The organism is Pseudoalteromonas sp. GABNS16E (genome assembly GCF_028598715.1).
GTDB lineage: Bacteria > Pseudomonadota > Gammaproteobacteria > Enterobacterales > Alteromonadaceae > Pseudoalteromonas > Pseudoalteromonas atlantica.
Map to the genome: position 1 here is coordinate 173,015 of NZ_JAQREZ010000001.1, position 47,431 is coordinate 220,445.

At 40.9% G+C, this 47,431-nt stretch carries 44 protein-coding genes and 5 pseudogenes (1 of these 49 only partly in view); 39 read left to right on the forward strand and 10 right to left on the reverse strand.

What is annotated here, in order from left to right; translation table 11 throughout:
- A protein-coding gene (gene metL, locus PSI06_RS00755) for a bifunctional aspartate kinase/homoserine dehydrogenase II (protein ID WP_273603439.1) crosses the window boundary here: on the forward strand, window positions 1-1,958 show its 3' portion. It extends 388 nt beyond the left edge of the window; the window shows 1,958 of its 2,346 coding nt (coding positions 389-2,346); the start codon falls outside the window, past its left edge; it ends in the stop codon at window positions 1,956-1,958.
- A gap of 54 nt (window positions 1,959-2,012) precedes the next feature.
- Here the strand turns inward: metL and PSI06_RS00760 are convergent, their stop codons facing one another.
- On the reverse strand, window positions 2,013-4,529 hold the full coding sequence (locus tag PSI06_RS00760) for a penicillin-binding protein 1A (protein ID WP_273603440.1): 2,517 nt from the start codon (window positions 4,527-4,529) through the stop codon (window positions 2,013-2,015).
- A gap of 131 nt (window positions 4,530-4,660) precedes the next feature.
- Between PSI06_RS00760 and PSI06_RS00765 the strand changes: the two genes are divergently transcribed.
- From PSI06_RS00765 to PSI06_RS00805, 9 genes are all read left to right on the forward strand, one after another.
- A complete protein-coding gene (locus PSI06_RS00765; protein ID WP_004589345.1) occupies window positions 4,661-5,740 on the forward strand; it encodes a pilus assembly protein PilM in 1,080 nt (359 codons plus the stop codon).
- Window positions 5,728-6,300, forward strand: coding sequence for a PilN domain-containing protein (locus PSI06_RS00770; protein WP_004589346.1), 573 nt, complete (start codon window positions 5,728-5,730; stop codon window positions 6,298-6,300). Before PSI06_RS00765 ends, PSI06_RS00770 begins: the two co-directional genes overlap by 13 nt.
- Entirely contained in the window at window positions 6,290-6,895 is a 606-nt protein-coding gene (locus PSI06_RS00775; protein WP_029771863.1) for a type 4a pilus biogenesis protein PilO, read from the forward strand. The genes PSI06_RS00770 and PSI06_RS00775 overlap by 11 nt, the downstream gene beginning before the upstream one ends.
- Entirely contained in the window at window positions 6,892-7,428 is a 537-nt protein-coding gene (locus PSI06_RS00780) for a pilus assembly protein PilP (RefSeq protein WP_004589348.1), read from the forward strand. The genes PSI06_RS00775 and PSI06_RS00780 overlap by 4 nt, the downstream gene beginning before the upstream one ends.
- A complete protein-coding gene (locus PSI06_RS00785) occupies window positions 7,415-9,505 on the forward strand; it encodes a type IV pilus secretin PilQ (protein ID WP_273604969.1) in 2,091 nt (696 codons plus the stop codon). Before PSI06_RS00780 ends, PSI06_RS00785 begins: the two co-directional genes overlap by 14 nt.
- A gap of 184 nt (window positions 9,506-9,689) precedes the next feature.
- Entirely contained in the window at window positions 9,690-10,208 is a 519-nt protein-coding gene (gene aroK / locus PSI06_RS00790; protein WP_004589350.1) for a shikimate kinase AroK, read from the forward strand.
- A gap of 28 nt (window positions 10,209-10,236) precedes the next feature.
- Window positions 10,237-11,307 carry a 3-dehydroquinate synthase gene (gene aroB / locus PSI06_RS00795; RefSeq protein WP_024032528.1) on the forward strand — a complete coding sequence of 357 codons (1,071 nt, stop codon included), beginning with the start codon at window positions 10,237-10,239 and terminating at the stop codon, window positions 11,305-11,307.
- Complete coding sequence (locus PSI06_RS00800; RefSeq protein WP_273603442.1) at window positions 11,307-12,677, forward strand: SPOR domain-containing protein; 1,371 nt, start codon at window positions 11,307-11,309, stop codon at window positions 12,675-12,677. The genes aroB and PSI06_RS00800 overlap by 1 nt, the downstream gene beginning before the upstream one ends.
- A gap of 53 nt (window positions 12,678-12,730) precedes the next feature.
- Complete coding sequence (locus tag PSI06_RS00805; RefSeq protein ID WP_004589353.1) at window positions 12,731-13,597, forward strand: Dam family site-specific DNA-(adenine-N6)-methyltransferase; 867 nt, start codon at window positions 12,731-12,733, stop codon at window positions 13,595-13,597.
- On the opposite strand, the gene PSI06_RS00810 is transcribed toward PSI06_RS00805, so the two are convergent.
- Complete coding sequence (locus PSI06_RS00810) at window positions 13,545-13,730, reverse strand: DUF2970 domain-containing protein (RefSeq protein ID WP_024032525.1); 186 nt, start codon at window positions 13,728-13,730, stop codon at window positions 13,545-13,547. The genes PSI06_RS00805 and PSI06_RS00810 overlap by 53 nt on opposite strands.
- Window positions 13,731-13,733: 3 nt before the next feature.
- Complete coding sequence (locus PSI06_RS00815; RefSeq protein ID WP_273603443.1) at window positions 13,734-14,030, reverse strand: hypothetical protein; 297 nt, start codon at window positions 14,028-14,030, stop codon at window positions 13,734-13,736.
- 426 nt (window positions 14,031-14,456) lie between these two features.
- Here PSI06_RS00815 and rpe point away from each other — a divergent pair, with 426 nt between their 5' ends.
- From rpe to trpS, 3 genes are read left to right on the forward strand one after another with little or no spacing between them, the layout of a single operon-like run.
- Complete coding sequence (rpe, locus tag PSI06_RS00820) at window positions 14,457-15,140, forward strand: ribulose-phosphate 3-epimerase (protein ID WP_273603444.1); 684 nt, start codon at window positions 14,457-14,459, stop codon at window positions 15,138-15,140.
- The gene (locus tag PSI06_RS00825) at window positions 15,140-15,805 is read left to right on the forward strand and encodes a phosphoglycolate phosphatase (RefSeq protein WP_273603445.1); all 666 of its coding nucleotides are present in this window, start codon (window positions 15,140-15,142) and stop codon (window positions 15,803-15,805) included. The genes rpe and PSI06_RS00825 overlap by 1 nt, the downstream gene beginning before the upstream one ends.
- 33 nt (window positions 15,806-15,838) lie before the next feature.
- Complete coding sequence (trpS, locus tag PSI06_RS00830; RefSeq protein ID WP_004589358.1) at window positions 15,839-16,843, forward strand: tryptophan--tRNA ligase; 1,005 nt, start codon at window positions 15,839-15,841, stop codon at window positions 16,841-16,843.
- Window positions 16,844-16,922: 79 nt separating this feature from the next.
- On the opposite strand, the gene uvrA is transcribed toward trpS, so the two are convergent.
- Window positions 16,923-19,742, reverse strand: a complete 2,820-nt coding sequence (gene uvrA / locus PSI06_RS00835) for an excinuclease ABC subunit UvrA (protein WP_273603470.1) — start codon at window positions 19,740-19,742, stop codon at window positions 16,923-16,925.
- A 163-nt stretch (window positions 19,743-19,905) separates the two neighbouring features.
- Between uvrA and PSI06_RS00840 the strand changes: the two genes are divergently transcribed.
- Window positions 19,906-21,273, forward strand: a complete 1,368-nt coding sequence (locus tag PSI06_RS00840) for an MFS transporter (protein ID WP_024032520.1) — start codon at window positions 19,906-19,908, stop codon at window positions 21,271-21,273.
- 20 nt (window positions 21,274-21,293) lie between these two features.
- Window positions 21,294-21,998 (forward strand): single-stranded DNA-binding protein, encoded by a 705-nt coding sequence (gene ssb, locus PSI06_RS00845; protein ID WP_024032519.1) that lies wholly within the window; start codon window positions 21,294-21,296, stop codon window positions 21,996-21,998.
- 119 nt (window positions 21,999-22,117) lie between these two features.
- Here the strand turns inward: ssb and PSI06_RS00850 are convergent, their stop codons facing one another.
- The 4 genes from PSI06_RS00850 to PSI06_RS00865 form a co-directional block, all read right to left on the reverse strand.
- Entirely contained in the window at window positions 22,118-22,528 is a 411-nt protein-coding gene (locus PSI06_RS00850; RefSeq protein ID WP_273603446.1) for a hypothetical protein, read from the reverse strand.
- Between the two features lie 63 nt (window positions 22,529-22,591).
- Window positions 22,592-23,125, reverse strand: coding sequence for a redoxin domain-containing protein (locus PSI06_RS00855; RefSeq protein ID WP_121636891.1), 534 nt, complete (start codon window positions 23,123-23,125; stop codon window positions 22,592-22,594).
- Between the two features lie 11 nt (window positions 23,126-23,136).
- A complete protein-coding gene (locus tag PSI06_RS00860; protein WP_273603447.1) occupies window positions 23,137-24,276 on the reverse strand; it encodes an MFS transporter in 1,140 nt (379 codons plus the stop codon).
- A 28-nt stretch (window positions 24,277-24,304) separates the two neighbouring features.
- Window positions 24,305-25,519: an MFS transporter gene (locus tag PSI06_RS00865; protein ID WP_273603448.1), complete on the reverse strand. Its 1,215-nt coding sequence runs from the start codon at window positions 25,517-25,519 to the stop codon at window positions 24,305-24,307.
- 138 nt (window positions 25,520-25,657) lie between these two features.
- Here PSI06_RS00865 and PSI06_RS00870 point away from each other — a divergent pair, with 138 nt between their 5' ends.
- From PSI06_RS00870 to PSI06_RS00900, 7 genes are all read left to right on the forward strand, one after another.
- Window positions 25,658-26,569: a LysR family transcriptional regulator gene (locus tag PSI06_RS00870; protein ID WP_273603449.1), complete on the forward strand. Its 912-nt coding sequence runs from the start codon at window positions 25,658-25,660 to the stop codon at window positions 26,567-26,569.
- A gap of 170 nt (window positions 26,570-26,739) precedes the next feature.
- Window positions 26,740-27,111 (forward strand): hypothetical protein, encoded by a 372-nt coding sequence (locus PSI06_RS00875; protein WP_273603450.1) that lies wholly within the window; start codon window positions 26,740-26,742, stop codon window positions 27,109-27,111.
- 47 nt (window positions 27,112-27,158) lie between these two features.
- Entirely contained in the window at window positions 27,159-29,456 is a 2,298-nt protein-coding gene (locus PSI06_RS00880; protein WP_273603451.1) for a response regulator, read from the forward strand.
- 179 nt (window positions 29,457-29,635) lie between these two features.
- Window positions 29,636-30,358, forward strand: a complete 723-nt coding sequence (arsH, locus tag PSI06_RS00885; protein WP_273603452.1) for an arsenical resistance protein ArsH — start codon at window positions 29,636-29,638, stop codon at window positions 30,356-30,358.
- Window positions 30,359-30,367: 9 nt separating this feature from the next.
- Entirely contained in the window at window positions 30,368-31,384 is a 1,017-nt protein-coding gene (arsB, locus tag PSI06_RS00890) for an ACR3 family arsenite efflux transporter (RefSeq protein ID WP_029773089.1), read from the forward strand.
- A gap of 9 nt (window positions 31,385-31,393) precedes the next feature.
- Window positions 31,394-31,810, forward strand: a complete 417-nt coding sequence (arsC, locus tag PSI06_RS00895; RefSeq protein WP_273603453.1) for an arsenate reductase (glutaredoxin) — start codon at window positions 31,394-31,396, stop codon at window positions 31,808-31,810.
- Between the two features lie 94 nt (window positions 31,811-31,904).
- A complete protein-coding gene (locus PSI06_RS00900) occupies window positions 31,905-33,629 on the forward strand; it encodes an EAL domain-containing protein (RefSeq protein WP_273603454.1) in 1,725 nt (574 codons plus the stop codon).
- Between the two features lie 138 nt (window positions 33,630-33,767).
- Here PSI06_RS00900 and PSI06_RS00905 read toward each other — a convergent pair whose 3' ends face one another.
- Window positions 33,768-34,676 carry a 1-aminocyclopropane-1-carboxylate deaminase/D-cysteine desulfhydrase gene (locus PSI06_RS00905; RefSeq protein ID WP_273603455.1) on the reverse strand — a complete coding sequence of 303 codons (909 nt, stop codon included), beginning with the start codon at window positions 34,674-34,676 and terminating at the stop codon, window positions 33,768-33,770.
- Between the two features lie 77 nt (window positions 34,677-34,753).
- Here PSI06_RS00905 and PSI06_RS00910 point away from each other — a divergent pair, with 77 nt between their 5' ends.
- The 17 genes and pseudogenes from PSI06_RS00910 (at window position 34,754) to PSI06_RS00990 (ending at window position 47,330) form a co-directional block, all read left to right on the forward strand.
- Entirely contained in the window at window positions 34,754-34,891 is a 138-nt protein-coding gene (locus PSI06_RS00910) for a hypothetical protein (RefSeq protein WP_273603456.1), read from the forward strand.
- Between the two features lie 130 nt (window positions 34,892-35,021).
- Window positions 35,022-35,483 carry a hypothetical protein gene (locus tag PSI06_RS00915; RefSeq protein WP_273603457.1) on the forward strand — a complete coding sequence of 154 codons (462 nt, stop codon included), beginning with the start codon at window positions 35,022-35,024 and terminating at the stop codon, window positions 35,481-35,483.
- A gap of 196 nt (window positions 35,484-35,679) precedes the next feature.
- A complete protein-coding gene (locus PSI06_RS00920; RefSeq protein WP_273603458.1) occupies window positions 35,680-36,276 on the forward strand; it encodes a PilN domain-containing protein in 597 nt (198 codons plus the stop codon).
- Window positions 36,276-36,956, forward strand: coding sequence for an agglutinin biogenesis protein MshJ (locus tag PSI06_RS00925; RefSeq protein WP_273603459.1), 681 nt, complete (start codon window positions 36,276-36,278; stop codon window positions 36,954-36,956). The genes PSI06_RS00920 and PSI06_RS00925 overlap by 1 nt, the downstream gene beginning before the upstream one ends.
- Window positions 36,934-37,257, forward strand: a complete 324-nt coding sequence (locus PSI06_RS00930; RefSeq protein WP_138576997.1) for an agglutinin biogenesis protein MshK — start codon at window positions 36,934-36,936, stop codon at window positions 37,255-37,257. Before PSI06_RS00925 ends, PSI06_RS00930 begins: the two co-directional genes overlap by 23 nt.
- A pseudogene (gene mshL / locus PSI06_RS21620) lies at window positions 37,241-38,898 on the forward strand (pilus (MSHA type) biogenesis protein MshL). Before PSI06_RS00930 ends, mshL begins: the two are co-directional and overlap by 17 nt.
- 2 nt (window positions 38,899-38,900) lie before the next feature.
- A pseudogene (locus PSI06_RS00940) lies at window positions 38,901-39,803 on the forward strand (ExeA family protein).
- Window positions 39,800-40,429 carry a hypothetical protein gene (locus PSI06_RS00945; protein ID WP_273603460.1) on the forward strand — a complete coding sequence of 210 codons (630 nt, stop codon included), beginning with the start codon at window positions 39,800-39,802 and terminating at the stop codon, window positions 40,427-40,429. The pseudogene PSI06_RS00940 and the gene PSI06_RS00945 overlap by 4 nt, the downstream one beginning before the upstream one ends.
- A gap of 29 nt (window positions 40,430-40,458) precedes the next feature.
- Window positions 40,459-40,989 (forward strand): tetratricopeptide repeat protein, encoded by a 531-nt coding sequence (locus PSI06_RS00950; protein ID WP_273603461.1) that lies wholly within the window; start codon window positions 40,459-40,461, stop codon window positions 40,987-40,989.
- The gene (locus PSI06_RS00955; protein WP_273603462.1) at window positions 40,986-42,713 is read left to right on the forward strand and encodes a GspE/PulE family protein; all 1,728 of its coding nucleotides are present in this window, start codon (window positions 40,986-40,988) and stop codon (window positions 42,711-42,713) included. The genes PSI06_RS00950 and PSI06_RS00955 overlap by 4 nt, the downstream gene beginning before the upstream one ends.
- Window positions 42,700-43,916 (forward strand): annotated as a pseudogene (locus PSI06_RS00960) (type II secretion system F family protein). The gene PSI06_RS00955 and the pseudogene PSI06_RS00960 overlap by 14 nt, the downstream one beginning before the upstream one ends.
- 5 nt (window positions 43,917-43,921) lie before the next feature.
- Window positions 43,922-44,506, forward strand: a complete 585-nt coding sequence (locus tag PSI06_RS00965; protein WP_273603463.1) for an agglutinin biogenesis protein MshB — start codon at window positions 43,922-43,924, stop codon at window positions 44,504-44,506.
- 22 nt (window positions 44,507-44,528) lie between these two features.
- A pseudogene (locus PSI06_RS00970) lies at window positions 44,529-45,073 on the forward strand (prepilin-type N-terminal cleavage/methylation domain-containing protein).
- A gap of 9 nt (window positions 45,074-45,082) precedes the next feature.
- Window positions 45,083-45,574 carry a type IV pilin protein gene (locus tag PSI06_RS00975; RefSeq protein ID WP_054982903.1) on the forward strand — a complete coding sequence of 164 codons (492 nt, stop codon included), beginning with the start codon at window positions 45,083-45,085 and terminating at the stop codon, window positions 45,572-45,574.
- Window positions 45,561-46,103, forward strand: coding sequence for a type IV pilus modification PilV family protein (locus PSI06_RS00980; protein ID WP_273603465.1), 543 nt, complete (start codon window positions 45,561-45,563; stop codon window positions 46,101-46,103). Before PSI06_RS00975 ends, PSI06_RS00980 begins: the two co-directional genes overlap by 14 nt.
- Entirely contained in the window at window positions 46,103-46,942 is an 840-nt protein-coding gene (locus PSI06_RS00985) for a PulJ/GspJ family protein (RefSeq protein ID WP_273603466.1), read from the forward strand. The genes PSI06_RS00980 and PSI06_RS00985 overlap by 1 nt, the downstream gene beginning before the upstream one ends.
- Complete coding sequence (locus tag PSI06_RS00990; protein ID WP_273603467.1) at window positions 46,932-47,330, forward strand: agglutinin biogenesis protein MshP; 399 nt, start codon at window positions 46,932-46,934, stop codon at window positions 47,328-47,330. Before PSI06_RS00985 ends, PSI06_RS00990 begins: the two co-directional genes overlap by 11 nt.
- On the opposite strand, the pseudogene PSI06_RS21625 reads toward PSI06_RS00990, so the two are convergent.
- Window positions 47,327-47,431: pseudogene (locus PSI06_RS21625) on the reverse strand (IS982 family transposase); the annotation flags it as partial. The gene PSI06_RS00990 and the pseudogene PSI06_RS21625 overlap by 4 nt on opposite strands.

Below are 47,431 nucleotides of genomic sequence, written 5' to 3' on the forward strand. Positions count from 1 at the left end.
ATTTAACGCAATTAAACATTCAAGCGTGTGCTCATGATGCTAGAGCGCTGTTTAGTGTAACAAGCGGGGAGCTTTTGCATGCGCAAAACAAACAGCAATGCAGCCAAGTTATTGATGCAAATAAAATTAACGTAGTAACAGGGTTTATCGCAGCAAGTGCTGATGGTAAAACAGTTACGCTTGGGCGCAATGGCAGTGATTACAGCGCCACCTTATTAGCCAATTATTGCGACGCACAAAATGTATGTATTTGGACTGATACGCCAGGGGTATTTAGTGCCGACCCACGTAAAGTTGAAAAGGCGATTAAGTACAACAAGGTGTGCCGTGAACAAGCTAACTTATTAGCTCGATTGGGTAACCCTGTGTTACATGCTAAAACGCTTTCGCCTTTAAAAAACAGTAATATTAAACTGGCTGTACGTAGTAGTTTTGATGTACAAACTGCCCCTACCGATATTGTAAAACAAGGCAAAGCTAAGCAAAAACGTTTTATTACTACATTACAAAACGTTGATTTACTGCTCGTTGAAGGCCTTAACGCGGGTGAAGTGGCGCATGTTAGCCAGCTTATTCAGCACAGCCTTCATCATTTTATACACAACGGCGATACATACTTAGTTGTGCCCGCGGGTGCAACGCATCAAGTAGTGAGTTATTTTGCTGGGCGAGCAAATATAAGCGAGTCTAATTTAAATGGCTGCGCGGTGGTTGCGCCTACACAAGATGTTTATACGCTAAGTACATTAGCGGCTGAGGTTTTAAATCAGCAAAGTATTCACCCTCGTTTTATTCATCAAGATACAGGCTATACATTGCTGTTAACAGATCAGTTAATAGAAAGCGATGTACTTAGTTTATTGCACGAAAAATTAATTAATAAAGGTCAAGAAGTTGCTCTGGTTGTGGCTGGCTTAGGTAATGTAGGCGATGAATTTTTAAGCCAGCTAGATGCTCAATTTAAGCGTTTGTCGGGCGATTATAGTATTAAGCTAGTTGGGTTAATTCGCTCGCAACATATGCTATTTAATGCCTCGGGTATTACACTCGGACAGTGGAAAAAACAATGGCAGCATAATGCCGTTGCTTATGAGCAGGCGGATTTATTAAGTGCATTAAACGAACTTGATTACGAGCACAAAGTTGTTGTTGATATAACGGCAAGCGAGCAATTTAGCCAATTATACACTGACTTTGTAGAGCGAGACTGTCATTTAATAAGTGCTAACAAGTACGCGGGCACTGCTGCATCTAGTTGGTATAACGCGCTGCGCCAAAGTATTAGCGAGCGTAACTTGCATTGGCGCTACAACACCAGTGTAGGGGCAGGGTTGCCAATTAACTTTGCGTTGGCCGATTTACAAAATAGTGGCGATAAAATTACCCGTATTGAAGGTGTTTTCTCGGGCACACTCTCGTGGCTATGCAGTAAGTACGATGGCAGTGTGGCATTTTCTGACCTTGTTCTTGAAGCGCAAAAAATGGGCTTTACAGAGCCTGATCCTCGCGAGGATTTATCGGGCCGCGATATGCAACGTAAATTGCTGATACTTGCGCGCGAGCTTGGCATTGAATTAGATTTAAATGATATAAGCTTACAAGCATTAATGCCTGATGAGCTAGCCCAAGGTTCATGGGATGACTTTTTAGTGAATAAAGATAAGCTAAATGCCTTTATTAAACACCATGCCGATGCGGCAAATGCTCAAGATGCTGTACTTAGGTATACCGGTTTATTGGCATTAGAGCAGGGTAAAGTATCGGCGAAGGTAGGTATAACTTACGCGCCTAAAGGGGACGCCTTAGCTAACTTAACACCTGGCGATAATATCTTTGTTATTAATAGCCAGTGGTACAACGAAAACGCCTTAGTAATACAAGGCCCTGGGGCAGGCAAAGAAGTGACCGCCGCGGGAGTGCATTCTGATTTATATTGGTTAGTTAAAAACCTAAAATAGCGCAGGCAAATATTAATAGTAAAACGGCAGCTTGTGTAAGCTGCCGTTTTGTTTTTAGAATAACTCTTCTTCTGTTTTTGTATCTTCTTCAAAAATATCAGTTGGCTGAGACAGCACATATTTTGTAGGTGCAGTGCCTTTTTCAAAATATTCAAAGCGACTGGTGTAGTCGTTTTTATGACTTAACAAACCTGTTTTTAAATCGATACGAATTGAAACTAGCCCTTCAGGAGGCTCTATTGGCGCCTCTGGTGTGCCCTCAAGCGCCACTTTCATAAAATCAACCCAAGCAGGTTGTGCCGTTTTGGCGCCCGATTCAGCACCAGAGATTTGGCTGCTATCTAGGTTGTTATTATAGGTGGAGCGCCCTAACGAGTTACCTGGGTTGTCAAAACCAACCCATACAGATGTTACTACATTGCGGTTAAAGCCGCTAAACCAAGTATCAACAGAGTCATTGGTTGTGCCTGTTTTACCCGATAGATCGCGTCTATCTAATGCTTGCGCACGCCAACCTGTCCCGCTCCAGCCTGTTTTATGGGTCCAGCTTCCGCCACCCCATACTGCGCTGTGCATTGCTTCAGCAATTAAAAAAGCATTTTGCTTTGAAATAACACGTGGTGCACAACGTGGTTGCGTGGCTGTATCATCTGTTATGTCGGTATCTAGGTTATTGTTGGCAAAGCTATCCACTGCTTGAGAGACGGGTAATAGCTCGTCTTCATCGCAAGCAAGAGCCGGGTTTGCTTTAAATAGTACATTGCCATAAGCATCTTGAATTTCAGATATAAAGTAAGGTTCAATTAAGTGACCGCCATTAGCAAATGCGCTCATGCCGCGAGCAAGCTCTAATGGCGTGATTGATGCACTGCCTAATGCTAACGATTCACTGCGGTTAATATCAGCATCTTTAAAACCAAACTTAAGCAAGTGATCGGCGGTGCGTTGTAACCCTACACCACGAAGTAAGCGCACAGAAATAACGTTTTTAGATTGTGCAAGTGCACGGCGAATACGTATAGGGCCATTATAAACTGCTGGGCTGTTTTTTGGTCGCCACGCTACACCTAAACTTTTATCCCACTGGTTTATTGGCGCGTCGTTTAAAATAGAGGCTAATGTATAGCCATTTTCGAGCGCAGCAGAATATATAAAGGGTTTAATATTAGAGCCAACTTGGCGCTTAGCTTGTACCGCTCGGTTGTATTGGCTTTGCTCAAAACTGTAACCGCCTACTATAGCTTTAATACGACCATCTTGTGGGTCGAGTGAAACAAGTGCACTGGCAGCTTCTGGTATTTGGCTTAGTAGGTAACTGCTGTCGTTATTTTTACGCAGCCATATTTGCATGCCAGGGGTAAGAATGTCAGTAGCGGCTTTAGGGGCAAAACTTTGGCGGTAGCGAGTAATGTATTTGCGCGCCCATTTTAAATTATCCCAATCAAGTGTGGTGCGCTGGCCATTTTTTAAAATAACGTCAGCGGTTTTCTCTGTCACATTTAACACCACGCCAGCATGCAAATCAGCTATTTCTTTAACAGGTTTTAGCTTTTCTATAATTTGCTGCTCACTTAAGGCAGGCTGTGTTTCTGGATCCCATAACACGTCTACAGGCCCACGAAAGCCATGACGCATATCATAGTTATGTAAATTATTAACTAAAGCTGTTTGCGCAGCCTTTTGAACTTTAGACTCCACAGAGGTAAATATCTTAAATCCAGAGTTATATGCTTTTTCTACACCGTAGCGCTCAACCATCTCAGCACGAACCATCTCAGAGATATAAGGGGCGTAAAGGTCTATTTCAGCACCGTGAAAATAAGCAGTGATAGGCTGGTTAGCCGCATCGTTGTATTGTTTTTGCGTAATATAGTTTTCAGTAAGCAAGCGACCAAGCACTACATTACGGCGTGCTTTAGCTCTAATTGGGTTACGAATTGGGTTAAGCGCCGAAGGGGCTTTAGGTAAGCCGGCAATCATTGCCATTTGTGCAAGAGTGAGGTCTTTTAGCTCTTTGCCATAGTAAACTTGAGCAGCAGCACCAATACCAAATGCACGATTACCTAGTTCTATTTTATTAAGATACAGCTCAAGAATTTCGTCTTTTGTTAATACACTTTCAATATGTAGAGCTATAAAAATCTCTTTAACTTTACGAATATACGCTTTTTCTCGTGTTAAAAAGAAGTTACGAGCAAGCTGCATAGTAATGGTACTCGCGCCTTGTTTTTTCTCACCTGTTGAAATTAACACAATAGCAGAGCGGACAATACCAATAGGGTCTATACCAATATGGTCATAAAAACGGTTGTCTTCTGTTGCTAAAAAAGCATCAATTAAAGGTTGGGGGATTTCGTCTATAGTGACGGGAATGCGGCGTTTTTCACCAAATTGATTAATTAAGAGTCCATCTTTTGTAAAGACTTGCATAGGGGTTTGTAATTGCACGTCTTTTAAAACTTGCACACTGGGGATATCAGGTTTAACGTAATAATAAAGGCTGATTAAAGTGATCAGACCAAATAACGTGCAAATGATAAAAAATTGTAATGTTCGTTTTAATAAAATCACTTATATTTCCCTAAATGGACTCCCAATTGCGAGTTTAGACTGCTAGTATATATTGATTAAAAAATGAATAATATTTTTTACTAAAAAAATTATAACTTGTTTATTATTAAAACAAAGGTCAAGTTGCAAACATGCTAAGTCAACTATTTCAAAAGCCATCCACTGCGATGGTCGGAATTGATATCGGATCGCACTCTATCAAAGCAGTGCTTTTAAGTGAAATTGAAACGGGATTTCGACTAGAAGCACTTGCAATTGAACCTATGCCAAAAGGCGCAATGAGCGAGCGCTCTATTCAGGATATTGAAGCAATTGGTAACATAATTACAAAATTAAAAAGAAAACTACCAAAATCTTTAAAATCAGCGGCAGTGGCTGTATCAGGGCAAACCGTTATCACTAAAGTTATTTTTATGGATGTTTCATTAAGTGACGCTGAATTAGAGTCCCAAATTGAAATAGAAGCTGACAGCTTAATACCTTACCCTCTTGATGAAGTGAGTTTAGATTTTGAAAAGCTCTCTACCAACGAAGCCGACCCGAGTAAAATGAATGTGTTGTTATCTGCTGCGCGTACAGAAAGTGTTGAAGCCCGTGTGGGCGCACTTGAGGCGGCAAACTTAACCGCTAAAGTGGTTGATGTTGAAAGCTATGCGTTAAGTAGAGCAATGGATGTGTATTATCAGCAATTACCAAGTGACGCCTTTAATAAGTGTGTTGCTGTGGTAGATATTGGCGCTGTTTTAATGCTGGTCAGTGTTGTTCAAGCGGGAGAAACAATTTATACCCGTGACCAAGTATTTGGTGGCGACCAATATACTAACAGCATTGTGTCTTATTATAACAAAGGCTTTGATGAGGCTGAAATAGGCAAAACAACGGGTGACTTACCCCCTAATTATACCTTTGAAGTGCTGGCACCGTTTCAAACATCATTATTGCAACAAGTGCGCCGTGCGGTACAAATGTTTTTAACAACCACAGGTAAAGATCAAGTAGATTATATTGTGCTAACCGGCGGAACATCGATGATTGACGGTTTAGATAGGTTGTTAATTGAAGAGCTCGGTATTCATGCTGTGGTTGCTGAACCATTTGCAAATATGGAAGTTTCGCCAAAAGTAGACAGAAATGTAATGCAGCGAAATAGAACGCAGTTTGCAATTGCTACTGGTTTGGCATTAAGGAGCTTTTCATCATGCCACATATAAATCTATTGCCGTGGCGAGAGCTACAGCGTGAAGAATCAAAAAAGAAATTTATAACAATTTTAGTGGCCGTTGCAGTATTTTGTTTTTTAAGTATGTATTTACTTAGTTCTTTTTATGCGGGTTTAAAAGATGGTCAAAATTTAAAAAATAATTATTTAAGCTCAGAAATCAGCATGCTTGATAAAAAAATCAGTGAAATAAGAGGTTTAGATAGAAAAAAAGAAAACTTACAACAACGTATGCATTTGATTGAAGAGCTACAAAGCAGCCGTAATTTAGGTACTCAAATTATGGATGAAGTAGCTAAGATTGTTCCTCAAGGCGTGTATTTAACTAAGCTTGAGCGCCGTGGTAGTCAAATTGATGTAGTAGGGCGCAGTGAATCAAACAATCGTTTATCTACTATGCTGCGTCAGGTACAAGGCTCATATTTATTAGAAAGACCTACCATGCAAGGCATTGTGGCAGGCGATCAAACATCACGGTTACTCAGTGATTTTAATATGGAGTTTTACGTAAAACCATTTGATGAAATTGGTGAGGTAAGTGATGAACCTTGATTTAAAAGCCTTAAATGAAATAGATTGGAATGAAATTGAGCTCGACAACATTGGCGAGTGGCCCGTTGCAGTAAAAGCAATTTGTTGCTTATTTATAGCCGGTTTAGTGTTGTTTTTTAGTTATAGCCTATTGGTATCTGATGAAATAGACAGCTATCACAGCGCGGTAGCTAAAGAAGTAGAGCTACGCAGTACCTACAGAACAAAGTATGCCGTAGCCAGTAAGCTTGACATATACCGCGAGCAAATGGTTGAAATGGAAGATAAGTTTTCTAAACTACTAAAGCGATTACCTACCTCAAATGAAACCCCTGGCCTGTTAGACGATTTATCTTATGTAGGTACTACTAGCGGTTTAACATTTTTGAAAATTGGCTGGTTACCTGAAGTCGAAAAAGAGTTTTATACTGAGTTGCCAATTAAAATTGAAGTAATAGGCACTTACCATGAATTTGGTGAGTTTGTAGGAAAAGTAGCCCAATTACCACGAATTGTAAGTTTACATGACTTTTCGATTGTATCATCTGGCGAAAAGCAACTAACATTCAGTGTGGTAGCAAAAACATATCGTTATGAAGAAGGGGTTAAAAAGTGAGATTAGTCCCTTTATTATCATTGTCAGTTTTATTGTTGGCAGGTTGTAACGACGATACGTCTGAGCAAAAAGAATTTATTGACCAAGTTAAGGCAAGCACTACTGCTAAAGTAGAGGAAATACCTGAATTAACGCAGTTTGAACATTTTGAATATAATGCATCGCAGTTACGCAGCCCTTTTGTGGCTCCGCAGCCTGAAATTATTCAAAATAAACTAACGCAAGTTAAAAATTGTTTACACCCTGACCCTGATAGAGTGAGAGAGCCACTAGAAAAGTACCCGCTCGATAACTTATCAATGAAAGGTACATTAGGCTCTAACGGGCAAATGTGGGCACTGATCACCGCAGCGGATGAAACGCTGCATAGGGTAACTGTAAATAATTACTTAGGGACGTATGACGGTAAAGTTAAGTCTGTAAGTAGTGATTATGTAGAACTAGTTGAATTAATCCCTGATGGGTCGGGTTGTTGGAAAGAGCGGCTGACTAAATTGGAAATGTTAGAGGCGGCAAATAATGGCGCAAATTAATAATAAAAAAGGTAAAACACACATGCATAAGGATGTACTTTGGCATCATCGTTTTCAAACGATGTTATTTGTCATATTGGCTCTTTTTGTTGCAAAAACAGCCAGTGCAGCGCCGCTACTTTATGATGTACGTTATAACCCCTTGCTAAAAGGCGAGACAGAGTTACAACTTGTATTTGACGAAGAGCTAACACAACAACCTAAAATTCAAGTACACAACACACCAGCGCGCATAGAAATGCTATTTGATGGTGCAGAACTAGAACAGGGTCTTGAAAATGTGCCGGTCGATCACGCAGGTATTAACAGTGTAAGCAGCGTACTGACAGAGCAAGGCTTAAAAGTTACGGTAAATTTAGAGCGTTTAAAAATATACGAAACACAAGTTAATAATAACTTAGTGTCGTTGCGCGTATCTGATAACCCGCTTACTGAGCAAGCTTCTGATGAAAGCAGCAATGGTTATGATGCCTCAAGCGCTTATATTAATCGGATTCAATCTATTGATTTTCGCCGTGGTGAAAAAGGTGAAGCAAAAGTTTTAGTATTTTTACAAGACACGCAAGCTGCAATAGAAGTACATGAAAGTGGTGGAAAAATAATTGCAGAGTTTCATCACACAGATATTTTAGACGACTTACTGTATGAATTAGATGTGCTAGATTTTGGTGCTGTAGTAAGTACCATTGAAACCTTTAAAGAAGATAGCTTAAGCCGTGTAGTTATTGAGCCTAATGCTGCTTTTACCTTTACCTACCAGCAGATAGATAATATTTTAACGTTAACCATTGAAAAAGATGAAACGCAAAATGCCTATTTAGATGGCGGCAAGGAATATCAAGGTCGTCCAATGACCTTAAACTTCCAAGATATTTCGGTTAGAGCTGTACTGCAAATCATAGCGGGTTATAACGAGTTTAACTTAGTAACGAGTGACTCAGTAACCGGCAATATTACGCTTCGTTTAGATGGCGTTCCATGGGATCAAGCTTTAGATGTTGTACTGCGTATTAAAGGCCTTGATAAGCGCATGGATGGCTCTATATTGATGGTTGCGCCAGCTGAAGAGCTCGCTGCACGTGAAGCTAAAGATTTACTAGCAAAACAAAAGGTCGAGGATTTAGAGCCGCTTTACAGTGAGTATATTCGTTTAAACTACGCTAAGGCTGAAGATTTTGCGGATTTACTCAAAACCGATACTAACAGCATCATTTCTGCCCGAGGCAGTGTATCGGTTGACCAGCGTACCAATACATTACTTATTAAAGATACAGCGAAGAGCATTGAGAGTATTCGCCGTATGATTGAAACACTCGATATTCCAGTGCAACAGGTTGTTATTGAATCACGTATGGTAACAGTGCGCGATAACGTCACAGAAGATTTAGGCGTGCGTTGGGGGTTTAGTGATCAACAAGATAGCGATGGTATCTCTGGCTCGCTTGAAGGAGCTGAGTCTATCTCAAATGGCACTATTCCTGATTTATCAGACCGTCTTAATGTAAACCTACCTATTACTAACCCTGCGGCAAGTATTGGTTTACACATAGCTAAGTTGGCTAATGGCACTTTAATTGATTTAGAGCTTAGTGCTTTAGAAGAAGAAAATAAAGGTGAGATTATTGCGAGCCCGCGCATTACCGCAGCTAATCAGCAAAAAGCACGTATTGAGCAAGGTACTGAAATCCCCTATACCGAATCAGCCTCAAGTGGTGCTACTACTGTAAGCTTTAAAAAAGCGGTATTGAGCCTTGAGGTTACACCGCATATTACGCCTGATAACAAAGTTATTTTAGACTTAGTTATTACACAAGATACTCGTGGCGAAACGGTTCAAACCGGAACAGGTGAAGCGGTTTCTATAGACACTCAACAAATTGAAACACAAGTGCTGGTTGATAACGGCCAAACCGTTGTGCTGGGTGGTATTTTTCAGCAGCAAATAATTAATACCACAAATAAAGTACCTGTACTTGGTGATATTCCGTATGTTGGACGCTTATTTAAGAGCACCAGCGAGTTTAATGAGAAACGTGAATTACTTATTTTCGTGACACCGAAAATACAAATAGACTAAAATTTAGTGGTTTTATGTTCGTCAACGAGTGTTTATTGATAATAATTGCTCGTTATATGGCTTTTTATTGTAATAGACTTGAAATACCCGGCCAATTACTGAGATAATCCCCTCCTTAATTTTGGGGCCAGGTCGTTAGGCGGGGTTTTATTTCAAATTTTAGAGTTCGTTTGTACTAAAAGATATGGCTGAGAAACGTAATATATTTCTAGTTGGCCCCATGGGGGCTGGCAAAAGCACGATTGGTCGTCACATCGCTGACCAATTACACCTTGAATTTGTCGATTCTGATCAAGAAATCGAACGCCGTACCGGTGCAGATATTGCCTGGGTGTTTGATCTTGAGGGTGAAGAAGGCTTTAGACTTCGTGAAGAATCTGTTATTGGCGACTTAACCGAAATGCAAGGTATTGTACTTGCAACCGGTGGTGGTTCAGTAATGAGTAAAGAAGTTCGAAACAAGCTTTCGGCTCGTGGTATCGTTGTATACCTAGAGACACCTATAGAAAAGCAAGTTGCACGCACGCAACGCGACAAGCGTCGCCCATTACTGCAAACTGAAGAAGCACCTCGTAATGTACTAGAGCGCTTAGCAGAAGAACGCGAGCCACTATACAAAGAAGTTGCCGATTTTGTCGTACGCACCGATGAGCAAAGCGCTAAAGTTGTTGCTAACCAAATCATCGAGAAATTAGATTTTTAAAAACCGATAATAAAGGAAATAACAAAGCATGCTTGAATTAACTGTTAATTTGGACGAGCGAAGTTATCCTATTTTTATTGGTCAATCTGCACTTCAAGATAATGGCCGCCTTGTTCACCACATTGGTGATTGTCGGCCTATCATTATCACTAACGACACAGTTGCGCCTTTATATTTACAAGGACTGCTTGATTCGTTAGCTGATCTAGACCCTCTTTCTTTTGTCATTCCCGATGGTGAGCAATACAAGTCACTTGAATGGTTTGAGAAAATATCTGCTTTTTTATTGCAAAATAATTGCGGCCGAGACACATGCTTAATTGCACTAGGTGGCGGCGTTATTGGCGATTTAACAGGCTTTGTTGCTGCATGTTATCAGCGCGGTGTACCGTTTATTCAAATTCCGACCACGGTACTATCACAAGTTGACTCCTCTGTAGGGGGCAAAACAGCGGTAAATCACCCACTGGGTAAAAACATGATTGGGGCGTTTTATCAGCCGCAAGCGGTTTTTATTGATACTAATTCACTTCACACTTTACCGGCGCGCGAATTTGCTGCGGGTATGGCCGAAGTTATTAAGTATGGTTTAATTTACGATACCGAGCTATTTGCTTTTATTGAGCAAAATGTAGAAAAGCTACAGCAACTAGATGAAGCAAGTTTGCAGCATATTATTTATAGATGTTGTGAAATTAAAGCGCTTATCGTGGCGCAAGATGAAAAAGAAAATGGCCTTCGTGCATTACTCAACTTAGGGCATACCTTTGCGCATGCAATTGAAGCGCAAATGGGATACGGTGTATGGCTACATGGCGAGGCTGTTGCTACCGGAATGGTACTTGCTGCTAAATTAGCGCATACACGCGGTGATTTATCGCAAACTGAGGTAGATAGAATTGTAACGCTACTCAAGCTTTATAATTTACCGACTGAGATCCCAAGTGAAATGACTGCTGAGCAGTTTTTAATGCATATGCGTAAAGACAAAAAAAATAAAAAAGGCACTATCCGCTTTATTTTACCTACTCAATTTGGTCAATGCGCATTGGTAGATGACGTATCAGACGACCAAGTTAGAGCGTTAATCGAGCAATAATGCAGGCGCAAATTTTACCAAGCCGTGCGGCGTTGGTGGATAGAATCGCTCTGCAATTTGAATACGGGCAAAACTTAATTGTATTACTAGGCACCTCTGGCTTAGGCAAAAGTTATATGCTCGAAACCTTTATCACCGACAAATACAACAGTTTTAATAAAGCATTTGTACAAGTAAGTGCCAATGTAAATGATGTATCACTGATGAGTGATATATTAGAGCAAAGCTTTAACTCTCCGCTGATTGATCACGATTTATCGTTAAGTGAAAACTTTTACCAGCTGTTGCAGCAGCAGCCGTGTGAGGCCTGTTTATGGGTGCTCGATAATGCAAGGCACCTATCTGAAGAGCTATTACAGGAGTTAGAGTTACTTGCCAAAAACAGCCCTGTAACGCTTTATATCATGCTAGCTTCGCAATCAAAGCTGGCAATTAATAATGCCGTTGAAATTTACTTAGAGCCTTTGTCTGCACATGAATCTAAACAGCTAATGAGCTGGTATTTTCCTAATTTACCGTACGATGAAGACCCCGTATTTAGTGCATTTTTAAATGAAGCGAAAGGCAACCCCAGCTTATTATTAGCATGGCAGCCAACCGAGCATGTGGCTGATATTGTAAAAAAAGATAAAGTGTCGTGGCGAGTACACTTAATCTCGTTGTTAATTATAATTATGCTACTTATCATTGGTTTGCTGTATAAAAATGACATGACCCAGTGGTGGCAAACGTACTATCAAAATCAACAAAGCCAAGGCATAGATACCGCTATTCCTGCTTCTAAAATTACCGCTATCCCAAGCGCGAATAAAGAAGTCAGTAATGACAATTCTGATATTTCAAAAGCGGATTTGCCTTTAGAGGCGGTCAGCGATAAATCACAAGAGAATGTAGCGCCTCATAAAAACGATGTGCCGGCGATAATGCAAAGCCTAACGCACCAAGCTCAACAAAGCGCTCAGAGTGAGCAAAGCGAAGCGTTACCACAAAGCTTAAACACTCCTGAGACTATTGAGCCAATTGAAAGTGACGATAAAGAAAGCCCGCAGCCTAAAACCTCAAATAACGTATCAGATAACGCTTGGTATTTAGCTCAGCCAGATAATAATACAACTGTGCAGCTGCTAGCCGTTACACAGGAAAAAATCACCCGTGAGTTTATTATTCAACATAATTTAAGCCAGCGCGCTAAGGTATATCAAACTAAGCGAAATAATAAAGTGTGGTGGGTGGTTACTATTGGCAGTTATGCATCACTCGCTGATGCTAAAAGTGCGTTGTCTGCCTTGTCGAGCGCGCTTAGAAAGAACAAGCCTTTTTATAAAAAAATCAGCAAAATAAAACAAGAAATTGCACGACTTGATCAGTAAACTGACTCACTTTAGTGTAAAATCGCGCTACAGCAGATTGAAGTTAAGAACCAATGCAACAAAAGAGTAGAGCCTTCCTTAAATGGGCTGGCGGTAAATACAGCCTAGTTGAAGATATTAATGCACGTTTATCTCAAGCCAGCAAACACGCTGAAACCTTGGTAGAACCTTTTGTAGGTGCAGGCTCGGTATTTTTAAATAGTAATTTTAAACACTATTTACTCAACGACATCAATGCTGATTTAATTAACTTATACAAAGAGCTCAAGCGCTCGCCTGATGAGTTTATAAGTGACTCTAAAAAACTATTTGTTGATTTAAATAACCACCCAGACGCTTACTACGAATACCGTGTACAGTTTAATAAAAGCAATGATGTATATGAGCGCGCAATGCTCTTTTTATACATGAATCGCCATGGTTACAATGGGCTGTGTAGGTATAACCTCAAAGGCATTTTTAACGTGCCATTTGGTAAATATAAAAAGCCTTATTTTCCAGAAAAAGAAATGTATTTTTTTGCCGAAAAAGCACAAAAAGCCACATTTACCTGCCTAAGCTACGATGATGTATTTAAGCTTGTGCCAAACAATGCGGTTATTTATTGCGATCCGCCTTATGTACCGCTAAGTAAAACAGCGTCGTTTACCTCTTATGCTAAAGGCGGGTTTAATTTAGACGATCAAGCAAACTTGGCAAACTTAGCCGAGCAAGCCGCGTTTGAAAACAATACCCCAGTGCTTATATCTAATCACGATACCGTATGGACGCGAAAAATTTATAGCCAAGCTACACTTGGTAAAATTCAGGTAAAACGTACTATCAGCCCTAAAGGTGGATCACGCAACAAGGTTGACGAGCTAATGGCTATGTATTTAGCACCCAAGCAACCACTGCGTAAATTGTCACTACAAAAATAACAAAAAACAGCACAGCTAAAGCAATAATAAAAAGAGGGGAGTGTTGCTGGAAGTCGGCTTGGCGTTTGTGCTCTGATTGCACACCAAAAAATGCTGCTAGCACACTTTGCAACGCGCTAATAAAGTGCAGCATTATTTAAAATAGAGGTTTTATTGAAGGCGTATTCTTAGCGTCTTCTGAGCTAGTTAATAGCTCTAATAAATCTAAATAATGAAACTGCGCACTGCGGCTATCGCCTGTTAGCCACGAAAACCACGATGAGTCTTCTTCTACTTTCGCACACGTTAAGGTATTTGAAGCGTTTTTACTACTTGCCTGATGCTGACAATTGCTAACTAAGCTTAATTCTTGCTCAGAACTTGGCGCAAAACTAAATGCCCCAATAAATAACAATGCCGACGCAATTAAGATCCCTGTTTTAAATGCACGCATAATATTAGCCTAAAATTAAGTTACTCCTTTAATAATAACAAAAGCTGTATAAATAACAAACTAATATTTATCTGTAATAGCTAAGGCCTGTTGAAACTTATGAGTTAAAGTGTGTTCTCAAGCTAAGAGTTTTTAAATCGCGCCCCGAAGTTTGTAATCGAGTGGGCACAATAACTGCTCTTGCGTTAATCTAATAGCTTACATCATGTAAGCAAAGCTTGTGTGTCCTACTCACGGCCTTGCCAAAAATTAAACACGCTGCCCAAAACTCAAGCATTAAAGCTCAACACGCCCTAAAGCTTTTTATAAATAAATACTTATATATTTAAATCGAAATTTTAGTTATGCCTAATTTACAGTGTATTACTTGGGAAACTTCAGCATTTACGGTACATTAAGGCATACTTTACTGATTGACGGATTACTATGTTAAACCCTGAACAAAAATACTTAATTGCGCCTTCTATTTTGTCTGCCGATTTTGCAAAATTAGGCGAAGATGTGGATAAAGTACTCGCTGCAGGCGCTGATGTAGTACATTTTGATGTCATGGACAATCACTACGTGCCTAATCTCACTATTGGGCCTATGGTGTGTAAAGCGCTTAGAGATTACGGTGTAACAGCGCCTATAGATGTGCACCTAATGGTAAAACCAGTCGATAGTATAATTCCTTTGTTTGCAGAGGCCGGCGCATCAATAATTACTTTTCACCCTGAGGCCAGCGAGCATATAGACCGCACCATACAGCTCATTAAAGACCATGGTTGTAAAGCAGGCTTAGTATTTAACCCTGCCACTAGCCTTAGCTACCTCGATCACGTTATTGATAAGCTAGATACTATTTTATTAATGTCGGTAAACCCAGGCTATGGCGGCCAAAGCTTTATTCCCCACACCCTTGAAAAACTAGCTCAAGCAAAGCAGCGTATAGTTGAGTCGGGTCGTGATATTCGCCTAGAATTAGATGGTGGTATTAAAGTTGATAACATAGCCGCAGCAGCGCAAGCAGGTGCCGATATGTTTGTAGCAGGGTCTGCTATTTTTAATGAGCCTGATTACAAAGTTGTTATTGATCAAATGCGTGAGCAGTTAGGAAACGTAAAGTAATGAAATATGATGTAGCTTTGTTCGACCTTGACGGCACACTTGTTGATAGCGTTTACGATTTATACCTAGCAGTAAACTTAACACTGAGTGATTTAGCGTTTCCTATTGTTAGCCAAAGCTTGGTTGAAAGCTGGATAGGCAACGGTATTGAAACCCTAGTCAAACGTGCACTCAGCGGCGATATGCAAATTAGCGAACATTTAGAGGAAGCGCTTAGTGCAAAAGCCATTGCCTTATTTTACCAACATTATGAGCAGCTAGTGGGCAAGTATAGTGTGTTGTATCAGCATGTAGAAACAGGGCTCAGTGCTTTGCGGGGCATGCCAAAAGCACTTGTTACTAATAAGGCGCGTCTATTTACCGAGCTACTACTTGATAAGCTTTCCCTTACCAGTCACTTTGAAGTGATAGTGTGTGGAGACGATATGGCTAAAAAGCCTTCACCAGCGCCTTTATTGTATGCATGTAAAAAGCTGAATGTTGAGCCGAGTAAGGCTATTATGATTGGCGATTCAAAAAGCGATATATTGGCAGCACATGCCGCTAAAATTGATGTAATAGCGGTGGATTATGGTTATAACCAAGGCGAAAATCTTGAGGATTATAATCCACAGTACCTATGCGATAACTTCTTAGATATAATACCAACACTAACACAGCGTTAAAATTTTTAATTAACTAAACAGTAAAGGAAAATCATGAGTAAACCAGTAGTTTTAAGTGGCATTCAGCCAACCGGTGGTATGACAATAGGCAACTATGTTGGCGCTATTAACCAGTGGCTAAAGCTACAGGAAGACCACGAAAGTTTCTTTATGCTTGTTGATTTACACGCGATTACTGTTCGCCAAGAGCCTGAACTTCTTCGCTCTCGTGTATTAGATGGTATAGCGTTATACGCGGCATGTGGCATAGACCCTGAAAAATCGGCCTTATTTGTACAGTCGCAAGTGCCAGAACACGCGCAGTTAGCATGGGTGCTAAATTGTTATGCGCAAATGGGCGAGCTTAACCGCATGACCCAGTTTAAAGACAAGTCATCTAAGCATGCTAACAATGTAAACGTCGGTTTATTTTCGTACCCAGTATTGCAAGCAGCGGATATTTTATTATACCAAGCTGACCAAGTACCGGTAGGGGATGACCAAAAGCAGCACTTAGAGCTAACGCGTGATATAGCTACACGCTTTAATAATTTATACGGTGACGTATTTAAGTTACCTGAGCCATATATTCCCGAATTTGGCGCACGTGTAATGAGCCTTCAGGATCCGCTCAAAAAAATGTCTAAGTCTGACGAAAACCCTAATGGCTACATCATGCTATTAGATGAGCCTAAAAAGATTGAGAAAAAGCTTAAAAAAGCAGTAACCGATTCAGACGAGCAAGCGCGTATTTACTTTGACCGTGCTGAAAAGCCAGGCGTTTCTAATTTACTTACTTTATTAAGCGTAGCCACTAAGCGCTCAATTGAAGACTTAGTGCCAGAGTATGAAGATAAAATGTATGGCCACCTGAAAAAAGACACAGCCGATGCAGTTGTTAGCATGATTGAGCCAATCCAAGCACGTTTTAAAGAGATCAGAGAAGATCAAAACCTACTTGATAGCATCATGAAATCAGGCGCAGAAAAAGCCAGTGTACGTGCAGAAAAAACACTTAAATCGGTTTACGATGCACTAGGGTTTATTCCTCGTACATAAATTAGTATAAGCAAATAAAAATGCCGCTAAATTTAGCGGCATTTTTGTGACTTTTAATGAATACTTTTTATTATCTATCTTAAAGCAATGGCTTTAGGTAATGCCCAGTATGCGAGCGTTCACATTCGGCTACTTCTTCAGGCGTGCCTGCAATGAGTATTTCACCGCCGCCAGCGCCCCCTTCAGGGCCTAAATCAACCACCCAGTCTGCGGTTTTAACCACATCTAAGTTATGCTCAATTACCACAATGGTATTACCATGATCGCGCAGGCGATGTAATACCACAAGTAGTTGTTCAATATCGGCAAAGTGAAGGCCGGTTGTTGGCTCATCAAGTATATACAGTGTTTTACCTGTATCGCGTTTAGATAGCTCACGAGCCAGTTTTACACGTTGTGCTTCACCACCAGAGAGCGTGGTAGCAGCTTGCCCCAAACGAATATACGATAAACCAACGTCCATTAGCGTTTTAAGTTTACGCGCTATTGCAGGTATTTTATCAAAGTAGTCGTGCGCGTCTTCAACGGTCATTTCGAGCACTTGGTGAATGTTTTTACCTTTGTATTGTACTTCTAAGGTTTCGCGGTTATAGCGCGCGCCCTTACATACATCACACGGTACATATACATCAGGTAAAAAGTGCATTTCTACTTTAATTACACCATCACCTTGGCAGGCTTCACAGCGCCCGCCTTTCACGTTAAAGCTAAAGCGACCTACTTTATAGCCGCGAGAGCGGGCTTCTTGTGTCCCTGCAAATAACTCACGAATACCGGTAAAAATACCTGTGTAGGTTGCAGGGTTTGAGCGCGGTGTGCGACCAATTGGGCTTTGGTCAATATCAATCACTTTGTCAAAATGATCAAGGCCACTAATTGATTTGTAAGGCGCGGCTTCTGCTGTGGTCGCGCCATTAAGCTCAGTATGCGCAAGCTTAAAGAGTGTATCGTTAATGAGCGTTGATTTACCTGAGCCCGATACCCCTGTAATACAGGTTAATAAGCCAAATGGAATTTTTAAATCTACATTTTTTAGGTTATTCCCTGTTGCGCCAAATAGCTCAAGCCATTTTTCGCTGGTTGGGTTACGCTCTTGTGGCACTTCTATTTTGCGCACGCCTGATAAAAACTGGCCAGTTACTGAGTCTTTAGTGGCTAAAATATCGTCACGTGTACCTTGTGCAATAATATGTCCGCCGTGTACACCCGCACCTGGGCCAATATCAATAATGTGATCGGCTGCGCGAATCGCGTCTTCGTCGTGCTCAACAACAATAACGGTATTACCTAAGTCGCGTAAATGTACCAATGTTTGTAATAAACGGTCGTTATCGCGCTGGTGTAAACCAATTGATGGTTCATCCAGTACGTACATTACGCCCACAAGGCCTGCACCTATTTGGCTGGCTAAACGAATACGCTGGGCTTCACCACCTGAGAGGGTATCGGCACTGCGCTCAAGTGATAAGTAATTAAGGCCTACATTAATTAAAAACGATAAGCGGTCGCGAATTTCTTTCAGGATCTTTTCAGCTATTTGGGCTTTTTGGCCTGTTAGTGATAGCCCTTCAAAAAAGTCCATCGCTTCGCCAATACTCATAGTCGTAATAGCAGGTAGGTTTGTTTGACCTATAAATACGTGGCGTGCTTCTTGGCGTAAACGCGAGCCATGACAACTAGGACACGCTTGGCTAGTTTGATATTTAGCGAGTTCTTCACGCACTGAGTTTGACTCAGTTTCGCGATAGCGACGGTTCATGTTGTTTAACACGCCTTCAAACTCGTGGTTGCGTGTTATTAAATCGCCTCTGTCGTTACGGTAGTTAAAGGCTATTTTTGTTTGCCCTGAGCCTTCTAAAATAATTTTTTTCGATTCTTTAGCCAGCTTTTCAAATGGCACATCTAAATCAAAGTTATAGTGCTCGGCGACCGCCTGTAGCATTTGAAAATAATAAAAGCTGCGTTTATCCCAGCCTTTAATAGCACCACCGGCAAGGCTGAGCTCAGGGTTATGTACCACACGGTTAGGATCAAAGTATTGGCGTACGCCTAAACCATCACAGCTTTGACACGCACCGGCAGGGTTATTAAACGAAAATAAACGCGGTTCTAATTCGGTCATTGCGTAGCCACAGGTAGGGCAGGCAAAATTTGCCGAGAACAGCATTTCTTCTATCGTGCTGTCGTCCATGTAGGCTACATTTGCCACACCTCCAGACATCTCTAGTGCGGTTTCGAACGACTCTGCTAAACGCTGCTGTTGGCCATCTTTTACTTTAAAGCGGTCAACCACCACTTCAATAGTGTGTTTTTTATGAAGCTCAAGTGTTGGCGGATCTGATAAGTCGCATACTTCGCCGTCTATACGAGCGCGAATGTAGCCTTGGCTTGCAAGTTGCTCAAGTAATTTAACGTGCTCACCTTTACGATCTTTAACTACTGGCGCTAAAAGCATCAGCTTAGTGCCCTCTGGCAGTGCTAAAACGGTATCAACCATTTGGCTAATTGTTTGTGCTGCAAGTGGTAAGTCGTGGGTTGGGCACCGTGGTTCGCCCACGCGGGCAAACATTAAACGCAAGTAATCGTATATTTCGGTAATGGTACCCACTGTTGAGCGAGGATTGTGCGATGTAGATTTTTGCTCAATAGAAATGGCGGGAGAGAGGCCTTCAATATGATCAACGTCAGGCTTTTCCATTAACGATAAAAATTGCCTTGCGTAGGCAGAAAGTGACTCAACATAACGACGCTGTCCTTCTGCATATAAAGTATCAAATGCCAGTGATGACTTTCCCGAACCAGATAGGCCTGTGATAACAATTAATTTATCACGTGGGATGGTTAGGCTGATGTCTTTTAAATTGTGCGTACGGGCGCCTCGGACTTCAATGTTTTCCATGCTATCTCGTTTATTACCAAAATTATTTGTCCAGTATCGCATAATACGAAACATTATTAATCAATGATCAACGAAAAAATCCTTACTTATAGGCGATTAATTATTGCCAAGCTTGTGGTAGAATCCCAGCCTAAATTTTTCATATCGTAAGAATACGCAGATAATGACCGCATCTTCACTTAATTCACGAGAAAAGCGCGCCGCTGTATCGCTGGCGAGTGTGTTTGCATTTAGAATGCTCGGCTTGTTTATGCTGATGCCTGTATTGGCTATTTATGGCCAATCGCTTGATGGTTTTTCGCCTATGTGGATAGGATTTGCTATTGGCGCGTATGGCTTAACGCAAGCGGTACTGCAAATTCCTATGGGGCGTTTGTCAGATAAAATAGGCCGTAAAAAAGTAATTGTTGGTGGCTTAGTTGTGTTTGCGTTGGGCTCTGTTATTGCAGCCCTTGCTGAATCTATTCAAATGGTTACAGTGGGCCGTGCACTACAAGGTATGGGCGCTATAGCCAGTGCGCTGCTTGCTTTTGCCAGCGACTTAAGCCGCGACGAACAGCGCCCTAAAGTAATGGCGGTGATTGGTATGAGCATAGGGATGAGCTTTGCTTTTGCTATGTTACTTGGGCCTATTGTTGCCGCGTCGTGGGGTGTAGCGGGAGTATTTTGGTTAACTGCAATCCTTGCCGTGTTCGGTATTGGTATTATTTTATTTTTAGTGCCCAACGCAGTAAACAAAGCGCCCAAAGGCGATACCTTGGCAAGCTTTAGTGATATTAAAAAGCTTATTAAGCATCCGCAATTATCGCGCTTAAATGCAGGCGTATTACTGCTACATTTAACGCTAACCACTATTTTTGTGGTACTACCCAGCCAACTAATAAAAGATGGCTTAGTGGCAAACCACCATTGGTATTTATATATTCCGGTATTGCTGTTAGCGTTTATTTTAATGGTCCCTATTATGATTATTGCCATTAAAAAAGAAAAAGAAAAACAAGCGTTTATTGGCTCGGTAGCACTGCTTTCTATTAGTATGTTTGCTATGTCTATTTGGGTGAATAGCGTAGTTGGCATTGCCATTTGTATGTTGCTTTATTTTGTAGCATTTAATTTTTTAGAAGCCACTATGCCTGCGCTTGTATCGCGTATTGCTCCCGCTAGCCAAAAAGGTTCGGCAATGGGTGGGTATTCGTCTAGCCAGTTTTTGGGGGCTTTTTTAGGTGGTATTTTAGGGGGTTATGTTGCCCAAACTACAAGTACGCAAGCTGTGTTTGCGGCAGCGGCACTTGTTGGGTTAATATGGCTTATTATTGCGTGGAAAATGCAAGTCCCACCGAAAAGTAAAGTTATTAGTTTAATGACCAATTTAAGTTCTGAAGAGCAAGCTCAAGCACTTGCTTCTCAGCTAGTTGCTTTACCTGGCGTAATAGAAGCAACAGTAGTACGCGACGAAAGCCGCAGCTATTTAAAGATTAATGATAAAGAATTTGACCTAGACCAAGCACGTAAAGTAGCTGGTTTAATCTAACGTTTATAGGAGAAGGTTCCATGGCACGCGGTGTGAACAAAGTAATTTTGGTTGGTAATTTAGGACAAGATCCTGAAGTTCGTTACATGCCTAATGGCAATGGTGTAGCAAATATTACCTTAGCAACGTCAGACAGCTATAAAGACAAAAACACTGGCCAAATGGTTGATAAAACTGAATGGCACCGTGTAGTATTTTTTGGCAAGCTAGCTGAAATTGTTGGTGAGTACTGCCGTAAAGGCTCGCAAATTTACGTTGAAGGTAAACTTCAAACACGTAAATGGACCGACCAACAAGGCCAAGAAAAATACACAACAGAAATCGTTGTTGATGGCTTTACGGGTCAAATGCAAATGCTAGGTGCTCGCGGTGGCGATCAGCAAGGTGGTGGTTATCAAGGTAATCAAGGCGGCCAACAAGGTGGCGGTTACCAAAATAATCAACAAGGCGGTGGCTATGGTCAAAACAACCAAGCTCAAAACAGCCAGCAAGGTGGCTATGCACCACAACAACAAGCTGCACCAGCACAACGCCCAGCTGCAGCACCTGCTCCACAGCAAAATAACCAATACCAACAATCAAACAACAGTGGCTTTGCTCCTGGGCAAAGTAATGCGCCACAGCAGCAAGGTGGTTTTGCACCTAAGCCGCAAAACGCCCCTCAGGGCGGTGCATCAAATCCTATGGAACCAACAATAGATTTTGATGACGACATTCCGTTTTGAGGAATACATAAACAAAATGTTGAAAAAATTTTTAGAAAGCCGCTATTAAGCGGCTTTTAAGTAACTACACGTTTTAGTACAAAAGGTGCAGTGTCTATCTACCATTTAACGCCTTAAAGTCACTCAAAACGCGCTATTAGCGTCTTTCTATAGGCTAAAAATTGAATAGCACATATAACTAAAAAGCAGCCTGAGTAAGTCACTAACTGAGCAATTGGCTCGGGGCGAACAAAATATTCATGTAACAGCGCCCCAATTAACGTACCCGCCAATAAAACATACGCAACATAGGTAAACAGTGCTTTTTGCTTCTCATTTTTAATAAACAAAAGAGCAAGCATCATTAAACCCACTACCAACTCCAGTAAACCAACGCTATACATATAAATTTTAGCGTTAACGGGCAGTACCTGCGCAAAGTAGCTAAAGGTTTTAACGCTTACTTGCGCTGCTAATAATTTTGGCAGGGCAAACTTAAACATAAAAAGCGCGCTGGCTAAATTTAAAAGGTTACTAAATAAATTCTTCATGAAAGCTTATGCCTTAATAAAGCAGCCGTAAGGTAATAAATGCCAAGGCTGCAATTTAAATGGTTACACAACAGTGCCGCGAATAGGGTAGTTATTTTGCTCTTTAATAAACTTTAAGCCTCTTACAACCACGTCTAACTCAGGGCGTAAATACGGGGCATTAGAAATATTTACAGCTTGCAATATCCCTTGCTCATTTACGACAAACATAGCGGGCTCTGCAAAGTTGTGATCGGTTTCTTGCTCAGAGCGAGGTGAGGAAATATACAGCCCAAGTTGTTTCATTTGCTGCTGTGTTAAACCATAAGCTATAGGAAAGCTAACCGCGAGCGTGTCCATGCTTTGTGTTAGCTGCGCGCGGCTATCTGCAGAAACAGCACAAACGCTCACCCCAAGTGCCTTTAATGCGGGTAATTGCGCTTCTAGTAAATTTAAGTAACGCATACAAAGCGGGCAATGCTTGCCTCTGTATACCACGAGCATTTGCCACTCGGCGCCACCGTGCGGCTTACTTAGATCTGCGGTTGTCCCATCGAGCAAGTGTGCAGTAACTGTTGGAAATGAATTACCGGCTATTAATTTAAATGACTCTGACATAAACACCTCTTTTATACTGATTGTGAATGATTTTTTTTAACAAATAAGTACAGCGCAGTGAGTGCACATAAGCTGATACAGCTAATAAAAATATTGCGAGTGCCTCTTGGGGTATATTCAACAAACGATGTTAAAAATTGCCCAGAAAAAACAGCCATTGTGAAATAAGAGAGGTTACGACCGCGAACAGAGGCTGCGCTACGCTCTACGGTCATATGGTTTAATAGTGGGATGCTAAAACCAAAGCCAATACCGCTAAACACAGCGCCTATTACCAATAACGCTGTACCCGTTTGTAAAAAGAAAGCAAATGATGCCCCATAGCCTATAAATGCCAGCGCAAGTACTTTTTGCTCGCCCATTTTTTTAGTTAACTGAGGCATAAAATGTGCCACAACAACAGCCACTAACGAGATGAAAGAGAGTAAAAAACCTACTTGTTCTTCATTATAATTTTGCGCATGCATTGTGCTGGGTAGTAAAACAATTGCGCTAAAAAACGTGACCATTGCAAGCACAGCCAGCGAATACACATGCTTAAGAGATAAGCCTTTATTTGATATTACGTGCTCTTGTGTTGCTTGTGCCTCTTGTGCTTGAGGGTGATTACGCGGCACAAAAAGTAGCAACATGGCTAAAAATACCCAAGAAATAAGGTACAACGATAATGGTAAAGCCCAATGCTGCACAGCAAGTAGGCCACCTATAAATAGAAATATAACGCCACCTAGCTCTATTGCCATACCTTGCTTAGCAAGCATGCCTAGGCGCGCTTTAACAAAGTACCACTGTGATATTAAAACGGTACAACCGGCCATAACAATTGAGGTAACACCGCCAAGCAAAATACGGTTAGCAAAAACCAACAACGGCCCTTGTAGCCAATATACGCTTGCACCTAAAAAGCCGTATAAAAATAAGCCAATAATTAATGAACGGTAAGCGCCATATTTATCAATTAATTTACCTGCAATAGGCGCAAATATAACAGCCCCTAAAGCCGGTAAGGTCACTAAAAATACCGCACTGTCAGCAACATTTAGGGCTGTTGATATACTGATTAAACCAGGTGCAACCAATGCACCCACCATGATTGTTAAGCAAGCTATACACAGCAAAGTGTAGCTTCCTGCGTTATTGAGTTTATTCATAAGTATTCTCTGTTTTTAAATAGGGCAACTAAGGAGTACTTACGCTTAGTTGCAAGGAGTTAATGGCGGTTATTTTTTTTGCGAGAGAGTTAAAAGCAGCGCTAATGGTAATTAACACTACATTAAGGACAACTACGCCAGGCCACTGGTACAAAGCAAAGGCTTTCACACCAATAATTGAGCCAAAGGCGCCACCTAAGTAGTAGCCGAGCATGTAAACACCATTGATACGGCTTTGTGCGCTTGGGTCTATGCTAAATACGCGGACTTGATTGGCTACTTGTGCGCTAAAAATAGCGAAGTCGATTAAAATAATACCGATAATTAGGGCTATTAGGTTTCCTAAAAAAACGCCTGTAATAGCAAAACCAATTGCGGCAAGTGTGAGTACTATCATGACTAATTTTTTAAAGCCCAGCGCATTGACCCACTTACCCGAAGACTTAGCCCCTATTACGCCAGCTAATGCAATGATGCCAAATAATCCGGCCTCTTGGGCACTGTAGTTAAAAGGTGCATCACTGAGATAAATAGCTAAAGTAGCCCACAGTACATTAAAAGCAGCAAACCAAAGCGCGCCAGTTAAAGTAAACACTTGTAGTGGTTTGTGCTGTTTAAATAACGCTACTGTACTTTTAAGTAGCGGCCAGTAACGTAAGCTAGTTTGTGGTTTATTTAGAGGTAAAAAGAGCCTAAGTAGTACACCAAATAGCGCAGCTAATATTGCAGACATAACAAATACGCCACGCCAACCAAAGTGCTCTCCTACAAAACCGCTTAACGTGCGTGAAAGTAAAATACCAATGGTTAGGCCCATCATTAAGGTGCCCAATGTCGCCCCTTTATTTTCAGCAGATACAAGTGATGCCGCAAAAGGGATTAATTGTTGGGTAATGTTGGCACTTACCCCTATTAAAAATACCGACATTAATAACAGCGGTAAGTTAGGTGTAAATATGGCAAAACTACATGCAATAACCAGTAAGCCCGATAAAATGCTTATTAAGCGACGACGCGCAATAGAATCCCCCAGCGGCGAAATAAACAATAGGGCAAAAGCGTAACCAAATTGAGTAAATGCGGGAATGCTACCAAGTTGTGAATCCGTTAAATTAAACTCGTTACCAATTAGGGGTAAAATTGGCTGGCTGTAATATAGGTTTGCAGCGGTTGCTGCAATGGCGGTTGTCATCAACAATAAAATAAAGCGACTTAACGAGGCGCTTTGCGTTACCAGGGTCATTTTGCTCTCCAACATTAAAAGGTAGGCGAATGATAGAGGGAGATGCTTGATGTTAGAAATGTTTAAATTTGATGGAATTTATACAAATAACGTATAGTTGTTGCTATACCTCTCATACAGAGCAAATTTGAGTCGCACATGGATATAAAAATATTAAAAAGTTTTATTGCAGTGGCTAAGCACTTGAGCTTTTCAGAAGCGGCTCAAGAGCTACATACAGTTCAACCCGCTATAAGTCGCCATATTTCTTCGTTAGAAGAGCAGCTAGGTGTTAGCTTGTTTACCCGTAACTCTCGGGAGGTGTCGATCACGCAAGCGGGAGAGCAGTTAGTTAAAGATGCCACTGCAATTTTAGCGCTTACAGAGCGGGCTAAAAATAAGGTTAAACTGGTCGATAGCGGGCAGTTAGGCTCGCTGAGTATTGCGTATTTAAGCTCTGCATGTTTAACATTTTTGGCCAAATTAATCCGAACGTATAAGTCGCAGTTTCCTAATGTTCACGTTACCTTGCTAGAAATGACCGCGACCGAGCAAATAGAGGCCCTTAAAAACGAACGGGTAGATGTCGCGTTTTCTCGGCCTTTACCAAGCACCATAGCCGATGAGTTTATAAGTGAAACTATGTACGTCGACCGCCTCGTAGCGGTGGTCAACAAAAATCATCCCTTTGCATCAACGCAAACTATTAATTTGAAAACCCTTAAAAATGAGCCGTTTATTCTTTTTAATCGCGACGAAGCCTTAGGGTTGTTTGATGAAATTATTACTCGTTGCAAGCGCGCTGGCTTTTCACCTAACATTATTAGTCAACCAAGGCATATGCAAACCTTAGTAACAGAGGTTGCCGCCGGTTTAGGGTTAGCTATAGCACCTTATTGTGTAAGTAAATTATATAGCGAGGGTTGCCATTTTATAGAGTTAGAAAAGGTCGACACACAAATTTATTTGCAGCTGCAATACAAGCAAATTAACAGCAGCGCTACCACGCAAGCGTTTGTAGAAATGGCACTTAATGCCCAAGCAGAAATTCAGCTTAGCATGCGTAATTGAGTTGGCTTTATAAAAGCGCTTTTAGCTAACTTATGCACTGCAATAATTAGCGAGGCGTAAATGCGCAAAAACGCAAAAACACCTTTGTAATTTACATCTCATTTAATTGATTTGTAACTAATTAACATCTACTCTAGTGGTACTAATTACTTCAAGCAACTATGAGAAACATGAAAGCCATTATTTTATTTTTATTTCTTGTTTTTCAATTTGCCAGTTTGCCGGTAAGCGCTCAACCGGATTCTAAAATTACCAATGTCTTATTTATAAATTCTACAAACCAACATATGCCTTGGCATAAAAGTGTTGAAGAGGGCTTAAATAGCGAGCTATCAACACGGACTTTTGACTATGAGCTTTTTGTTGAAAACATTGATGTAGGGCGCTTTGATGAGGCCACTCAAACGCAATTAATGAGCGACTACCTTAAGCAAAAATATAAAAATAAGCACATTGATATAATTGTCACGCAATCCCCCTCAGCTGCCACGTTAATATCGCAATTGAATGATTTTTTACTAGCACACCAAAAATTTATTTAGAACCTGGCGAACAGTTTAGGCTACCGGCCAACACAAATAATGCCTCAATGCAGGCTAAGTTAGACTACAAGCAAGCAACCGCCAGCGCGGTTAATTTAATGAAACCTAAAAAGCTCATAGTCATCTTAGATACTAAAAATGAAATCGGTATAAACTTTTATACGGGGCTGTTTAATATTATCAGCCAAGATTTTTCGTATTTAGAAATTGAGCAATGGTTTGATCTTCCGGCTGCTGAACTGATGACAAAAGTAAAAAATGCGCCTTCAGACGCCATTATTTTATTTACCCCTATATTTAGAAATTACGAAAATAAGTCGATTAGCCCGTATCAGCTCGTCAGCTTACTGGCTCAGCACAGTAACGCCCCTATTTTTAGCTACTGGGAAGTTTTATTGGGCTCAGGTGTAGTGGGTGGTTATGTTTTATCAGGTGAGAAAATAGGTAAAAGCGTGGGTGAAGCTATTATTTCTTACAGTGAAAATAACGTGTTACCCACTATAAGTGATGAAAATTTAAGTGTTCATAAATACGATTGGCGACAGCTAAAAAAATATAATGTTGCCCCGCAAAGCCTGCCAGAAAAATCGATTATTGCTTATTACAAGCCGAGTTACTTTGTACAAAATAAAGTGTTAATTTACAGCGCCGCCATTACTATTTTTGTATTGAGCGCTTTTTTAGTGTTTGTATTACGGTTAAACCGCCGCCGCATTCAGCTTGTAAACGCGCTTGATGAAGAAAAGCTACGACTTGAATCGCGTGTAGAGCAACGCACTAAAGAGCTATTACAAGCTAAAGAAGAAGCAGAGCAACTTACCTCGTCAAAATCTGAATTTTTAGCCAATATGAGTCACGAGATCAGAACCCCAATGAGTGGCATTATAGGGCTGACAAATATTTTATTGGGCAAAAACTTACCTGAAGAAGATAAACAATATTTAGAAAAAATAAAGTACTCGTCAGATCAATTGCTTGTAGTTATTAATGACATTTTAGATTTTTCAAAAATCGAGTCTGGAAATATCAAACTCGAGGCCTTTGCATTTTCGCTAAACGCGGTTGTCGATTATATAACGACCACATTTGAAAATAGGGCGCGGAGTAAAGGAATTGCGTTTGAGGTTAATATTAGCGATAACGTGAAACATAACTTAGTTGGCGATGTGGTGCGTATAAACCAAGTATTAATTAACTTGTGCTCTAACGCGATTAAGTTTACCTCTAAAGGGGCTGTTTCGGTGCAAATAGACGCAGAAGAAGCCCCCAATGACGCCAAAAGTATTGTTTTACGCTTTAGTGTTAAAGACACCGGCATTGGTATTGATGAAAAAAGCTTACCTAACTTGTTTGAGTCATTTACTCAGGCCGACAGCTCTACAACCCGAAAATACGGGGGAACGGGGTTAGGCTTAGCCATTAGTAAACGTTTATGCCAAGCAATGGGTGGCGATATTTCTGTAAGCAGCACGCAAGGTGAAGGCAGTGAGTTTATTGCTACCATAAACGTTGAGGTAAACACCCAAGCATTAATAGAAGACAGCCCACAGTTATCATTTGCTGAACCATTTGATGTATTACTAATAGATGATAACGAAGATGATTTAAGCTTAATTAAAAGTCAGCTTAGTGCAATGGGGCTGCGTTGTACGCCTTGCACGCAGGCAAGTGATGCAATAAAAATAATTAAAGAAAATATAAACACTTATAAAATTATTATTGTTGATTGTGAAATGCCAACCATGAGCAGTGAAACGTTTTTTACTCGCATTTACAAAGTAAACCCACAGCTTTGCAACAATATTATTGTACTTACAGCAAGCAAAAACGACGCAATTTACGACATAGCTAAAAAAATAAACATTAAAACTATTTTGCATAAGCCTGTGCTTACCAGCGTGTTATTTGAAGCGATGAAAAGCAAAGTGGTTAGCCCTTCTACAAGCAATACCCATAAACCTGCCACCGAAAAGCCACTGCAAGGGGTAAAAATACTCGTTGTGGAAGATAACGCCATAAACAGGTTAATTGTATCCGATATATTAGCCGCCAGTGGGGCTCAAGTACACGTAGTAGAAAATGGTTTAGAGTGCATACAAACCGTAAAATTAGAAGCGTTTGATATTATTTTGATGGATATTCATATGCCCATTATGGACGGTGTAGAAGCGACTAAAGTAATACGCAGTGACAGCAATACTGCGCTTGCCTCTATGCCTATCATTGCGTTAACTGCAAACGTAATGAAAGATGATATTACTCACTACCTATCTATTGGTATGAATGCACATGTTGCTAAACCAATAAAAGCTAAACATTACGCGATACAATACTTAGTTGCTTAAATAAATAAACTTATCAATTACCTACCTTTAATAGCAGGCTATAACGCCTGCAACGTTAAAAAACCAAACGTAAAATTTATATAAATAGGGTTTGACTCACACCTTTTAATATGTGAAATTTCATATATTCGTTTTTTCATATGTATTTGGTTCGCTATAGAACTACAAGGTTAAGGATTATGAGTAAATCAATTGAACACGAGCTACCTAATTTAGAACTTTCACAAAGCACTCCGCCTACCGTTAAGGATTTCACGCTAACGTTTTCATCTCATAAACCTAAAATCTTATTGCTATACGGATCGCTAAGAGCTCGCACATATAGCAAGTTAGTTATAGAAGAGAGTGCACGCTTGCTAACCCACTTTGGTGCTGAGGTTAAAATATTTAACCCTGAAGGTTTACCCATAACAGATAGTGAAGATGAGACGCACCCTAAGGTGCAAGAGCTACGTGATTTAATGCTCTGGTCTGAAGGGCAAGTATGGTGCTCGCCGGAGCGACACGGTGCTATGACGAGTGTATTTAAAAACCAGATTGATTGGGTTCCATTAAACCTGGGTGGCGTAAGGCCTACACAAGGCAAAACGCTGGCTGTGCTGCAGGTTTGTGGTGGTTCGCAGTCATTTAATGTGGTTAATCAGTTACGCGTATTAGGGCGCTGGATGCGCATGATAACAATACCTAATCAGTCATCGGTGCCTAAAGCGTTTTTAGAATTTGAAGAGAATGGCCGAATGAAGCCTTCTGCTTTTTACAATCGAATTGTGGATGTAATGGAAGAGCTCGTAAAATTTACCTTATTAATGCGCGACCAAAAAGATTACTTTGTTGATAGATACTCTGAGCGAGTAGAAACAGCAGATCAGCTCAGTAAACGCGTAAATCAAAAAGACATTTAGGAGGTTACTGTGGGGTTATTTGAACGCTTTTTATCGGTGTGGGTTGCGCTGGCAATCGCGGTAGGGATTGTCGCCGGTTACACCGTACCCGATGTATTTAGTGTTGTTGCAAGCTTAGAATATGCACATGTAAATATTGTCATCGCTGTACTCATTTGGTTTATGATTTACCCAATGATGGTGCAAATTGACTTCTCTTCTATTAAAGATGTAGGCAAAAAGCCTAAAGGCTTAGTACTGACAGTTGTTATCAACTGGCTCATAAAGCCCTTTACCATGGCCTTACTAGGGTGGTTATTTTTTAAAGGCATTTTTGCAGACTTTGTTGACCCACAAACGGCAACAGAATACATAGCCGGTATGATTTTATTAGGAGTAGCACCATGTACTGCAATGGTGTTTGTGTGGAGTCAATTAACAAAAGGCGATGCTAATTACACGTTAGTGCAGGTATCTATAAACGATATTATTATGATATTTGCCTTTGCGCCCATCGCAGGTTTATTACTAGGGGTAACAGATATAACGGTACCGTGGGACACGTTATTACTCTCGGTGGTTTTGTATGTACTTATTCCATTAATAGCAGGCGCTATTACCCGCAAAAAGTTAGATAAAGGTGAAGATCACACACGGTTAAATCACTTTTTAAAGGTAATGAAACCGTATTCTATAATTGGCTTACTGGCAACGGTGGCACTTTTATTTGGTTTTCAGTCTCAAACATTAATAGATAACCCAGAAGCCATTGTATTGATTGCTATCCCGCTGCTTATTCAAACGTACGGTATTTTTGCAATAGCCTATATAGCCGCAAAAAAAATGGGCCTAGCTCATAATATTGCAGCTCCAGCTTGCATGATAGCAACTTCTAACTTTTTTGAACTCGCTGTTGCCGTAGCCATTTCATTATTTGGTTTACACTCTGGTGCTGCGCTTGCCACCGTTGTGGGCGTTCTTGTTGAAGTACCTGTTATGCTTAGCTTAGTTTATTTTGCTAATAAAACGCGTCATTGGTTTAACTAGGAGAGTGTCATGGTCGTTATTCATCACAACCCAGATTGTGGTACATCGCGCAATGTATTGCAGATTATTAAAGCCGCTGGTTATAACCCCACGGTTATTGAATACCTTAAAGAGGGCTGGACAAAACCTCAATTGTTAGCGTTATTTGCCGCAGCAAACTTAACACCAAAAACAGCGTTGAGAGTGAGTAAATCGCCTGCTGAAGAACTAGGCTTGTTAAATGAAAATGTAACAGACGAAGCTATTTTAGAGGCCATGCTTGAGCACCCTATACTGGTTAATAGACCTATAGTGAGCACCGAAAAAGGGGTTAAGCTATGTCGCCCTAGTGAGCAAGTTTTAACGTTGTTAGCGCAATGGCCTAAAGGCGAGCTATACAAAGAAGACGGCGAAATGATATTAAACGCGCAGGGCGAGCAACCCTAAAAGTAATAAACTATTTGCCAAAACCCCGTTTACACGGGGTTTTTTTGTTTAGCAAAATTATAAACATTTAAACTTGCTTTGCCTGCTTGTGCTAATGACTATTTTGAACAACACTTTAAATAGTCGCGTTGCCACAGAGATCACTATGCATAAAGCCTTAATAAAAATTGCTGAGCAAAAAAAAATAATTTACTTAACCAGTTTCACGCTGGTGGTAATTATTTTTAATGTGCTTTTAAATGATACGCTCCATAAAAAAATTCATAAAAATGGTCAGCAGTTAACGCAGCAAATTTTTGAGCTGCAAATTAATGCCGATGCCGATAAAGAAATAGTGCAGGCATTGGTGCAAAGTAAGGGCTTTATGCTGGCTGCACACTCAAATGCCGAACACTTCAAATACTTAGTTGATATACAGCACGATGTATTTAGCTATAAAACGCTCAGCATAAGTTTATACCACTGGCCTGCCTGGGTGGAGCAAGCTTACTTATTTTTACTGTTAAATATCATTATATTAGGTGCCACTAGCTGGTGGGTTAGATGGTGGAAAGTATTAGTAACAAAACCGGCAGCGAACCCGCCATTGCCTTACAGCAAAACTAAAGCTGCAAAAAAACTTTCTACGCAAATAACCACATTAAACTGCGAAGTAAAGTCTATGTACGGTGTTAGTGCAGCGCGTCATAGCTTATTTGCCATAGTGAAATTTGATTGTGTGCTTGATGAAAATACCGATACCCAAGCAAGCTTTAAGGTATTAATAGCAAAATATTTTAAAGAGCTTCCTGCAGTATCAGTTAATGTATTTGATGCTAACAACCTTGCTATTACTTTAAATAATATCCCCGTAGCAAAGCTAGATACATACAGTGAAAGCCTACACGAATGCGTTTATCAAATTTGTAAGCGTTATCGAAGCACAGTAACACGTAAAAACATAAAGGTTGGTTTGTGCGATTATCGATATGCGGCTGAGCAACCCGTTATTTTTAAACTCGCTAAATCGGCCTTAGTATTTTCAGAAAAAAGCTTAATTCAACACTGGCATAGGCTCGCGTTACAGCACGAGCAAGGGAACTTAATTTCAAGTAAGCAGGTTATTGAAAATATTAAAAAGAATAAATTTATCTTATTCTTTCAACCGTTATTTATGATCACCAGCGGCGATATTGTACAACATGAAGTGCTAATAAGAATTAGGCAGCAACCGCACGGTTTATTAGCTGCGCGTTACTTTATTAATCAAGACTTTAACAATCACCAAGCATTTGAGTTAGATAAAGCGGTGCTACTTCAAGTTAAGAAGCTTATTTTAGCTGAGCCCAGCGCACTAACGGTGAGCGTTAATTTGCATATAAGTAATTGGTTTAACGAGCAGTTTTGGAGCTGGTTTGTCACTAATATGAAAGATTTTACGACAAAGCGAAAGTTACAGTTTGAAATTAGCGAAGCAGACTTTATTAAGTACCAAGCGCAACTAGCAGGTGCCTTTGAAAAACTGACGGCCCTACAAAGTTTGCTGGTGATTGATAATGTACAGAATGTGGAGCACATTAACCAAATTGCTTCTCAAAAATTAGTTAGCGGTATTAAACTAGGGTATCCGCTTGTTCATAATGTGGATGAAAAAACACAACAGCAAAAACAAGTTAAAAACATTGTGGCGCAAAGCAAGTTGCTCAATATACCTGTGTACGCGGTGGGTGTAGAAACCCAAAAAGAGCTACTTATGTTGGCTAAACTAGGCGTAGTTGCCGCACAAGGTTTTTACTTTTCTGAGCCCTTGCAGGAATACACGCATGTCACGTTTTACTAAGGGCAGTTAATCCTTTTAAGCTAAGTACAGCCAAAAGGGCCACTCTAGCAGCGGTTGTAGAGCTCACTAGGTTACACACTGCACCGTGGTTAAACTGGCCTTAAGTAAGCATGTTTTAATGCCCAGAGGTTAATATCCTTAAATCAGGCCACGATATTTTAGCCCATTGAGCCCCTGTAAACCGCCTGTATGGATCGCCATTATATGACTACCAGCAGCAAAGTAATCTTGCTCGATAAGCTGCCATAGTGCATACATCATTTTACCGCTGTATATAGGCTCAAGAGGTAAGTTATGTTGCTGCTGCATGCGTTGGCAAAACTGCCATAAGTCATTACTAAATTTGCCATAACCGCCATCATGAAACTCAGTAAGTAGCTGCCAATTGGATTGCTGAGCTGCTTTTTTACTGAGTGCTGTAATTTCTTTGTTCAAGTACTCGGCTTGTTTTAATACCGCAATTCCTAACAGCTGTGTGGCCTCATAGCTACCTTCAATTAAGCCTGCAAGAGTTCCTCCACTTCCTGTGGGACATACTAAGTAATCATGTTTTGGTAAGCTTTTAGCAAGCTCAGCACACCCAGGCAGGGCGTATGTATTACTTCCACCTTCTGGGATTATATAGGCTTGTGTAAAGCGTTCTTGCAACTGAGCTAAATAATCTGGGTCATGGCGCTGCTTATATTCAATACGAGTAACCGCATGTAAATCCATTGCACACTGTTTAGCAAATTGCAGGGTGGGGTTTTGAGTATCTAAGTGTGGCCCTCTAATTATGGCGTGGGTTTTTATATTAAATAGTTTACCCGCCCCTGCACAGGCGTGAACATGATTAGAAAAAGCCCCCCCAAAGGTGAGGAGTTGTGTTTTATTAAGGGCTTGCATTTGCTGTAAATTATATTTTAGCTTACGCCATTTGTTACCACTTATTAGTGGGTGAAGTAAGTCATCTCTTTTTATACTTAACCGTATGTTTCTCTTTTTAAGACAGTCGCTATCTATTTGTTGTATTGGACTTTCTTTTTCAATATTGAATAAATTAAGCATTATTTCTCGTGTTTAAACTTGCAAACTAAAAAACTTGTACGACACTTAGTTAATCTCTTATTAACAATAGTAGCTATATGAAAAAAAAGCTGTTTTCGTTGTTATCTTGGTTAAATCGCAGTTTAGACTCAAGCACAGCGATTGGTATTGCTACTTATGCAGATACAGTAAACGCGGTGTGTTTAAAAAAATCAAGGGCAGTGGTACGTACATAACTCACACAGTGTGAATGTAGAGGACCAAGCGGATTATACAGTCGCTATTGCAACTTGCACAAATGAAGTTTGCGCTGAGGTGTGCCCAGTAAATTTAGTGGTTCCTCATTATTTTTATCAAATAGTGCAAATGGATAAACCCATGCTGAGTGACGAAGAGATCATTCAATCCTTACCTTGGACAACAAAAGACTTAGTTGATATTCCACCAGAGAACATTGTTGCCGACTTTATCGATTACCCAATCGTTCAGCCTATGCAAAGCAGTAAAATGAATGTGTTTATTACTAATAAACTACAGTTAATGCCTTTTATTGATAGCTTTTCAAAAATAAAGCCTGTGCTCAGAGCAATGACCTCGGAAGAAATGATTTTAGTGACCTTGTTTGGCGAAGATAAAAGCGCGCACATGCTTATAGTGCAACATGCAGGGCATGAGCCGCGTATTTTAATTATTCGTGATGGTCAGCTTTTATTAGCCAGGCGTTTAAACGGGTTTTTAGGCATTTCAGATAAAGAGCGCACACACGGTTTGGTTGAAGCCTTAGGGCTTGAGATCCAACGATCAATGGATTTTTTGAAAGCCAACTAAAACAGCCTCCTATCAGAAGCATTCAGCTGCATTGCGATGATTTATCGTCTTTAACATTAAGGGCTGGCCTTGCAGAATTTTTGCAAGTAAAGGTTGTTGATTTTAAACCTAATATAGATTTAGCACAGGATCTCGAACCAAGCTTTTATTACGCATTAGGCGCAGCGTATCAATTAACTGATCCGGATTCAGTGTTATGAAAACACGGATTAATTTTTACCAAAAAGCCATTAGGGTTAGGCGCGACCCCGTGCCCTTTAAAGGAATGCTGTTGCTGTGGCTAGGTACATTGTTAGTGGTTGCATTAACTTGGTTGTTTTATTTATACGAAGAGCACAATAGCCAGCAATTACTTACGCAAAGCCAAGCTTATCTAAAGCAAACGCAGCAGCAATTAAACGTGGTAAAGCAGCAATTAGCTGATAAACAAAATAAATCGCATTTGATAGATGAGCTAAAAGTACTGCAACAAGAAATTTTGCATAAACAGCAGGTGTTTGATTATTTAGAAAACACATCCATGCACACGAAAACGGATTATGCCGATGTAATGCGCGATTTGGCAGCGTACCACGAACCGCAAATTTGGCTTGATCAGATAAAATTTGAAGGCCAAAAAGTAATGCTCAAAGGGCGTACTCAGCAAGCCAAATTTTTACCTATTTGGCTTGCTAATCTCAAGCAATCGAGCTTTTTTAAGGGGAAGGAGTTTTCAGTGCTGGAGCTGTCGAGCAGTGATGGCGTGAGCGAGTTTAATGTGGCTACAGAACTTAGTTCAAGTGAGGTAGCATAATGAATGAGCAAAATGAAAATAAAGGCTGGCCATTATTCGTTAAATACCAAGCACAATTTGCGGCATTACAGCAGCGGGAAAAGTATTCTGTACTGTTTGTTGGCTTGTTTCTTATTGTTTATTTAGGTTTATGGTTTGTGGTGTTTCCACAGCAAGATGCAGTAAATAGTTTACGCGTTGAACAAAATACATTGTGGCAAAAACTCAATCAAAATGAAGCACAGCTCTCTATGCTTACCCAGGCATTAGAGCATGACTACACAAAAGTACTTAGAAATCAGGTAGGGCAAACCCAGCGCGAGCTAGAAGATATAAATAATAAGTTAAGCACGTTTAGCCAAGGCTTTATTTCAGCAAACAAAGTACCTGCTGTATTAAAGGATTTATTAGTAAATACCCCCGATGTGCAAGTGGTTGGCTTTAGAGTAAACCCAGCAAAAGCAATTGATGTAGAAAAACTTGGTGAGCACGATACGCAAACCTTGTTTTTCGAACTCCAAATGGTGGTTACTTTGCAGGGGCGTTATTTTAGCTTACAGCAGTATTTAGAAGGCCTTAAAGCTAGCCAACAAAAGTTGTTAATACAGCAGTTTAACTATCAGGTGCAAACATACCCTAATGCAGAGTTAACATTACAAATCGCAACGGTGAGTGCCAATGAAAAATTTATCGCTTTATAGTTTGAGTGTGTGTTGCGTGTGCTTTTTTTCTGTCAGTTCAGCTGAAATACTGCGCGATCCTACTCAGCCAAGCAATGCACCAATACTAAAAGGCGCTGCAGTTAGCAATGCAGCGCTGTCGTTACAGTCAATTATTAAAACCGAAAAGCAATACAAAGCGATTATTTCTAAGCAGGTGTATAAGCCAGGAGATGTAATAGGTGAATTTCGGGTGCTAACAATAAACGCCAATTCAGTGTTGTTAGCGAATGATGATAAGCAAATAAAATTAGAATTATACGACTATGAAATTAAAAAATAATATAACAAAGGCATGGCTTGCGCTTATTTTAATACCGCCTTTTTTAACGGCGTGCCATAGTTTTAAGCCCGGAAAAGAGATTCAGCCACACATAGCACAAGAGCTTGCTCCTATAAGCAACAATGCTAAAAGTGTTGCCCCGGTAGAGGTGAGTAGCGCGCTTACACAAAGCTTACTTTCATCACTTAATAACGAGCAAAGTTTAACAAATGAGTTAGCTGTAAAGCGTTTTGATGTTGCCGCAAAAGAGGTAGAAATAAGCTCATTTTTTAATGGATTAACTGCTGATACTCCATACAGCGTGGCAGTACACCCAAAGGTGAGCGGAGTTATTTCTTTAAATTTAAAAAACGTAACGTTTGAAGAAGTTATAGCTGTTATTAAACGCATGTACCGGTTAGATATTGTCCAAGAAGGTCGTATTGTGCAGGTGTTACCAGCGGTCATGCGCACAGAAACTATACCGGTTAATTATTTAATGATGCAGCGCCATGGGCAATCAACGGTAAGTGTTGTTGCTGGTGGAGTGAGCCAGTTTTCACAAAACAACTCAAGTTCAAATTCAAGCTCAAACAGTAGTAATAATTCGAGCCAAAATAATCAGTTTGGCAGCGATAATCAAAATACCGAACTAAATGGCTCTCGCATCCAAACAATTAACCAAAACGACTTTTGGAAGGAGCTTGAAGTTGCTCTTAAATCGCTTATTGGTTCAAACGATGGTCGTTATGTGGTTGCCAGCCCACAGGCAAGCTTGGTTACGGTTAATGCATTACCAAGTGAAATAAACCAGTTAAAAGACTTTTTACGTCAAAGCCAAGAAAACCTTCAGCGACAAGTTATTCTTGAGGCTAAAATTGTCGAAATAACCTTAAAAGATGAATACCAACAAGGGGTTAACTGGGAGCGGATTTCTAGAGGGTTAGAAGGTGGGGTGTCGTTTGCAACTACAGCAGGCAGCATAGGTAATTCTATTTCAGCTACTTTAGGAGGGGTTTCCTCGTTAACGATTGAAAAGGCGACTTTAGCGGCGTAATTAGTTTGCTTGAAACGCAGGGCGACCTGCAAATGCTTTCTAACCCGCGTGTAACTGCAACAAACAATCAAAAAGCCGTGATTAAAGTGGGGCAAGATGAGTACTTTGTTACTAACGTTTCGAGCACAACAGTAACGGGCACCTCAACGACTACGTCACCAGAAATAGATCTAACTCCGTTTTTTTCGGGAATTGCCTTAGATGTCACACCACAAATTGATAAGTATGGCTCAGTTATTTTGCACGTTCACCCATCGGTAACCGAAACAGAAGAGCAGCTCAAGGTGATTACATTAGATGATCAGCGTTTTGAGTTGCCGCTTGCACAAAGCAATATTCGCGAATCTGATACGGTGATCCGCGCTCAAAGTGGTGAAATAGTCGTAATTGGTGGGTTAATGCAAACCACCACGGAAGATGAAGAATCGAAAACACCTATTTTGGGCGATGTGCCAATATTAGGTAATTTATTTAAAAGTATTAGTAAGCGCCAAGAGAAAAAAGAGCTCGTTATTTTAATCAAGCCAACGGTGGTGATGCCCGACGCGTGGAAAAAGCAACAAGCTCACAGCCGCGCGCTGTTAAATACATGGTATGAGAACTAACTATGTATTTGAGCTTTTTTAATTTAAGTGAAATGCCTTTCACCTTAACCCCAAACACCGAGTTTTTTTGTGCACTTGAGCCGCACCACGAAGCGATGCAAGTACTTACCACAGCGCTAGAAATGGGGGAGAGATTTATAAAAGTAACAGGAGAAGTAGGGACAGGCAAAACCTTACTATGCAGAAAACTTTTAAATCAAATTGAAGAAGACTACTTTGTGGCTTATTTACCTAATTCTTATTTAAGCCCTGAAGAATTACGTTGAGCTATTGCTGTAGAACTTGGCATGGAGGTAGATAAAAGCCTAGATCAGCAATCGTTAAGTCAGCAAATAAACCATTACTTACTAGAGCTGCAAGAAGATAACGAACGGGTTGTACTACTAATAGATGAAGCGCAGTGCCTGAGTTGGGATACACTTGAAGCGCTTCGATTATTTACAAACCTAGAAACCGAAACCGAAAAGCTTATTCAGGTGGTGCTATTTGGCCAACCTGAATTAGATGAAAAACTTGCCAATAGTAAAGTGAGGCAACTACGCCAGCGGATCAGTTTTTCCTACTCATTGCGTGCAATGACCGCCAGTTAAGTTATTTATTATATAAATCACCGTTTACAGGTGGCAGGCTTTAATCAGCCACCACTATTTACTAATCGTTTAGGATTAAAAATAGCGCGTGCGAGTCGAGGAATTCCCCGTTTGGTCAATATTTTATGCCATAAAGTTTTACTGCAGGCATACGGTGAAGGCCATAAAAGAGTAACACCGCGCCATATACATCTTGCCATTGCAGACACCGAAGATTGCAAAAAGCACCACGCTAACCATTACTGGGCTTACAGCTTATTAGCTATTAGTGTTTTTGTTATTGCAGTTATGAGGGTATGGAGGCAATGGTTATGAGTGTTATTAATAACATGCTAAAAAATATCGACCAGCGCCAAACTGCACAGCGTAATCAGCAAAGTGGCGGGGTCGCTATTCCCCCTGTACGCGACTACCACGATGTATTATTTAAAGTGCTGAGTGTTTTATTAGCGATTGTACTAATTTTTACAGCCTACCTTTATTTACCTTTTGCACAGGCACCACAAGCGAGTAAGGACACGGCTGAAAAAGCATATGCGGTTAATAATAACAGCCAGCCGATTGAAATTGCTCAAGCTAAAATTACCCCCGTAATTAAGCCCTTAAAACAATTAAGCGAAGAAAACACTGGCGCTAAAGTAGCTCATATTAATGCAGATACGCTAAAAGAGCTGGCGCATGCACAAAGTAATAACGCATTGCTTGACCAGCCAAAAGACGAAGTAATACAGCTACACGCTACAGACAAAGCCGCGCTACTGAGCAAAAAAGCAAGCTTCACAGAAGCAAGCGCTAAAGTAGCCACTAGCACAGAAATAAATATTCCAGTTGAAGCAAAAAGCAGTGCACCAGTAAAAAGCATTACACAGGCTGAGCAGCCGCCCGCTGAAAATAAATTAGTAAAACTGCCAGTGTTAAGCAAAGCAAAGCCCAGCGCATAGCACAGCAATTAAAGCGTGCTAAACAAGCGTTGGAATTTGCTTTATATGAGGATGCGATTAACGATTTAACCGCTATTTTACAAATACAACCTGATCATATAGAGGCGCGTAATTTACTCGCGGCAACGTATTTTCAGCAACAAGATGTACTTATGGCTCAGCAGTTATTAGTTGCTGGCATAAAAATAAACCCTGAGGTTGTGCAGTGGCGTGTAATGCTCTGTAAAATTTTAATTATGCAGCAAGAGTACGAAGGCGTGCTTAAACTGCTCATAGCCGAACTTGAGCCGCAAGCAAACTTGGAGTTTTGGGTATTAAAAGGTACTGCAGCACAAAATGCGCAGCAACATCAAATAGCGCTTGCGAGTTTTACACAGCTTACACAGCTTCAGCCTCAGCAGGCTAAATGGTGGCTGGCGTTAGCTACTTCAAAAGATGCATTGGGGGAATTTGCTGATGCAAAGCACCTTTATAAAGTTGCCCTAGATTTAGGCGGTTTAAATGCCGCAATGACGCAACATGCACTTCAGCGCTTAGTCGCATTGAAGGAGGCTGTATGAGACCCAGTTTAAAAATGCGTTTAGGGGACTTACTCGTTCATGAGCAAATGATCACCGAAGCACAGCTAAGTGAAGCACTTAATGTGCAAGCTGCGTCAGGGCGAAAGTTAGGGGCTACATTAATTGCGCTTGAGTTTATAAGTGAGCCGCAATTATTGCGCTTTTTAGCCCAACAATTACAAATACCGTTTTTAGATATTTCGCAGCGCAAAATATCTTCAGATGTATCTAAATTACTTTCAGAGGTTTATGCCAGGCGCTACCGAGCATTAGTAATAGAAGATAACGGTGATTCTGTGTTAGTCGGAATGAGTGACCCCGCTGATTTGAGAGCGTTGGATCAGTTAGCGCCAATGCTAGCCCCTAAGCGAATTGAGCTTGCTGTTGTGCAAGAAAGCCAGCTTATGGCTGCGTTTGATAATGTGTACCGCCGAACAGAAGAGATTACTAACTTTGCTGAAAAGCTACACGAAGAATACGAAGACGTAGAAGAGTTTGATCTTAATTCCTTAGCAGATGAAACCTCTGACGCCACCGTAGTAAAACTACTGCAATCTATATTTGAAGATGCAGTACAAGTACATGCCTCAGATATCCACATAGAGCCTGATGAAAGGCTATTACGCATTCGCCAACGAGTTGATGGTGTATTGCAAGAGCACACATTAAACCAAGTAAAAATAGCCTCTGCTTTAGTACTTAGGCTAAAGCTTATGTCGGGGTTAGATATATCTGAAAAGCGTTTACCGCAAGACGGCCGTTTTAATATAAAAGTGCACGCGCACAGCATTGATGTACGTTTATCGACAATGCCAGTGCAATATGGCGAGTCAGTTGTGATGCGGTTGCTCGACCAATCTGCAGGGCTTTTATCGTTAGACGAAACAGGCATGCCGGTGCATATTTTAAAACGCCTGCGCAGCATTATAAAACGTCCTCATGGCATGGTGTTAGTGACTGGGCCTACCGGCTCAGGAAAAACGACCACCTTGTACGGCGCTTTAAGTGAGCTTAACCAACAAGAAAGTAAAATTATTACCGTAGAAGATCCGGTTGAATACCGCATTGGACGGGTAAATCAGGTGCAAATAAACAACAAAATAGGCTTAAGTTTTGCCAGTGTATTAAGAACCACGTTACGCCAAGATCCCGATATTATTATGGTTGGCGAAATGCGTGACCAAGAAACCATTGATATAGGCCTAAGGGCTGCATTAACAGGCCATTTAGTACTTTCTACGTTACATACCAACGATGCCATATCAAGCGCAATGCGCTTAATTGATATGGGAGCACCCGCTTATCTAGTTGCAAGCTCACTACGCGCTATTATTGCTCAGCGCTTAGTTAGGCGTATTTGCAATGAATGTAAAACACCGTATCACCCAGATAAACAAGAACAAAGCTGGCTTACCTATTTAGGCGAAGATGTTAGCAGCACACAATTTTGGCGAGGCCAAGGCTGCACAGCATGTAGCCATAGCGGCTACAAAGGCAGGGTGGGGATTTTTGAGCTGTTAGAAATGAACGACGCTATGATGGATGCCCTGCGTATTAACGACACGCAGCGTTTTGCCGAAGCGGCTAAAAATAGCGCTAATTTTGCACCGCTTTCTTATATGGCTTTAACGTATGCAAAGCAAGGCATTACCTCGTTAGATGAGGTATTTAAAGTGGCTGAATATGTACCTGAAGTGGTAGGTGATGACGATGCAGCTTTATAGTTACAAAGCCAAAGACGCAAACGGTGCGCTGGTTAAAGGGCGTGTTGAGGCAAATAATGAGGCCGGTGTGGCCGATAGCTTATTAAAGCGCCAGTACATACCTATTTCAATTTCGTTAGTTGAAACAAAAAACAATATAAAGTTATTCGATAACTTATTTAGCGAAAAAATAACCCTTGATGACATGATCATGTTTTCACGGCAAATGTATTCTTTACTTAAAGCCGGGATCCCCATTATTAGGGCAATGATAGGGCTTGCTGATACCACGCAAAATAAAGAGTTTAAAAGTGTGTTGCTTGAAGTAACACGCCAGCTCGAACAAGGCCGTGAATTATCTAGTGCGTTAGCTATACACAACAAGGTGTTTAGCCGCTTAACTATCTCTATGGTTAAAGTCGGAGAAGGGTCGGGACGATTAGAAGATGCGTTTTATCAACTGGCTATTTATTTTGAAAAAGAGCAAGAGACTCGTAAGCGCATAAAAGCCGCTATGCGTTACCCCACTTTTGTTATTTTGGCGCTTTTAGTTGCGATGATCATATTAAATATTTTGTGATCCCAACCTTTGCCAGCATGTTCGAAAAGTTTGATGCAGAGCTGCCTTTAATGACCCAGATCCTCATTGGCACCAGTAATTTTTTTGTCAACTATTGGTGGCTGCTAGCGCTAATGTTAGTGGGGGGAGTCGTTGCATGGCGTCGGTATTTAAATACGTCGGCTGGGCGCTTTAAGTGGGATCACCACAAACTCAAAATTCCATTTGTAGGCGATATTTTAAAACGCACCTTACTTGGCCGTTATAGCCAAAGTTTAGCCATGGTGCTGCGCTCGGGCGTCCCAATGACGACAGGGCTGTCGTTAACGGCCCATGCAGTTGATAACAGCTACATGGAAAAAGCCATTATCACCATGCGTCAAGATATCGAAAAAGGCGACAGTTTGTTGCGGGCTTCGCGAAGTAGCGAGCTATTTTCACAGTTGGTACTGCAAATGGTGGCAGTGGGTGAAGAAACCGGTCGCGTAGATGAGTTATTACAAGAAGCGGCTGATTTTTATGAACGAGAAGTCGATTACGATTTACGCAGTTTAACCGCAAAAATAGAGCCCATTTTGACGGTGTTTGTTGCCATTATGGTGCTTATTTTAGCACTCGGTATTTTTATGCCAATGTGGAACATGATGTCGGCTATTAAAGGGTAGCCATTGTGACTAACTGTCGTGTTCGTGCAACAGGTTTTTCGTTATTTGAGCTCGTTTTAGTAGGTGTTTTACTGGCAGTTATTATGGCTTTTGCTATACCTCAATACATAGGCATTAAAAATCAGGCACACAATGCGAGTGTGGATGTGGTGGCTGGTGGATTTGCCTCTGCGGTGTTGATGGTCAAAGGTCAGTGGGAATTATCGGGGCGTCCAAAGGGCGTTAATAATACAACACATATTAATTACGGAGGTGTGATTGTTGGTGTCGATGGACACAGAGGCACACCAACGGGTGATAAAACGACTAATACTGATACGCGGGCCAGCGCAATGACTGCACTGCAATGCCAAAAAGTATTAAGTGTAATTTTACAAGATGCGCCTACAAGCACATTAAGTACCGAGGTTTCTATAATAACCAAGGTGAGTTATTTAGTGCGTTATAACACTAAAAACAACCAGTGTATTTATTATTTAACTCATAATTTAAACACCAATAACCTACCTACCGATGGCGCCGTTATGGCTAAAAAAGTAGGGTTTTCGTACTTTCCAACAACAGGCAAAGTGCAAATTTTTAAAAACTAAGTAATTATAAAGAGGCTTACTTATGAAAACGCAGTCATTAAAACAACCAATGAATAAGCAAGCAGGTTTTACGCTGTTGAACTAATAATTGTAATTGTAATTTTAGGTATTTTAGCAGTGACCGCTGCCCCACGTTTTTTAAACCTGCAGGGTGATGCTAACGCTTCTACACTCGAAGGTTTACAAGGCTCAATTCGCAGTGGTATGAACATCGTTAATGGTAAATCTATTATCGCAAGTACCCATGAAAAAGATGGTGATTCGGTTTCTGTAGATAGTGGTGCAAACGTACCTATAGTTTATGGCTACCCTGCAGCGACGGAAGCAGCTTTTGAAGCTTTTTTAGATGTTGAATTTGCAGCTGATGACTCTGCAGATTTTAACCTTGTAGAACTTGCTGCTACAGGTACTACGGGCGATCAGGTATTAATTTTCCCTAATAGTTATGTGCAAACTGATGATTGTCGTATTGAATATACACAAGCATCAGCAACAACAACGACTACAACGCCAATACAAACAGTTGTAACGCCTCCTACTGTTACGCTTATCACGAGCGGGTGTTAATTTACATAAATGAATAGCAGTAGTAATCAACGATTGCGTGGCTTCACACTGGTTGAATTAATTATTACTTTAGTTATTTTGGGCATACTGTCGGTAACGGCAGTGCCCAAGTTGCTAGGAAGTTCAACAGAGCAAGCATACTCATACAGAGATAGGGTATTAAACGCCCTGCGCACAGTACAATTACGCGCGATGCAAAATACTGCAACAAGCAGCTGCCATAAACTGTATATTTCACCTACCTTGGTTGCGGGGCCAGAGCCAGAAACCTGTACTGGCGGCCCAAGTACCAATAATAGCGAGCATTTAGTTGTTGCTATAAATACCGAGCGCAGCGACGTACGATTTAATGCCTTAGATAGCAATGCTAATGCGTTTACGCAAATTAACTTTGACCCACTTGGGCGAGCAGATCAAAATTGCACAGTACAATGTAAAATTGACCTGGGTCTAGCCGCGGTGTGCATTAGCGGTGAAGGGCTTATTTATGCCTGCCCCTAAAATACAATCAGGTTTTACCTTAATTGAGCTGATTATTGGCATTGTAATGTTTGCTATTGCGCTAAGTATTATTACAGCGCTTATAGCACCTCAAGCAAAACAAAGTGCCAAGCCTATTGTCGCACTCAGGGCCTCAGAGCTTGGGCAAGCATTAATGAACGAAATATTAGCTAAATCATTTGATGAACATAGCGAGCGCACGCCACCATTTAGGCGCTGCTCCGAAACAAGCTTAGGCGGCCAGCCTTGTAGTACTCATTCTGAGCTTGGTGCTGATAGCGGTGAAACACGGGCTAATTTTAACGATGTTGATGATTACATTGCGCTCACAGGGCAACCAATTAGTGATAGTTTAGGGAATACATTAGCGCAATACAGCGACTTTTCACTGGTTGTGAACGTGCAATACGACAGCGACCTAAACGAGGCAACCAATAACGATGGCGTTGCCTTTAAACGAATTACCGTTGAAGTAACCTCACCCTTGGGGCAAGTGTACGGCTTTAGTGCATATAAAGGTAATTACTAATGAATAGAGCAAAGCAAAAGCGTGGCTTTACCTTAGTTGAGCTATTACTTGTTATGGTAATTATTGGCATTTTAGCCGTGGCGTCATTTTCGTTTATTAGCGCTGGATTTAATATTTATAGCCAAGGTGTAAAGCGCCAAGAAGCGGTGGCGCAAAGTCGCTTTGTTTTAACCCGATTAAGTAAAGAGCTTCGCCATGCAACCCCTAACTCACTGCGCTTAAATTGTGATAACGCCAGCAATGGAGCGTGTAGCACGCAGCAATGTTTAGAATTTACGCCGTTTTTATCTGCCACTCACTATACCGATTACTTACCCACTAGCGCCCCTTTTGAGATTACCGCCGTGAATTTTGCGCTTAATAATTTAACTGAGCCACAAATAAACGATTGGGCAAGTATCTATCCATTAAATAGCAGCGATATATACGATGAAAGTCAAAACAAGCGCCTACAAGTTAGCGGCTACAGCGCCGTTACAAGTGAGCTAGATACATGGCAATTTAGCAAAGCATTTGCTCAAGAGTCACCGAGTAAGCGCCTTTATTTATTAGATCAGCCCGTTAGCTTTTGTGTAGAAGGTAATTCACTGTATCGCTATAGCAACTACGGCTTTACTACAAACCAATTAAACGCCGCCAGCTTACAGGTTAGCTCGGGCGTTAAACGCGATTTAATGAGTAATTATATTGCCAATAACTTAACGAGCAGAGCCTTTTTTACGTTAAGTGAGATTTCGCTACAGCGCAGTGCGGTTGTTAATGTGTTTGCGCAAATGGGGTTTAACGACACCGAACAAATAAGTATTAGCCATCAGGTGCATGTGCCTAATGTCCCCTAATATAAAAAACATCAGTTTTGCTAAAAAGCAGCAGGGTAATTTGCTCATAATTACGTTGGTGATCATTGTCACTTTGCTGGCACTAGGGCTGGCGCTTTCTAAAGTGTTATCGGGTGCGGCGCAGCAAAATACCATTGAGTATTACGGCGCGCGCGCTTACATGGCAGCCCAAAGCGGATTAGAAACCGGCTTAAGCGAAATTTTTGCACTAAATAGCACTGCGCAAACATGCAGTGCAGTAACCACCAGTAGGAATTTTAGCACCCTCTATCTAGCCAATTGTGAGGTTGAACTGAGCTGTAGTGAATACATAGCCTTACCTGATAGCAGCACCCGCTCTGGCACTGTTAATATTTACTACTTAACCTCAGATCTGCATAAGAATTAAAGTCGAGTCACTTTTATACTCGGCTTTTTAGTCTGAAAAGTGTAGGCAATTAATCCAGCCATTAAATTAACCATAAATGAGATGCAGCTGCGGTGCCTTGT

Bases quoted from the DNA above. Each gene is read 5' to 3' on its own strand.
- PSI06_RS00765 (WP_004589345.1), top strand. From the start codon at position 4,661: ATGCTAAGTCAACTATTTCAAAAGCCATCCACTGCGATGGTCGGAATT.
- PSI06_RS00770 (WP_004589346.1), top strand. From the start codon at position 5,728: ATGCCACATATAAATCTATTGCCGTGGCGAGAGCTACAGCGTGAAGAA.
- PSI06_RS00775 (WP_029771863.1), top strand. From the start codon at position 6,290: ATGAACCTTGATTTAAAAGCCTTAAATGAAATAGATTGGAATGAAATT.
- PSI06_RS00785 (WP_273604969.1), top strand. From the start codon at position 7,415: ATGGCGCAAATTAATAATAAAAAAGGTAAAACACACATGCATAAGGAT.
- aroK (WP_004589350.1), top strand. From the start codon at position 9,690: ATGGCTGAGAAACGTAATATATTTCTAGTTGGCCCCATGGGGGCTGGC.
- aroB (WP_024032528.1), top strand. From the start codon at position 10,237: ATGCTTGAATTAACTGTTAATTTGGACGAGCGAAGTTATCCTATTTTT.
- PSI06_RS00800 (WP_273603442.1), top strand. From the start codon at position 11,307: ATGCAGGCGCAAATTTTACCAAGCCGTGCGGCGTTGGTGGATAGAATC.
- PSI06_RS00805 (WP_004589353.1), top strand. From the start codon at position 12,731: ATGCAACAAAAGAGTAGAGCCTTCCTTAAATGGGCTGGCGGTAAATAC.
- PSI06_RS00810 (WP_024032525.1), bottom strand. From the start codon at position 13,730: ATGCTGCACTTTATTAGCGCGTTGCAAAGTGTGCTAGCAGCATTTTTT.
- PSI06_RS00815 (WP_273603443.1), bottom strand. From the start codon at position 14,030: ATGCGTGCATTTAAAACAGGGATCTTAATTGCGTCGGCATTGTTATTT.
- rpe (WP_273603444.1), top strand. From the start codon at position 14,457: ATGTTAAACCCTGAACAAAAATACTTAATTGCGCCTTCTATTTTGTCT.
- PSI06_RS00825 (WP_273603445.1), top strand. From the start codon at position 15,140: ATGAAATATGATGTAGCTTTGTTCGACCTTGACGGCACACTTGTTGAT.
- trpS (WP_004589358.1), top strand. From the start codon at position 15,839: ATGAGTAAACCAGTAGTTTTAAGTGGCATTCAGCCAACCGGTGGTATG.
- uvrA (WP_273603470.1), bottom strand. From the start codon at position 19,742: ATGGAAAACATTGAAGTCCGAGGCGCCCGTACGCACAATTTAAAAGAC.
- PSI06_RS00840 (WP_024032520.1), top strand. From the start codon at position 19,906: ATGACCGCATCTTCACTTAATTCACGAGAAAAGCGCGCCGCTGTATCG.
- ssb (WP_024032519.1), top strand. From the start codon at position 21,294: ATGGCACGCGGTGTGAACAAAGTAATTTTGGTTGGTAATTTAGGACAA.
- PSI06_RS00850 (WP_273603446.1), bottom strand. From the start codon at position 22,528: ATGAAGAATTTATTTAGTAACCTTTTAAATTTAGCCAGCGCGCTTTTT.
- PSI06_RS00855 (WP_121636891.1), bottom strand. From the start codon at position 23,125: ATGTCAGAGTCATTTAAATTAATAGCCGGTAATTCATTTCCAACAGTT.
- PSI06_RS00860 (WP_273603447.1), bottom strand. From the start codon at position 24,276: ATGAATAAACTCAATAACGCAGGAAGCTACACTTTGCTGTGTATAGCT.
- PSI06_RS00865 (WP_273603448.1), bottom strand. From the start codon at position 25,519: ATGACCCTGGTAACGCAAAGCGCCTCGTTAAGTCGCTTTATTTTATTG.
- PSI06_RS00870 (WP_273603449.1), top strand. From the start codon at position 25,658: ATGGATATAAAAATATTAAAAAGTTTTATTGCAGTGGCTAAGCACTTG.
- PSI06_RS00875 (WP_273603450.1), top strand. From the start codon at position 26,740: ATGAAAGCCATTATTTTATTTTTATTTCTTGTTTTTCAATTTGCCAGT.
- PSI06_RS00880 (WP_273603451.1), top strand. From the start codon at position 27,159: ATGCAGGCTAAGTTAGACTACAAGCAAGCAACCGCCAGCGCGGTTAAT.
- arsH (WP_273603452.1), top strand. From the start codon at position 29,636: ATGAGTAAATCAATTGAACACGAGCTACCTAATTTAGAACTTTCACAA.
- arsC (WP_273603453.1), top strand. From the start codon at position 31,394: ATGGTCGTTATTCATCACAACCCAGATTGTGGTACATCGCGCAATGTA.
- PSI06_RS00900 (WP_273603454.1), top strand. From the start codon at position 31,905: ATGACTATTTTGAACAACACTTTAAATAGTCGCGTTGCCACAGAGATC.
- PSI06_RS00905 (WP_273603455.1), bottom strand. From the start codon at position 34,676: ATGCTTAATTTATTCAATATTGAAAAAGAAAGTCCAATACAACAAATA.
- PSI06_RS00910 (WP_273603456.1), top strand. From the start codon at position 34,754: ATGAAAAAAAAGCTGTTTTCGTTGTTATCTTGGTTAAATCGCAGTTTA.
- PSI06_RS00915 (WP_273603457.1), top strand. From the start codon at position 35,022: ATGGATAAACCCATGCTGAGTGACGAAGAGATCATTCAATCCTTACCT.
- PSI06_RS00920 (WP_273603458.1), top strand. From the start codon at position 35,680: ATGAAAACACGGATTAATTTTTACCAAAAAGCCATTAGGGTTAGGCGC.
- PSI06_RS00925 (WP_273603459.1), top strand. From the start codon at position 36,276: ATGAATGAGCAAAATGAAAATAAAGGCTGGCCATTATTCGTTAAATAC.
- PSI06_RS00930 (WP_138576997.1), top strand. From the start codon at position 36,934: ATGAAAAATTTATCGCTTTATAGTTTGAGTGTGTGTTGCGTGTGCTTT.
- PSI06_RS00945 (WP_273603460.1), top strand. From the start codon at position 39,800: ATGAGTGTTATTAATAACATGCTAAAAAATATCGACCAGCGCCAAACT.
- PSI06_RS00955 (WP_273603462.1), top strand. From the start codon at position 40,986: ATGAGACCCAGTTTAAAAATGCGTTTAGGGGACTTACTCGTTCATGAG.
- PSI06_RS00975 (WP_054982903.1), top strand. From the start codon at position 45,083: ATGAATAGCAGTAGTAATCAACGATTGCGTGGCTTCACACTGGTTGAA.
- PSI06_RS00980 (WP_273603465.1), top strand. From the start codon at position 45,561: ATGCCTGCCCCTAAAATACAATCAGGTTTTACCTTAATTGAGCTGATT.
- PSI06_RS00985 (WP_273603466.1), top strand. From the start codon at position 46,103: ATGAATAGAGCAAAGCAAAAGCGTGGCTTTACCTTAGTTGAGCTATTA.
- PSI06_RS00990 (WP_273603467.1), top strand. From the start codon at position 46,932: ATGTCCCCTAATATAAAAAACATCAGTTTTGCTAAAAAGCAGCAGGGT.